The following is a 53,155-nucleotide window of genomic DNA, read 5'->3' on the forward strand; positions in this document are numbered from 1 at the left end:
ATCGTCAGGATCGGGTGTGCCATAGTCCATTACGATCCGCTCGTTCGGCACGATCTCCAGAAAGCGCATGAGGTTCGGGAAGCGCTGCTCCCGGCCCTCGAACACGCCCACCATGTCGAACCGCCAGAGCCCGCCCTCGCGGATATCGGCTTCGTGGGTCTCGATGCTGAGGCCGGCCGGGCCGTACCATTCGCCAAGCGCCTCGGGATCCATCCAGGCGGCAAAGACCTTGTCGCGGGGATGGTTGAGCAGCTTCACCAGCACGATTTCGCGGTCGAGCGACCATGTCTCAAACAGGCTTGCCATGTCCTTCATCATCCTCTTCGGTTTTGTCCAGGTAGACTTCCAGGCGATCCAACCGCTCGGTCCAGCGCCGGCGCTCCGCTACCATCCAGTCCGCCGCCTCGTCGAAGCGCGCCCGCTCCAGGCGGCACCAGCGGCTGCGCCCGCGCTTCTCACTGGCGATCAGCCCGCAATCCTCAAGCACCTTGAGATGCTGGGCGAAGGAGGGCAGCGCCATGTCGAAAGGCTCGGCAAGCGCGCTGACCGGCAACTCGCCCTCGACCAGACGCGACACCACGGCACGGCGGGTCGGGTCACTGAGAGCGTGAAAGGCGAGGTCGAGGGGGGTCGAGTGGTAAGGCATATTAATCCGTAAAATGGTCGGTGGCGGCGGTCAAGGATAAAAAGGTACTTGCCTTAGTGTCCGGCTCCAAATATGAAGGCAGTTGCCTTAGTATTCAGCCCTGAATGGTAGGGCGGCTGTGGTGCAAATAACCCGCAAGGAGGATTCCCAGTGGTAGTTCGTGTCGATCTCATGATCTCGCTCGATGGTTTCGCGACAACGACGGACCAGACGCCCGAAAGCCCGTTCGGCGAGGACTGGCCGCGTCTCGTCGGCGCGTATGCGGCAACGCGAACGTTCCGTGAGCGCGTGCTCAAGGATACGACGGGAGCAGGGACCACAGGTCTCGACGACGACTATGCGAAGGAATATTTCGAGAATGTGGGCGCCGAGATCATGGGCGCCGGCATGTTCGGTCTCCACAACTTTCCCGACGATCCGAACTGGCGTGGCTGGTGGGGCGAGGAGCCACCGTTCGGCTGTCCGGTCTTCGTCCTCACCCGCAAGTCGCGGCCCTCCCTGGAGATGGCCGGTGGCACCACTTTCCACTTTCTCAATACCAGCCCCGATGATGCGCTCCAGCAGGCCGTGAGGGCGGCAAACGGCAAGGATGTGAGAATAGGCGGAGGTCCTACCGTCGTTCGCGACTATCTCAAAGCTGGCCTTGTCGACCGCCTTCATGTTGCTATCACGCCGATTTTGCTCGGGCGCGGCATCCGCCTGTGGGACGACATGCGCGGCTTGGAAGCCGGCTGCACCGTCAAGGCGGAAACGTCACCGAGCGGCACCATCCACCTTACTTTCCAACGCTAGCCGCTAGCCGCTAGCCTCCGGCCGATCTCGGCCCCATTGCATGACGTTGACCCATATGCTAGATACTGAACTATATGGTTCAGTTTTCGACAACCCGCCTTGATGCCTCCTTTGCCGCGCTCTCGGACGCCACGCGACGCGGTGTTCTGGAGCAGCTCGGCAGTGCCGATGCTTCGATCACGCAGCTTGCAGAGACGTTCCACATGACCCTCACGGGCATGAAGAAGCACATCGGCGTCCTGGAGCAGGCGGGGCTGGTGACGACGGAGAAGGTCGGCCGTGTGCGGACCTGCAGGCTGGGCTCACGCGGGCTCGAGGAAGAGGTGAACTGGATCGAAGCGCGCCGCCAGATCTGGAGCGCACGCTTCGACGCGCTTGATGGCGTCATCGAGGCCCTGAAACGGAAGGAGAACGCCGATGGGAGACAGAGCGAGTAACGGCCGCACAGTGGTCGAACGGAGGTCGGAGCTTGAACTCGTGGTGACGCGCACCTTCAACGGCCCGGTTCGCCTCGTATTCGACGCGTGGACCAAGCCGGAATTGTTCAAGCTGTGGTGGGCGCCGAAGTCGATGGGCGTGCCCCTGCTTTCCTGCGAGATGGATGTTCGCACCGGCGGCAGCTATCGCATCACCTTCGGACACGACGCCTCGGAAGCCATGGCCTTCTTCGGCAAGTATCTCGACGTGTCGCCGCCATCGCGCCTCGTCTGGTCCAATGACGAAGGCGGGGAGGAGGGCGCCGTCACCACGGTGACCTTCGAGGAAGAGGACGGCAGGACGCTGCTGGTGCTGCGGGAACTCTATCCCTCGAAGGAAGCGCTCGACCAGTCTTTCGTCGGCATGGAAGACGCGTTGCCGGAGCAGTTCGAGCAGTTGGATGAACTTCTCATCACGCTCAGCGCGAGCGTGTGACAGCCCCTTTCAACTCAACTGCTCAGACCGGTCGAACCTCGGCAAGCCGCTTGACGGCGTATTCGTCCTGCCAGCAGACGGCGGCTTCCCATGCGGCTGAGGCCTGCGCGGCGATGTCATACGCGCCATCGTTGAGGCCGGCAGCGTTGTCTGGCAGCACCAGATCAAGGTCGGGGACGTCGACATGTGACTCATCCCAGTCGATCAACGCGACCCGATCTGCGGTGATGCGGACGTTGCCGGGGCTATTGGGATTGCCGTGGACGACGCATGTCTGACGCCCGGTGAGCCGCGCCCACGCTGCTCGACATCGAATAACAGCCTCAGGCGGCATCGCAGTAAGGTTGATCCTCGTTCCGGTCTCAGTATGCAGGAGGTTGCTCGACGATCGCCAGCCTGGGCGCTGCGGCCAGCCCTGTGTCAGCCGATGCAGATCGCGGAGCGTGTCGGCGACGCGGCGCCAGTCGGATCCCGTCTCGGGCGGTGCGCCCTCCATGTATTTCATCACCACCAGACCGTCCACGAAAAGCCGGCCGTCAGTCGTCGGGATCGGTACCGGGACGGTCATGCCTTCACGGTCGAGGTGTTGGAGCAGCTCGGCTTCCCATGCGAGATCAGCGTCGCTCCTGGAGCCGAGACGAGCGACCGCGAGTTGCCCGTGGACACGAACGCTCCACACGTCGTTGGCAACTCCACCCGTGAGCCGTTCGATGCGGACCGCGTCTTCACCCCATTGCCCGAGTGCTTCCCATCCCATTGACGATACCCTTGGAGGCCATGATGAAACGACGAAAGAAATAGAGAAAGTTTACGACGCCACAAAGGCCGCCGCGGCGCGAAGCTGCCGTTGGTAGCAACTGCTCGACAACCGTAACCTAACCTGAAGCTGCCGCCGACTTGCGCGAACCGGCAGGCGCCCACTTCTCCTCCCTCATTCCTGTGCTTGTCACAGGAATCTAGCCACGGCGCGTCCGCGCCGTGAATGACTCTACTGCAAAGAAGAAACTCCCGCGCCCAAGGACTTGGGCGCACTGGATTCCTGTGACAAGCACAGGAATGAGGGAGGTTGAGGCGTCGATTTCGCCGGCGGGTCGGAATTTCTGCTTCTGGGCGGGGTTGGAACGCTTCCACGACCGGGACGGAGACTTCCGCGAATACTAAGCGTCAGATTCTATCCGTTAGCCGCCGCTTTCCCCAACCAACTCCCATAAATCGACCTTCTCGGCGCGCCCCTTGACCTGCGCCAGGCCAAGCGGGCGAAGCTCGAAGCGGGTGCCGGCAGCATCGTGGATGGCGGCGCTGACCAGGATCGACGTATTGAATTCCTTGTTCAATCCTTCCAGCCGCGAGGCGACGTTGATCGTATCGCCCATGGCCGTATATTGCTGCCTGGAAATCGCCCCGAAGCTGCCGACCACCGCCGGGCCGGTGTGCAATCCAAATCGGGTGATGAGCGCGGGACGGCCATTCCGGCGGTTGGCTTCATTCAAGTCGTCGACCGCCGCTTTCATGGCAAGCGCGCATCGGCAACCGTTTTCGGCATGTCTGGCATCTGGAACAGGGGCGTTCCACATGACGAAAATGGAATCGCCGAGATATTGCACGACAGTGCCGCCATTGCGTTCGGCGATCGTGTTTAACAGTTCGAAATAGGCTGACAGCATATCGACCACGTCCTCGGGCGAATGCTGCTCGGATATGGTGGTGAAGTCTCTGATGTCGGTGAAGAGCACCGTCACATCCTGTCGCTGCGCCTTGGCGACCGCTCGCCCTTCGGGATTGACGATCCGCCTGACGACTTCACGCGGAACATAGAGGGCAAACTGGCTGATGGCATGGCGGCTTGCCGCCAGCGCGCCCGCCAGCGTGTTGATCTCCGATATCCAGGAATGGGAGACACCTTTCTCGCCGACGTCGAGATCGCCGATCCTGCGCGCCTCGTCGGCCAGCCGATAAAGGGAGCGGCTGACCATGCGCGAGAGCATCACCGAGGCGGCGACACCGGCGATCAGGAAGGCGGCCGCAATCAGGAGATTGTGCATCAGCAGCCGATCGGCCTCAGCCACCAGATCTTCCAGGGGCACGACGATTGCGGCGACGCTTCCCTCGAACAGACCGGACACGCCGACGGGGGCGATCTGCAGGATCTGGCGTTCGCCATCGAGATCGATCCGCACCACGCCGCCGCTTGCAAAGGCCGGATCCCGCCTGAGCCTCGCCACCGTTTCGAGGCTCGTGTCGTAACTGTCTTTCGTCGTATCGACGGCAACGGCGCCATCGGCATTTTTCGACCATGCGTCGAGAAGCCTGTTCATGATTGCCGGGTCGGAATGGGCGATCAGATCATCGGCGTCATCGATGATGTAGGCGCGCGCCCGCGGCGAAATCTTCTGCGCATCCAGCATCCGGCTGACAGTCATCAGGTGGATGTTGATGCCGACGACCACCTGATCGTCGTCTCGCATCGGTGCTGCGATCGTCAGCGTTGGAAGCTGCAGCGTTCCCGCAACATACGGTCCGACGGATACTTCCTCGCTGCGCTGGATGACGAATTGGTACCAGGGGCGTTGCCGCGGATCGAATGATGCATAATCGACGTCACGCTCGGCGATCGGGCTTGCCTGGCGGTCGAGGAAGCGAAACGTCGATATGACGTCCGGGCCCTGTCTGCGTGCTATCGTGCGGATCGCGAAAGCCGTGCCATCGGGTGCTGCGAGGATCCGGCGGACATCCTGCCTTTGCGTGTTGATGACCTGCAGATACGAGCCGTCAGGATAGCCGGTAGACGCTCGTCGCGTTGGGGACGTTTCTGAGAACCTCCAGAAAGAATTGCTGTTTTGCCGTGATATCCTGGGGCGGCGGGGAGGCGAGCTGCGGCAGGGTCGATGCCAGTGCCACCGCCTCCGTGCCGCCCTGCAGCGTATTGCGGTACCCCTCGATCAGCCGCAGGCTCATCTCGCGCATCTGCTGCACGCCCGCACTGACGGCAGCATCGCTTCCCTGCCTGAACGCCAGCCAGATGATCGGCGTCGACGTGCAAAGCAGCGATGCGACGACCAGGACGCCGAGATGCAGTCTGAGCGGTTTGGACCAGTGCACGAGATTTCCCCCGAAATGCGGACACGTCTCAGTACACGAGGCATAGCCAACGATGGCAGCTAACCGCCTTTTGGAAACTTACACAAGGCGGTGAGTGCGGTCACACCGCCGATGCGCGTTTCGGCAGAATAAGATCGCCGACCGGGCCGGTATGGAACTCGCTTTTGGAGACCGCATCTCGATCATCAGGGGGCATGGATCCAGGCTCAAGGCAACTGCTGTCCGGTTGGCGCCAATGGCTGCCCCTCACCCTAACCCTCTCCCCGTAAAAACGGGGCGAGGGGACGTGGCAAGCGCAACGTCGAGGTTGGGGGAAGCCGGTGCGGCATGTCCCTTCGCCCCGTTTACGGGGAGAAGGTGCCGGCAGGCGGATGAGGGGCTGGTTTCGGCGGCGCGCCTCACCCGCCATTCATGAAATGACAGGAAATAAGCGGCGGCGGGCGAGCCATTCCGACACCACCCGCCGCGGCCTCGAAGATCTCCCGCTCCGCTCGCCTCAGGCCCGCTTCCGCCGCATCTGCGTGACGCTTCGCCAGACGGCCGAGACCAGGAAATAGAAGGCGCCGAGGCCGGCATAGCCGGCGATGTTGGCGATGGACGGCGCTTCCGGCATTTGTGCCTGGGCGATGAAGAAGGCGCCGGCCACCGCTGATTGGCCGCCGCTGAGGATCATCGCCCACTGGCCGCCATCGGTCTTCCAACGCCGGACAGCGGTTCCAAGCTGTAGCAGGCCGGAAAAGATCGCCCACAGGCCAAAGACGCCGAGAACCCAGTTCATGCTCATCGTCAGGGCGACGATCACGGCAGCTGTAGTCACCGCGCTGACGGCGACGTTGATCGCCTGGCTGCGGTTGTTTGGCAGGCCGCCGTTCCGAGCTGCATCGATGAGGTTGGCGGCGGCATCCCAGGCCGGGTAGAGGATCAGCAAACCCGCCGCGACGGCAAGCGACTGGAGCCCGGCCGTCAAGGCGGCGGCGACCCAGATGGCGGAAAAGGCTGCGCGGGTGAAGTAATAGCGCGTCAGCCACTCTTCCCTGTCGCCAGACGCGATGGTGGTTTGATCGGTGGTCATCATGATCTCTTTCCTGTGTGTGATGGTGTTGGTCTGATAGGGGCGGCTCACCGTCATCAGCGGCGGCGTCCGTCATCGAGACTGGTTTTCAGCTCCGCCGGGCCGCTGGCGAGCCGATGTTCTCCGTCGTTCGGGTCCATCGGCTGCCGGTCAGGCGGCATTCCCTGGTAAATCGCCGGTCGAACCGGGGGCGGCCCGGCCGACCGGCGACGACGTGGTCACATGGGCGGGACCACGCCATTCTTTCCGACAAGGACCTGATGGGCGAGGGGACCCGAGGCAGCCTTTTCGGCGGGGATGAAGACGACGGCGCCGGGAACGAGATCGTCCTTGGTGGCCGGAGCGATGGTCACGACCGGCGTGCCGTCCGGAATGGCGATCTTCTTTTCCTTGCCGTGATAGGAGACGGTGACGGTGCGGCCGTCGACGCCCTTGACGGCGTCGGCCACGGTCGCATTGGTCATGCTGCTGTTGGGCTTGAGGTCCCAGCCGTAGCTGCCTTCACCGGCACCTTTCATCGCCGGCGGGAAGATCAGCACCTCAAGCGCGCCGTCGCCGCCGCCTTCACTCGGCAGGGATGCGATGCCGACGAAGTCGCCCGGCTTGATGTCGGTGACCGCAGCATTTGCAACGCTCGCCAGCTTCCAGCAGTCGGCAAGCGTGACATCGATGGTCTCTCCTTCGCGGGTCTTCACCTTGAGAGCGGAGCCGCTATAGGCGACGATGCTGCCCCTGACGTGGACCTGCTCGGCCTTCTGGTCTTCGGCATGGGCGGGCGCCGCTGGAAGGGCCGCCGACGCGATTGCGCTGAGCCCAAACGCGAGAGCGGGAAGAATGGTCTTGAACATGCTTGTCTTCCTACTAGTTGGTAGTTTTCTGGTCGTGGTTGTTGCTTCGGGCGTATATTCCGTCCGGAGCTCTATCGAGCAGCGGTTGGCGTGAGCCGCTGCAAGGTGGGAGCCAGAATGGTGGCGAAGACCTCCGGAGTCCCGTAGGCCCGGGCTGAGAGCATGGCGCCATGGACGGAGGCCATGAAGGCTTCAGCCTCGACGCGCGGTTCGCTCGACAGTTTCAAACTCCCGTCCTGAGCGCCTCGTTCCATCACCGAGGTCAGCCATGCCGAGGCAAAGCGGAAGAAAGCCTTGACCTCGGCTGCGACCTCCGGCGGCAGTGCCGGCAGTTCGCTCGCAAGCAGGGCGCAGACGCAAAACGGCCGGCTTGCATCCTCGATGCACTGGGCCCAGTGGCCTGCATAGGATTGGAGAAGCGCCAGGGGATCCTGCACCCGCTGCTCCAGGCCCGCGATACCCGTCTCGGCATCTTCGCGATATCGCACCACAAGCGTGCGCACCAGATCGGTCTTGCTGGGGAAATGGTGATGGATGCTGGCCTTGCGGATCCCGACGACGGCAGCAATGTCGGCATAGCTGAAGCCGTTATAGCCTCCGTTCATGATCAGGGTTCGGGCGGAGGCCAGGATCTCGTCGGACGTCGTCAAAAGATTGCTCATAAAGCCATCTACCTTCCAGTAGGAAGGCTGTCAAGCAAAATGCAATTTTCTGCTGTCGGCCCTCGTCGAGGCGGTTACCGTGATGGCGGCATCGGTTGTAGCGACCAGCCTTGACTCGCCTCGAACCACCAGAACATAATCAGAACACCTAATATGTGGGGATGGAGTTCTGGATGTGCGGCCGCGTCTATATCAAGACCTCGCTTGAGGAACTGGTGCGCAATTTCGCCTTCGCAGAGCGAGGCGCGATCGATGCGCTCGGAAACCGATTCCCACTCTACAACGGCGCGCCGACGCTGGATTATCCCATCATTATTCGCGATATGGTCCGCGAGCCTGACATCATGGGGCCGATCTTCGCCTCGGCGCGCTGGGGTCTGATGCCGGCATGGATGAAGCCGGGAGGGCGTCCGCCGCCGATCAATGCGCGCTGCGAGGGCATCGGTACCAACGGCCTGTTCCGCTCGGCCTACAGGTCGCGCCGTTGCCTGGTGCCGATCAACGGCTTCTTCGAGTGGAAGGATATCTTCGGCACGGGCAAGAACAAGCAGCCCTATGCGATCGCCATGGCCGACGGCTCGCCCTTTGCGCTCGCCGGCATCTGGGAGACGCGGCGCGACAATGACATAGAGATCCGGAGCTTCGCAATTATCACCTGCGAGCCGAATGAGATGATGGCGCAGATCCATGATCGGATGCCGGTCATCCTGCATCGTGAGGATTATGAACGCTGGCTATCGCCGGAACCCGATCCAAACGACCTGATGAAGCCGTTCCCGGCCGAGCTGATGACCATGTGGCCGATCGGCCGCAAAGTGGGTTCGCCCAAGAATGACACGGCTGACATTATCGATCCGATCGACCCCGATCCGGAGCCGACGCTGATCTGAATTCACCGGCTCGGGCGGGAGCCATCCACCAACCATGCGGTCAAAGAGAACCTCGCGAGAGGACAGGACGACGCATGCCAGAACAAATCACATGGAAATCGTGGGAACATGTCAGCGGCCGAGAAATCAAATACAAATGGCGGCACGCCTGGAAAGAAAAACCCGGCGACGATTACGTCGCTTTTGACGGCGATATCCAGATCGGAAGGATATTTCGGCCACAGGCAGGCGGAGGGATCGATAATCGATGGTTCTGGATCGTGGCGACGGACGGCAGCCCTCGACTGGATTGGCCGTCAGCCGGATACGAGGACAGTGCCTATGTTGCCTCGAGGCGGCTGGAAATGATCTACGAGAGCATCAGGAGCGGGAAACCAAGGACGGCGCACCCATGAGCAACGAAGGCCATTCGAGTGCGCCGGGCGCCAATCAGATCGTTGAACATTATTGCGAGCACCGGCATGCTGACGGCACACGCTGCAGGGAATGGGGAGGCTGGGGCCACAGCCCATCTCCGGCCGTGCCAACGCGCTGGTGGTGCTTTGAGCATTTCCCGCACAAGACATTTGAACAGGAACAGGCGCTCAGGCGGAAGCGGGAGGCGGCCGAGGGTGGGAAAGTCATCCAATGAGGGCTGGCTGATTGATGTCCGACGTCAGCCGTCGGTCGAGACGGTGACGGATGTCCACGCCTCGATCTCCTGCTGCAGGCGAACAATCCTCTCCGACACATGCCTGAGGGCGTCGCTGCCGAGCAGCAGCTGCGGCGGCGGATTATCGGATTCGATGAGCGCCAGAACCGCTGCTGCCAGTTTGGCGGGATCGCCGAGCTGCTTGCCGCTGACGGCCTGTCGCGCCTCGCGGATCGGATCGAACAGCCCATCATAATCGGCGATCGACCGCTCCGTGCGGACCATCGATCGCCCGGCCCAGTCCGTCCGGAAGGAGCCGGGGCAAAGGGTGGTCACATGCACACCGAACGGGGCCATTTCCGCCCGCATCACCTCCGATATGCCTTGAAGCGCAAACTTGCTGCCGCAGTAATAGGCGATACCGGGCATGGTGATCATGCCGCCCATCGACGTGACGTTGACGATGAACCCTTGGCGTCGCGCGCGAAACCGCGGCAGAAATGCCTTGGCGATGGCGACGGCGCCGAAGACATTCACTTCGAACTGCCGCCGCATCTCTTCGATCGGCGACTCCTCGAGTACGCCCTCATGGCCGTAGCCGGCATTGTTGATCAGCACGTCGACAGGTCCATGCTCCTCCTCCGCGTGGCCGACGACATCATCGATACGGTCGAACTCGGTGACGTCGCAGAGGACCGGCCGCAGGGCCGGCAGGGTTTCGGCGAGCGCTGTGCGCGAGGATTCTGAGCGCACGGTGCCGATCACCCTGTGGCCCGCCTGAAGGGCCGCAGACGCAATGGCCAGCCCGAAGCCGGAATTCGATCCTGTGATGAAGAAGGTCTTTTGTGACATGAGCGATAGTCCTTGATTGAGGATACGATTTGACAAATAGTATGGAGAAACCGGCGCATCGATTGCGGATTCTCTCAGAATGTTGCCAAATCCTATGAAGGGTGATCGCGGCCTATCCAGGCGAGGGGAGATGGTCGCCTTGGCCGCACGTCTCGCCCCCCGTCACGGGTATAATCCGACCGCGCTTGCTTCCGTCCGCATCTTGCGCACGGAAGCCGTGCTCCACGACATCCCGGTCCTCTATCAACCGGGCGTGGTTTTCGTTTTGCAGGGGAGCAAGCAGGGCATCCTTGAAGGCGAGGTCTTCCTCTATGACGAGGAGCACTATCTGGCGGTGTCGCTGCCAGTTCCATTCCGGATGACGTCGACGGCCAGTCCCGAGCGGCCCTTGCTTGCGGTCTATGTCGAGTTCGATATGCAGATGGCGGCCGAGATCGCATTGCAGGTGGAAAACCATGCCGAACTGCCAGGCGACGAGCCGAGAAGTCTAATCTCGAGCAGGATGTCCGGCGATATCGAGGATGTGCTGCTGCGCCTGCTGATGGCGCTTTGCAGCAGCGTTGAGACGGATGTGCTTGGCGCCGGCATTCTGCGCGAACTGCACTAGCGGGTCCTGGTCGGTCCGCAAGGCGGTGCGATGATCGCTGCTCTTCAGCAGAAAGGCAGATCCGGAAAGATCATTCAGAGCTTGGCCTGGCTGCGGGAAAACTATGGCCTGGAGATCGCGGTCACCGATCTGGCAAGGGAGGTGGGCATGAGCGTTCCCTCCTACCATGTCCATTTCAAGGGTCTGACCGGCAACAGTCCGATGCAATACGTCAAAGCGATGCGGCTTCACGAAGCAAGATTGATGATCGCCCGCCGGACGAGAACGATCGCCGAGGTGGCGGCTTCGGTCGGCTACGCAAGCCCGGCGCAGTTCAGCCGCGATTTCAAACGGCATTTCGGGCGCACGGCATCGCAAGAGATCAAGTGGGTCCAGCGCCACCTTGGCGAATCGGGTGACGATCACGGCTAAAGCATGTCTCACGCGCCCGACGGTGCAACGGCCCGCAACGCGGTCCTGACGATCGCATCGCCGAACTCCGGCGAGACCGGGCGATGGCCGACCAGCAGCCGGAAGAAGACCGGTCCGTAGATCATATCGAGCAGCGCCTCCATATCAAGCGGCGGAACGATCTCTCCCCGAGCCAGAGCCTCCTCCAGGATGACACGACCCGCGTTGCGGCTCGACAGGATCACCTGATTGCGGAAGGCCTTGGTGAATTCGCTTTCCGGGTCGGCGGCCGCAAGCGCCATGGTGATCTGCCGCCCGCGCGTGCTCGCAAAGGCAGTCACCAGTCCGCTCATCTGCGCGCCGAGAGCCGCCTGCGCCGTGCCCCCTCCAACCTCCGCTTCCGGTAGCCGGTTGACCAGAAGAGCGGCCATCGCCAGTTCCTGCGCGTTGGCCCAGGAGCGATAGATTGTCGGCTTGCCGACACCGGACCGCGCCGCCACGGCTTCGATGGTCATGCGGCCAAAACCTTCGGCCATCAGGATTTCATGGGCGGCCTCCAAGGCACGCCTCTGCGCGGCAGCGCTTGGCGGCCGCCCTCGTTTCTTCGGTGTTGCGTTATTCTCTTGACTCATATCTTTACGATGCGTAACGTTAATATAAGACCCAGTCAAGGAGGATCTCCCATGCCGAGTTTTGCCCGAAAAGTGAGCGCCTACTTCATCGTCAAGGATGCGGCACGGGCTATCGACTTCTACAAGGAGGCTTTCGGCGCCACGGAAGTCTTCCGCATGACCGATCCTTCGGACGGGCGGATCGGCCATGCCGAGCTGCGTTTCGGAGAGACGCTGATGATGTTGGCAGACGAATATCCGGACTTCGGCGCCCTCTCTCCCGATACCATTGGAGGCTCGCCGGTGACCTTCCACATGGACACGGTGTCGACCGACGAAGCACTGGCGCAGGCGCTGTCGGCCGGGGCGACGATGCTGCGCCCGGCGACCGACCAGAGTTTTGGCGAGCGGGTGGCGCAGGTGCTTGATCCCTTCGGTCATCGCTGGATGTTGTCGCAAACCATCGAGCAGGTCACGCCTGAGGAGATGCAACGCCGCTGGAACGAGGACATGTCGGCGTGAGCGCCGCAGCCCTTGAAGCGCTCGAGGAGGCTGAGTGCGCCTTCAACGCGGCGATGGTTTCCAACGATCCCACCCAGATCGCCGCCTGCATCACCCAGGACTGGGTGCTGGTGACGCCTGAGCGCGGCCCGATCCCTGCACAGGCTATTCTTTCGGCGATCGGATCCGGTGTCCTGAGCCATGACACGATGACCAAGACGACGCATCACGTCCATCTGCTCGGCAATGTCGCCACGGTTACCGGTCGCGGACAGAACACCGGCATGTTCCGTGGCGAACCGATATCGGCCGACGAATGGATCACCGACGTCTATCACCGGCAGGGTGACAGGTGGCGGTGCGTGCTGACCCACCTCACCCCTGTCAGGAGCGGGGCCTGAAGCGCGTCGCGATCTTTCAGATTCGCTCGTCGCGCTTTAGGTCCTTGCCCCCAGCCCCTTGGAAATCCCTTCGATTCAAGACAAGATCATCCCGCTCTAGCTGGGAGACTCCGATGGAAAACCACGAGCCGTTTTTGCGCGAGGCGATTGCGCTTTCGAAATCCGCGATGGAACACGGCGACGAACCGTTTGGCTCGGTGCTGGTGAAGGACGGCGAAGTCATCCTGCGCGCCGAAAACAGCGTCTTCAGCGGCCACGATATGACCAACCACGCCGAGATGAACCTGGTTAAACTGGTGGCGCAGCACTACGACACTGCTTTTCTCGCCGACTGCACGCTCTATACCAGCACGGAGCCCTGCGCGATGTGCTCCGGGGCGATTTACTGGTCGGGCATCGGGCGCATGGTGTTTGCCTGCTCCGAAACACGGCTTGGCGAGATCGCCGGGATCGGGTTGAACGTGCCGAGCCGGGCGGTGTTGCAAACCGGCGCGCGCATCGTCACTGTGGTTGGCCCGACGAACCTCGAAGACGAAGCCGCCAAAGTCCATCAGGAATTCTGGCCGAAGCAGCTGGGCAAGGCTTAGAGGTTGCCGGCGATAATCCGAGGGCAGCTATCTCCCGCAACGCCCGCTATCAAGGGATCGCTGCGCGGATGTCTGGCGGCCGCGCACGCGTAGGACGCGGTCTGCGGTTCAGCGCCTGTATTCCGGCTCGCTGCGATCGAGCGCGCGCTTCACCGATTCCAGATGGAGCCGGGCCGATTCCGGGTCTCCTTCGCGCATTTGCCGGTACGCCGCTTCGGCGATCTCAGGCGCGACGGCAAGGACTTGGCGTCCGGTCGACAGCGCGAGCGTCTGCACTTCGCAGGCGCGCTCGAGGTAATAGAGGTCGTCCCAGGCTTCGGCGATATTGGGTGCGCAGACCATGACGCCGTGGTGCTTCATGAAGACGATGTCGGCATCGCCGATTGCAGCCGCGATCCGATCACCCTCGTGCGCGTCGAGCGCCAGGCCGTTATAGTTGCGGTCGACGGCCGTGCGTCCATAAAATTTCAAGGCGGTCTGCCCGGCAAAGATCAGGGGATCGCCCTCCGTCATCGAAAGGGCGGTGGCATAAGGCATATGGGTGTGGAATGCCGCCTTGGCGCGGGGAATGTTCTTGTGAATCCTGGCGTGGATGTAAAAGGCGGTGGCCTCAGGCTGTCCGCTGCCCGACACTACGTTGCCGTGAAAGTCGCAGATCAACAACATCGAGGCCGTCAGTTCGGCGAAAGCGTAGCCGTAAGGGTTCACGATGAACAGGTCGTCATAGCCTGGAACGACGGCCGAGAAGTGGTTGCAGATCCCTTCCTCCATGCCGAGCCTTGCCGCCATCCGGAAGCAGGCCGCAAGATCGACGCGGGCCTGCCAGATGTCGTCCGTGTCAAGTTTCGGCTGGTTGGGGCCGCCGGCGGGCGATGGAGCTGTATTGAGGGAGTGCGCCATGGGATCGTTTCAAATTGGTGCCGAAGGAGAAGGTGGATGCCTTCTGGATTACCCCCGGATCAGCCTCGCATCAAGCCGGCTGGAGACAAACATGGTTCGCTTCATTTGCATATTTTGGGTGAGTACGCTGGCAGATCGTCGATCATCCGGGCCGGGTAATCGCTGCTGTTTACTCCTATGCCCTCCGGCCGCGGTAGGTCGGCGGCGGAGGGAGCGCCTCGTGGGCTTGCGCCAGTGTCTCGAGCCAGGTCGCTAAACCGGTAGGGATCTCTTCGTTTCCGGCCTCCAGGGCTTCAATCCACGACAGCTCGCATTGCAGCGCCGAGGCAATGTTGATTGGCGTCCAGCGGCTATGCAGCGGGCACTCGGAGAAACGTTCTGAAGTCATGATGAACTCGCCAATTATCGTGGCCGCGAGTGTGCCACAGAAGAGGCTCGGAACCAAACCCTGACGGAGCGGTCAGAATGGAGTCTGGTGGCTTCTCCAATGGTTGGGAGAAACAGATCGTCGGCAAGCTGTCTCCCGCAACGATCCGGCGAGGTCGACAAGGTGCATAAACGGCAATTCGATCGCCAGTGAATTCGATCAGGAACTTGAGAGGCCCCATGAAGGTTTCTCCCGCTCGAAAGGAGCCCATCATGGCAAAACTGAAGATTCCGAAAAAGGTCGGCGCATACAAGATCCCGAAGGCAATTCGCAAGAACCCCATTCTGCAGGGCATGCTCGCCAACAAGGTGGGACGCGATGTCCTCGCTAAGGCCTTGGTTGCTGGTGCGGGTGCGGCAGCGGCTGTTCTTGTCGAGGACCGCAAGGACGTCGCGGACGCCGCAAAAACCACGGGGCGCACGGGCGCCAAGGCACTGGGCCTGGTCGGAGAGGCCTTCTATCGTGCATCCGACGCCGCAGTCGACGTCGTGCGCGATGCGGCTGGCGACATGTTGCCGAAGAAATTCAAGAAACAGGCAGACGAAAACCCTCGGAAGGGCGCCGTCGTACACTAGCCACGGCGCCGCCCAGGAAGAAGAACCGGCGGCTGGAAACACTGATGCGCAATCGTGCCGCGGGCGGGGTGCTGGAGCAGGCCAAAGCGGCCGCCACAGCGAAAATGATCGGAAAGCTCCTTCGCAAGCACCCGCTCATCGCCGCAGAACTGGTTGCCTCAGGGGCCGCCAGAGGGCTTGCGGTGGGAATTGACGAAGTTCGTCATCTGGTCTTCGGTGGTGACGCCACCAAAGAGAGAGGGAGCAGCGATGAAGGAGAGTGATCTTAAAGAATTGGGCGAGGCGATCCTCAAGGAGACGCGGTCCGATATCACACCCAAACAACTCATCAAAGCAGTGCGAAAAGCGCATCCGGAGGCGACGAAGAAGGAGATCGTCCGGGCAGCATTCTATGCACTGATTGCTAACGCCGATCGGGAACCGGAAAAGGCGGCGGCGCTGCAGGATTTCGCGATCGCCCAGCGAATGAACGATGACGAGTTGCAGAACTGACGGGCCTCGTCGGCATGGAATTTCATTCTTCTGTCACGCAACCTTCTGCCGATGACGGACTTAAGCGGAAGGTCCATCAGCAAAGGAAGACGCCATGTCAGATGATCGCAACAGCGCCCCGCCGGCAAAGCAGGCGGTTTTGACCCCAGAGACGAATATCGTCGATCGCGCAGCGGCGGCAACATTGGTAGAAGACCTCCGCCGCGACGTCGCAACCTCGACGGAAGCCCATGAAACCGCAGATCAATCCGCAAAGGCGCTGAACTGGCACCTGGATCCCGCAGATGTTGCGAATGCGGCTTTCTCGACGGCCAGCCTATCATTGATCCTGTGGAGCCAGTCTCTGTCGATTGCGCGGATGTTCTGGTCGCTGCCGATGACGATGTGGCAGGCCGGGCTCGCCACACCATCGACAGACAAGAACATCGGTTAGCATGATGCCGAAAAGTATGAGCGGTTTTCTCCTGTTCTAGGCAAAAGGCAGGTTCTTTGGGTGCGAGCGGAGGCCGCGAAGCACATCCCTCAGCCCTGGCTGACGGACATGGCGGACGGCCTCCGCCAGAGGCACCTTCTTCGGTGCGATGATCGAAAGCTATCGCGCCGCTGGATTGCTTCCAACCTGAAACGAACCTTTTCGAGCCGTTGCCGGATGGCCGCCACCGCGCCTGCGCCGCTATGGTAAGAATGATGGATGCGTCGTAGGGAACATTGGTCGCGTTTGCCGGTTCGGCAGAATAAGTTGCCCATCATCGCGAGCAGGTATCTCATGACGACCGAGTGGCCCCCATTGCCGCCCATCCGCACCGGCATACGCGGGCTCTGCCCGCGCTGTGGCCGCGGGCATTTGTTCGATGGCTTCCTGACGCTGCGCAACAGGTGCGAAGTCTGCGATCTGGACTATTCTTTCGCCGATCCTGCCGATGGCCCGGCATTTTTTGTCATCTGCTTTGGGTGTATTCCGAGCGTCCTGCTCGCGGTCTGGCTCGAAGTTAGGTTTCAACCGCCATGGTGGGTGCACATGCTGGTGACACTTCCCTTCATGCTGCTCACCTGCATCCCGCCTTTACGCCCTCTCAAGGGCTGGTTGGTGGCAAGCCAATATTATCACAAGGCCGAGGAGGGAAAGCTTTCCCGCCCGTCTTAGGGGCAGCCGTCATCGTCCATCCCTTGGCTCTCGAAGGCGAGCCGATGATCGTCGGCTTGTGATCGTTCTGCGCTTTCACACCCGCCTCTCGCTTGCCCGAAATCCCGACAGTCTCGGCATATCGGCCGGCGACATTGTGATGGTCCCTGCCGCGATGAAGGCGGTGGGGCGGCTGCTCACCGATCCCGATGTGCCGATTGATGCGGCGCGATGCTGTCGCCAACAGCATCCGTCTTGACTCACTCCGCAATGAGAACATAATAAGAACATCGGCGCTGCGGCCGCCATCTGAAAACCGAAGATGTGGAGAGTGGACATGCGCCAGCAGCCGAGCGGCGAAGCCGCCGAAGAGTGGGATCCGCGTGAGGTGATATGGCCGCCGGAGAAGGAGATCGATGTCTCCGAGGCGCATGCAAGTCTGGTCAAGGCCGTGGCGGGAAGTCGCGGCGTAAGATATTTCACGGCCTTTATCATCGACGTCACCAACGATGGTTATCTCGGCGATGTCCAGATGGCGATCGATGATGTCGCCGGCGAGGCCTGCGGCATCCTTTTGCGGTCGTATGTCACCGGCAGTGACGCCGCAACGGGCCAGCCGATCCTTGCCGAGGAAGCCACGCGGCCATTCAAGTTTCCCTGCGGCGGGGGCGTGGCGAAGGCGATAGCGGTGTTTTGCGACAAACTCAAAATGGCCGGCGTTTTTCCTTGAGTGCTTCCCTTGAGCCCGAACGACATGATCGGGGCAGGCACCGCCTTCCCGAGAATTCGTGATCCGTCGAGAGCAGGGGCGGGCGAGATTGTTTACATGCCGAAAGGTGAAACGGTGACCATCCGCTCGCAGGAGGCTCGCGGTGGTCTGACCGTCGATTGCACAATCTGACACGCCGTTGCCCCGCCTCACATCGGCGGCATTCCCTCGAATTTTTGCGCAGCCGGATCGGTCTGATCCCAGGCAAGCCCGCGCGCGGTGTAGGTCACCATCTGCGGCTGATACCGGCCGGGCTCGTCGAGGCTTGCGGCGTGGATGGTGAAAAAGTCAGGCATGTAGGAGAAGGTCATGTAGACCGGCGCGCCGCAGGCGGGGCAGAAGCCGCGGGTCTTGACGTTGCCGTTGTCGGCGACCATCTGCCAATGCGTCGCCTGGCCTTCCAGCTTCACTGCCTCTCGGCTCGGAAAAGTCAGGTACGATCCGTGCCCGGTGCCGCTGCTTGCCTGGCAGTCGCGGCACTGGCAGTCGTTCATCGCTATCGGCTCGGCTATGATTTCATAGTGGATCGCACCGCAGGCGCATCCGCCGGTGTAAGGCTTGCTCATGTCTTTCTCCCGATGAGGTGCCGCAATGGCGACGGCGGCCGCTTCAGTCCTTCGCGTCGGCGATGGCGCCGATGTTCTTCACGACCTTCTTCCAGCCTTCGCCCATCTTCTCGAAGGCGGTCTCGTTTTTCGGCAGCACGAAGCCGGAATGGATGAGGCGCAGCCGCGTGCCGTTTTCGGCCTTGGACAGGATGAAGGTAACGACGGTGTCGAGCGGCGAGCCGTAGCCGACATTCCCCTCGTGCCCGCCCTTCCAGGCATAGGTGAGACGCTCGTTTGGCTTCACCTCCAGCACCCGGCAATGAATGGTGCCGTCCCAGGCGCCGGCCGGCGTCGTCTGGTAGGTAAAGCGTTTGCCTTCGATGGGCTCGAATCCGGTAGGAATCATCAGCCAGCGGCCCATCAGATCGGCCGTCGTCAGCGTTTTCCAGAGCGTCTCCGGCCGATGCGGAAAAACCTCGTCGACCACGATCTCCTGCGTGTCATGTTTCAATGCGGCGTCGTTCATGGATCGATTTCCTTCAGCAATGTTCTGAGATTTGCAAAGCGTTCGCGCCAGAAGGTGCCGTAATGGCTCATCCAGTCGACAAGCGGCTCCAGGCCTTCCGGCTCGGCGCGGTAATAGACCTTCCGGCCTTCGGGGCGCTCAGTGACGAGGCCCGCCTGTTTCAGCGCCTTGAGATGCTGCGAAATGGCGCCCTGCGTGACGCTGCTTGCCCGCGTCAGTTCGACGACGGTGATCTCGTCGGCGTCGACGATCTGTTCGAAGACGGTCCGCCGCGTGGGATCGGCAAGGGCGCGCATGACGGCGGTGATGGAGGCGGTTTCGATCATGATGAAATCAATAGCGTATGCTAATTGATGAGTCAATACTAATTGTTCAGAAGGCGGATGCGCGTTGGACGAAGCGCACCGCTAGAGCCTGACATAGCCCGAGAGCCGCGCACATTTTTCAGTATCATGCTCTGGCTCCACTGCCTTGTTTTCTTGGGCATCTGAACTACGGTGCCGATGGGGTTTTGATCGCGTTGATTTGGGGGTTGTTGAATGCGTTTCTTTGCAGCTTTGATGATTGCGATTTTATTGAGTGGGGAAGGGGTGGCTGCATGCCCTCTCAACGACACCTTGAAACTTTGCGTGTTGAATGGTCGAAGCATGGCTGCCTTGCACAACGGCGTTGATCGAGGCGATTGGACCGTTGAAGCGCCTTCTTCTCCCGTCAACACGACCTCCGAGCCTCGAACCGGCAGCGAGCAGTACACGATGCCGAGCGGATTGCGGTTCGCCATGTATTATCAGGAATACCGAAGGCTCTTTTCTGCTACCTGTACGCTCGATTATTTTGCCGTCTTGGCGGCGGATCGTTCGGAGGATCTGCGTTGTTCGAGCGCTGAGCTCGAAGTCTTCGAAGCCGGGCTCGCGGCAGCCTCGTTGGGTTCAGTCACGAAAGACCGCAAGGAAAGCGGCATGGCCTATTTGGTCGAGGGTGAGAATACGTGGATGACAGTCGTCGTCGTTGGTAAAGACCTGTTGAATGTTTGGGTCGAGACGTCAGTCCTCAAAAAAACCGTAGAATAAGCCGCGGACGCAGAAGGCGCAAAAGTGACCAAGAAAAACCGTAGCAATCTGCGCTCGGGACAACACACCGCCGACGCTCCAGCGGTCGACGCGTTCACACCGAGCGCGCTTACATCGGATCTGACCTGGCTGCCGGATATGATGGCCGTTGGAAAGCCACCGCTTACCGCTCATGCCTATGTAGAGGCCTATCTCGCAGATCCCGACGAATGGTATTGGTCGACGCTTTTGCTGCACGACCCGAGCGAGATCGTCTTGAAGCGAGTGCTCGCCATTATCGAACAAGCCCAATTGCCCGGCCACGAAAAGGCGCTCGGCCAACTGGGCGCCGGTCCGCTCGAAGACCTGATGTCGGAGGAGTTGCTGGATCGTCTGCAACATTGGCTGCCCTTCACACCGGCCATGCGCCATGCGCTCAGTCAGGTTCGAATGGCTGTCGAATCTCCTGTCTTGCAACAGCGACTGAAGGCGATGCTCTTGCGCTAGTGTCTCCGCGAGCGGCGGGCATGGATCCCAGGCTCGAGGCCTGGGATGACGGAGGGCAGGGGCGCGTTTCCGCCAAATTGCCGGCGACAGGCTGAGAGATCGGCCTTAGTTCGAGAGATAGCTTTGAAGGAATGTGCGAACGCTGCGGATGGACTTTGCGGCGGCGTCCGGATTGTATTTTTCGATGTGACCCAACACCTTCCTTCCCACCTTGAACTCTGGGGCATCGAAATCGTGGTAAGTACCCTTGTAGACATTGAGCTCGATCGGGGGGCTATCGTCACTCAGATTGGCAAGCCTCTTCCGGCATCGGTCGGCCGGGCTCCAATTGTCTCGATCGCCAGTCAAAATCAGGATCGGCACCGTCGCATCGCCCTGGGTTGCTGCGCAGAGGGGATAGTAGGCAACCGCTGCCTTGAATTTGTGGTCCATCAGCTGTTCGTTGCCTTCGATTTTTGTTCCCTCCAGCGTCGCCGTGCCGCCCGTCGAAAAGCCCATCAAGGCAACGCGCCTGATATCGACGAAGCTTTGTTTCGACAAGAAACTCAAAGCGCCATAGGCGTCGAAGACGCGATCGGGGAGGTGGCCTTGACACGTGTCCTTGATATTGCGGGTGGTGAAGCTATCGACGACGAGCACGACGTAGCCCCATGAGATCAGTCGTTTCGGCCAAAGCTCCTTGACGCTCAAACGCATGCCCTCGCATCCATGCAGGACGACGACCGCCGGGAAGGGGCCATCACCCCGGGGGCGGGATAGATATCCGAGCAGTGGTGTGCCTTGCGGTTGAGAAAGAATTTCTCCCTGTTCCCTAGCCTTGCTTATTCGAAACGGGCTGAGCTTGACGGGCGCGCTTTCGAAGTGAACCAGTTCCTCGGCGTCAGCCGGGTTTTCAGCGAACGTGGCGCTGAGAAAAGCGACGAGGCAAAGAAAAAGTCTCGTGGTTTTCACCGAACTTCTCCACCGTTTGATCAACAGGCTGCTCATTGTACGCCGGAGCTGAAGGCTCGCAAAGCGGTGAGGGGTTTTGCCGCCGATTGGCTCCGGTTGGGTCGATTTCCAACAGCAGCATGATCTGCGCTCAAAAGTGCTTGATCACCCCCTGGCACATCCGTTATCACTGCCGTAAATCCAAGCTGCGAGATTTGAATTCAGAGGTGATGTCGGGTGGGAATGCGTTTTTGGCAGACTTGCCGCCGGCGCATGAAATAATCCGCGACCCACGTTTAGCCGTTGATCACCCCCCGGCAAATCAGTTAAGACTACCGTAAATCCAAGCTGCGAAATTTGAATCCAGGAGGTGACGTCGATCAAGGCGCCGCCGCCCTTCGATTGGTGTGTCTATCACCGTCCGGCCAGCTTCCCCAGATCATCATTGATCCCCTATCCTCTTCCGCCTGACCTCCCATCTTCGATCACATCGGGATCGGGGCCGGGTAGCGCGCGCCTCTTCCAAGGAGAACTGCAATGGACCCTTCGATTGCTCCGGCCTCGCGGGCCGCAGTGGTGACGCCGAATGACAGCGCCATTGTCGGTGCGCGCGCGCTTTATATCGGCATGGCGGGCGATGTTGCCATTGCGCCGCGGCGAGATATGGATCCGGTCATCTTCAGAAACGTGCCGGCCGGGACGATCCTGCCGGTTCATGCCGCCATTGTCGCGCTGACCGGGACCACGGCATCCAACATTATCGCGCTGTTCTAGAGCTCCCAAAGGCGGGCCATATGGGCAGACCGATCAAGTTCAGCCAGGCGATTGCCGACAGGATTTGCGAGCGCATAGCCGAGAGGGAAAGCCTGCGGTCGATCTGCCGGGATGAAGAGATGCCGGCGATGTCGAGTGTGCTCTCCTGGCTCGCCGATGAGAACAAGGCCGCATTTCGGGTCAAGTACGCACTGGCGCGCGAGATTCAGGCGGATGGTTTCGTCGACGAGATGGTCGAGATTGCCGATGACCGCGCAGACGACTGGATCGAAAAGAAGAATGCGAGCGGCGAGACCACCGGCTGGCAGGAGAATGGCGAGGCCATAAGGCGTTCGCAGCTCCGCATCGCCACCCGCCAATGGGTCGCCGAGAAGCTGAAGCCGAAGAAATACGGTTCCAAGGTCGAGCCCGACCGTGGCGTTGTCGCGAGCGAAGTTTCGCAACTGCTGGAAGATATCAATGGCAAGACGCGCGGACTTCCAAATGGCGGTTGACCAGTTTTCCGACTGGCGCTGGCGTCTGAACAACCTCTATTGGATCACCGATAAATCGGGCAGACGCGTCAGGTTCGAGATGAACTGGACGCAGATGACCTTTTTCGAAGAGATGCATTACCTCAACGTGCTGCTCAAAGCCCGCCAGCTGGGTCTGACGACCTTCATTCAGATCTTCATGCTCGATGCCTGTGTCTTCAACAGGGATATCCGCGCCGGCACGATCGCCCATACGCTGGGCGACGTGCAGACGATCTTCAGGGACAAGATCAAGTACCCTTATGACAATCTGCCCGACAGTATCCGCAACGCCGTGCCTGTCGTCAGGGCCAACCAGACCGAACTGCTGCTTGGCAACAATTCGAGCATCCGTGTCGGAACATCGCTGCGCTCGGGTACGCTGCAATATCTGCACATCTCCGAATATGGGAAGCTTTGCGCGAAGTATCCGCAGAAGGCGAGGGAAGTCCGCACCGGCGCTTTGAATACGGTGCAGGCCGGCCAGCTGGTCTTCGTCGAAAGCACGGCGGAGGGCCAGGAAGGGCATTTCTACACGCTCTGCGAAGATGGCCAGGTCAAGCAGCGCCAGGCGGCGAAACTGACCGAACTGGACTTCAAGTTCCATTTCTTCCCCTGGTGGAAGGAGCCGCAATATGCGATCGCGCCTGAAGGCGTCATCATCACCGATGTTTTCGCAAAGTATTTCAGCAAGTTGTCCGACCAGGGCATCACGCTGACGGACCGGCAGAAGGCCTGGTATGTCAAGAAGGCTGAAACCCAGCTCGGCGACATGAAGCGCGAATATCCCTCGACGCCGGCGGAAGCTTTCGAGGCGAGCGTCGAGGGGGCCTATTACGCCGACCAGATGGCGGTCGCCGACGCCGAAGAGCGGATCGGGGTCTTCCCGCATGTCGAAGGTTATCCCGTCCACACCATTTCCGACATCGGCATGGATGACACCAACAGCGTCTGGCTGTTTCAGGTGCTGCCCGGCCGTGTGCGGATGATCGGCTATTTCGAGCATACCGGCACCGGCATGGACGGCATGCTCGACGAGCTGGAGCGGCGCGGCGCCGAACATGGCTATGTCTACGGCGTCCACAACATGCCGCATGACATCAAGGTCAGGGAATGGACGCGCGGCGGCATGACCCGCATCGAAGTGATGCTGAGAGAAGTCAAGGCCCGCGGCCTCGGCACCGTCCGCAAGATCGAGCGCGCCTATGTCCACGACCGGATCAACGGCACCAGGCGCATTCTGGCGAAGATCGAGTTCGACCAGGCCGGCTGCATCCAGGGCATCAAGTGCCTCAGGAATTACCGCAAGGACTGGGACGAGGATTTGAGCGTCTTCCGCGACGCACCGCTGCACAATTGGGCTTCGCACGGAGCGGACGCTTTCGGCGGCCTCGCCATCATCTTCACCGGCTTGGCGCCCGAACCGCTGAAGCCGGAACCCAAGCGACTGCCGACGTTACAGACGACGACGTTCAACGACTTCGTCGCAGCAACCCCTGCATATAGCGAGCGTGTTTGATGGAAGACGAAACGACGGCTTTGGAGGGCGGGCAGCAATGGGACCTGGCAAAGGTCGGCGCCCGGTGGCAGCAGGAGCTCGAGCGCGCTCAGCGCTATTTCAGATCCTGGCATGACCGCTGCGTCAAGATCGAGAAGATCTATCTCGACCAGCAGTCTGACCAGACGAATGCGGCCAAGCGAAGGTTCCCGATGCTCTGGGCCAACACCTCGGTGCTGCAGCCGGCGGTCTATGCCCGCGTGCCGCAGCCGGTCGTCGAGCGTCGCTTCAAGGACGCGCAGCCGGTGGCGCGCATGGCCTCGGAGCTCGTCGAACGCAATCTCGCCTATATGGGCGACGAAGCCGATATCGATTCCATCATGCGGGCGGTGCGCGACGATTTCCTGCTCTGTGCCCGCGGCACGGTATGGCTGCGCTACGAGGCCGATTTCGAGCCGCTCGACATGGGCGTCCAGCCCTCCGACGCGCCAGCCAATGGTGGCCTCCTCCCTGGGGGCTTGCCCGGTGGCATGGGCGAGAATGGCGTTCCGCCGGAGGCAATCACCGACGAACGTGTCTGCATCGATTATGTGCACTGGTCCGACTTCCTGCATTCGCCGGCGCGCCGCTGGAAGGACGTGACATGGGTGGCGCGGCGCGTGCCGATGACCGACGAGGAGATGGAGAAGCGGTTCGGCCCGGACGCCATGACATCGCTCCAGGCGCAAGCCGCGGGCAGCAACAAGGGCAGCAACCAGACGGAGCGCGCCGAGAATGAGGGCAAGACCCATGTCTGGGAGATCTGGTGCAAGAGCAAAAACTATACTGTCTGGATTGCCGACGGCGCGCCCGTGGCGCTCGAAGTATCGGAGCCGCCGCTCGATCTGACGCATTTCTGGCCTTGCCCGCGTCCGGCCTACGGCACGATGTCGACCAGCTCGCTGATCCCGGTTCCCGACTATGTCTATTATCAGCAGCAATGCGACGAGATCGATCTTCTGACCAAGCGCGTCAACAAGCTGACCGATCAGTTGCGCCTGAAAGTGTTCTATCCCTCCGGCGACGGCGCGATCTCGCCGGCGATCGAAAAGGCGATGCGGCCGGAAAACGATACGGTGATGGTGCCGATCCCGGAATGGGCGGCCTTCACCGACAAGGGTGGCTCGAAAGCGATCGTGACGCTGCCGATCGACGAGGTGCAGAAGGTCATCATCGCCTGCATCCAGGCCCGCAAGCAGCTGATCGAGGACGTCTACCAGATCACCGGCATTTCCGACATCGTCCGCGGCGACACCCAGGCGTCCGAGACGGCGACGGCGCAGCGCATCAAGAGCCAGTGGGGCTCGATCCGCATCCGCGACCGCCAGGCCGAGCTTGCCCGCTTCGCCCGCGACATCATCCGCCTTGCCGGCGAAATCATCTGCGACCAGTTCCAGCCGGAAACGCTGATGCTCGTCAGCGGCATCAAGCTGCCGACCATGGCCGAGAAGCAGCAGGTTCAGCTGCAGATGCAGCAGATGCAGATGGCGGCGCAGCAGGCCGCAGCGCGCGCAGAGCAGATGGGGCAACCTGAACCGCCGCCGCCGCAGATGCCGCCGCAGCTTGAGCAGATGATGCAGCAGCCGACGATCGACGAGGTCGTGCAGCTGCTCCGCAACGACAGCATTCGCGGCTTCCAGATCGACATCGAAACGGATTCGACAATCGAGCCCGACGAGGACGCCGAAAAGCAGCGCCGCATGGAATTCGTGCAGATGATCGGCGGCTTCCTGCAGCAGGCCGGCGCCATGGCGCAGCAGAACCCGATGCTGGTGCCTGTGATGGTCGAGACGCTGCTCTTTGCCGCCCGCGGCTTCAGGGCAGGGCGCCAGCTTGAAAGCACGCTGGAGCAGGTCGGCGCCCAGCTCTCCGAGGCCGCAACCGCGCCGAAGCAACCGCCGGAGCCACCGGCCGAGCAGATGATCAAGCTGAAAACGGCTGAAGTGAAGGCCGGCGCCGAACAGCGCAAGGCCGAGCTTGGCGTTGCGCAGGCCGAGATCGAGCATCGCGCCATGATGGAACAGGCGCGCGGCGAGGCGGCTGCGCAGGCCTTGCAGCAGTTGCAGCATGCGCCCTGACGCGCTTCGCGATGCGATCTTTGAGATAAGGTGGCATGCCGAAATTGCTCTAAACAATTTCGACCGCCTTGATCTGCTTAAAGGCTACGAACAAGCCAAGATGCGTCTAACCCAAATCCTGTCCGCTCTGGATCGCGCTGACGACGCACTTGACGTTTTGGTAACGCCTGAGGAGTGGGACAATACGTGGGTGAATAGTAAAGGCTGTCTGCGTAGGGCTTACAGCCGAAAGGGCTGAAACTTCGAGGGACGTGATTGCTGGCGGACGATTGCCAAGTGCAGGCAAGTCTTCTTCAAGAATGCCGTCCACGTACGAAACGCCTTCAAGTTCATAGACGATCAACGGAGCAAACGTGATCGCTACGCCATCGTAAATCGCCGTTATCATCACCTGGGTAGCGATCGCCTGGCAAAGAGTATCTGCGACTGGCTTCCCCACAGAGTTCTGCACGAACGAAATCCCGAGCCCAAGTCCGAGCGCCATAGGCATATCCGCATCTCCTTCTAATCGGAGATTCTAATATAGGTGATTCGCGGGCGGCGGTGTAAATCCCGAAATTTTCACAGAAATTGGTTCGCGAGTACGTCTTGACAGCCCTTCCAGTAATTCGAGGACGTTATTGGGACTTATGTCAGCCGCACGACCAGGTTTATAGATCGATAGGATCGAACATGAGAGAACGCTATTGCCGCGTCTGCGGCGGCTGGCACGCGCTCGACAAATGGCCGCACAACTGCATGCCGGTGAAGAACCCGGCGCAATCCGATCTGCCGGCGCCGCATTTCGTCAGCGACTGCATCGACATCCAGTCGATGCACGACGGCAGGCATTATACCTCGAAAGCCAAGCTGCGCTCCGCCTACCGATCGGCCGGCGTGGTCGAGATTGGCAACGAAAAGCCGCGGCCGGTCGAAAGGCCGAAGACAGATCGCAACGAGATCCGCAAGGAACTGCGGCGGGTTTACGCCGAATACAACGCCTAGAACAAACCTCTCCAACCTTTTGTTTTTACGGGCATCAATCCCCGACAAAGGAAGTTTCCGACATGGACATGGAAGACCTGAACGAGGCCGGCAACGGCAGCGAAGATTTTAGCGCGTTCGACGACAAGCCCCTGAATGACAGGCCAGGCAGCATCCGCGACAGCCTGAAGGCGGCGATCGACACTGTCGAAGGCAATGCACCGGGCGATATCGCCGGCCAGCCGCGCGACGGGGAAAACGGCCGCTTCCTGGCCAAGGGGCAGGAGCAGGCGGCAGCCGCGGCGAGGGCGGGGCAGCCGCCTGCGGCAAACGCCGCTCAACAGACGCCCCAAGCACAGACCCAGATGCAGACCGGTGAACAGCCGGCAAGCGTCGGCAGCCGGGTTCCGCCCGGCTGGTCGGCGGAAGCCAAGGCGCAATTCGCAAGCCTTCCAGGCGAAGTGCAGGCGGCCATTACCAAGCGGGAACAGGAGGTCGATAACGGCTTTCGCGTCCTGCAGGATTACAAGGGGCTCGAGGAGTTCACGCCGCTCATCCGTCAGGCCGGCATGACCCATGCCGATGTCATGCGCCGGGCGATCGATTGGGAAAAGGCGCTCATCCACGATCCCGTCAACACCGTCGTTCACGTCGCCAGGATGGCCGGGGTCAATCTTCATGCCCTGGTCAATGGCCAGATGGATCACGTCCTGCAGCGGAGTTCGCAGCAGGCCGGACTACAGCCCGGACTACAGCAAGGAGGACCGCAGCCGCGACACGTCAACGTCGAGGCGACGGTCGAACACGTTCTCCGGAAAAGGGACACCGAAACTCAAGTCGATGCCTTCCTTTCCGACCCGGCAAATGCGCACGCCGATGACGTGCTTGATGACATGATTGCCCTTATCAATGCAGGGCGGGCATCGTCGCTTCAGGACGCCTACGACGCCGCATGCTGGATGCGCCCGGACATTCGCCGGCAGTTGATCAGCCAGACTGCGCAGGCCCCCGTCCGAGAACAGCAAGCCCAGAGGGCAGCAGCGGCAGATCAAGCCCGCCGCGCCTCGCGATCCATCTCTGGATCTTCCGCACCGGGCCCGACCCGCGACGCGGCAAGAGGCCAGCCCACCTCAATCCGAGACTCGCTGCGCGACGCCATGCGTTTTTCGCGCGGTCAAGTCTGATCAAAGGAATGATCAATGCCCATCTCGCCCAACCTTTCTGAAATCGTGACCACGACGCTGCGCAACCGCAGCGGCACGGTCGCCGACGACGTGACGAAGAACAACGGTCTTCTCACCCGTCTGAACAGCCGCGGCCGCAAGAAGCCCATCTCCGGCGGCCGCACCATCGTCCAGGAACTGCAATATCAAGAAAATGGCAGCTTCAAGCGCTATTCCGGTTACGATATCCTCAACGTCCAGCCTTCCGACGTCATCACCGCTGCCGAATACGATCTCAAGCAGGCCGCGGTCGCCGTCTCGATGTCCGGCCTCGAACAGCTGCAGAATTCCGGCGAGGATGCGATCCTCGATCTGCTCGAGCAGCGCATCGAAAACGCCGAAACGACGCTGAAGAACAATATCGCGCTCGACTGCTATTCCGATGGCACGGCCGATGGCGGGCGTCAGATCGGCGGCCTGCAGCTGTTGATCTCGACCTCTCCGACCTCGGGCACCGTCGGCGGCATCTCGCGCGCCACCTGGGGTTTTTGGCGCAACCAGAAATTCTCGGCCTCGGCCGATGGCGGTGCGGCCGCCTCGAATGCCAACATCCAGAGCTACATGAACCGGCTCTACATGTCCTGCGTTCGCGGCTCCGACGCGCCTGATCTCGTTGTCGCCGACAACAACTTCTTCCGCCTCTACTGGGAATCGCTGCAGGCAATCCAGCGCATCACCTCGGCGGACAAGGGCATGGCCGGCTTCCAGTCGCTCCAGTACATGGGCGCCGACGTGATCTTCGACGGCGGCTTCGGCGGCGGTGCGCCGCTCAATCAGATGTTCTTCCTGAACACCAAGTACCTGTTTTATCGCCCGCACCGCGACCGCGACATGGCGCCGATCGGCGATGAGCGCATGAACACCAACCAGGATGCCTTCGTGCAGCTCATGGGCTTCGCCGGCAACCTCACCATGAACAACGCCTTCCTGCAGGGCGTGTTGTTCGCCTGATCGTCAACGAAAGGAAAAGCAAATGTCGATCGCTTCAATCCAGTCCGATCGTCTTGGCGCGAACCCGTTCGTCGTCGAAGGCCCGATCGTTTCCGGCTCCGGTATTCCGGGCCCGAACTTCTCCCTCGGCGCTGTTGCCGGCGGGGACCGCGAATCCGAATGGGTCTATTGCCAGCTGGTGCTGGCCTCGCAGACGACCCTTCAGCCCGGCCAGTGGTTCCAGTGGACCAGGGATTATGTCGCTTCGCTGCTGACCACGGCAGCCGCCGTCGTCGGCCAGCGCTGCGGCGTCTTTTCCGGCGCCGCCCAGCCTCCGACCCTGACCGGCGGCCCGGTCGGTGCCATCACCCTTGCACCCGGCACCTATTACGTCTGGCTGCAGCGCAACGGTCAGGCGCCGGCATTGGTGGCAACCGCAACGGCGGCCCTCGTCACTGCCGAAACCACCACCACGGCAGGCCAGGCGAGCGCCCCGGCATCCGCCACGGCAACCACCAAGGCCATCGCCAACGTCAACTTCGCGGCGGCCAACCAGACGTTCACTGCAACCACGGTCAACGGCTCCAACCTGCTGACGAGCCTTTCCGGCCTCAACGCCGGTTCCGGCCCGTTCATCGGTGCGGCTGTCTCGGGCACCGGCATCGCCGGCGGAACGACGATCTCGGGCATCACCTACAGCCCGAGCGGCGTCGTCCAGAGCATCACACTCTCGGCCAACGCCACCGCCAATGGCACGGGCATTACGGTCACCGCAACGGGCGTGCTCGAGGCGACGCTGATGCGTCCGTTCCTGTCGAAGGTGAATTAAGCCACGTCAACCAACGGGCGCTGCGGCGCCCGTTCCTCATTCCCCCCGCCATCAACAGCGAGACACGCACCATGCCCGACAACAGCACCGGAATTTATGCCTCCTTCAGCCTCGAACCGGTCGAGCAGACTTTTCTGACGGAGAAGGAAGGCCGGCCGATCTTCGCTGACAAGGAATTCGTCCGCATCTTCATCTCCGGCGATAAACACACCGAAGTCTATCGCGAGGTGACCGAGAACGACAAACAGCGCTTTTCCGATGCCTATAAGCGTTTCAAGGAAGGGGCTGCCGCCCGCGAGCAGCTGACCGGCACGCCGCTGGCGCAATGGCCCTATCTGAAGCCCAGCCAGATCAAGGAGCTGGAGGCGGTCAATATCTATACCGTCGAGCAGCTCTCAGCACTCTCCGATACCAGCAAGCAGAAGATCGGCATGGGTGCGAACGAACTCGTCGCGGCCGCCCGCGCCTATCTCGCCACTGCTGAAAACACGAGTGCTGCCTCGGCCTTTGCCGCCGAAAACGAGCGGCTGAAGGACGAGGTGACGCGGCTGCAGGAGCAGATGAAGGAGATGGCCTTGCGCTTCGAGGCGCTGGAAAGCGAACGTCAAACCGGGACCAAGTCCCGCGGCCACGTTGCCGCCTGAACCGGAGATCCGCGCATGTCGCTACTGACCATCATTCAGAATGTCTGCGCGGAAATCGACCTCGATCCGCCGACGGCCGTCATGTCTTCGGCGGATCCGCAGATCATGCAGCTGCGCATCCTCTCCACCCGCGCCGGCCGCGACCTGATGCGCGAGCATGACTGGTCGGCGCTGATGGTGCAGCGGCAATTCGCAACGACGGGCGCCAACCCGGAGCCGGCCGAGCCGCCCGCCGACTGGGACCGCTTCGCCGCCAATTCGAAGATCTGGAATGCCTCGCGCCTCTGGCAGCTCAACGGCCCGGTGGAGCCGCAGACCTGGCAGCGTAACAGGATCATCAACTCGAACCCGGTGCCGCAGATCTGGCGCATGGCTGGCGGTAAGCTCGATATCCATCCGAACGCTGCCGGCGAGACGATGGCTTATGAGTATATTTCCGGCTTCTGGGTGGCGCTGAATGGCGAGGCGACCTATGCCGCCAATTGGGCGAACGATACCGATACCGCCCGTTTCCCCGAAGACCTTCTCGAACTTTCGCTGATCTGGCGCTGGAAGCGGGCCAAGGGTCTCGACTATGGCGAGGAGATCGCCAGTTTCGAGCGATCCAAGGAAGCCACGATCGGCGCCGATCGGGCGGCAGCGCCCGTCGACCTCTCGCTGCCGGCGAGGGGGCAGGCGCCTGAAAATTACTGGCCCGGCACGATCACGGTGTCCAACCCATGACCCGCAGACCTGTCCCTCAAAACGGGCGCACCCGCCGCGTTTCGCCCGGCAAAGACTGGATCGCGCCGATCGGCGGCTGGCGAACCGATGTCGAGATGGCGGATATGCCTGAAGATGCGGCGTTTCAGCTCGACAATTTCTTTCCCGAGGCAAACCGGGTGCGCGCCCGCTATGGATTCCTCGCTTTCGCCACCGGCCTTGGCGCCGACGTGCAGACGGTCATTCCCTATTCCGGCGTCGGCAACCGGCTGTTTGCCGCGGCCGGAGACAAGATCTTCGACGTGACGGCGGGCGGCGCTGTCGCTGCGCCCGTCGTCTCCGGCATGGCGAGCGCCCATTGGTCGGTGCAGCAATATACCAACCCGGCCGGCCAGGAGTTTTTGCGCCTGGTCAACGGCCTCGACACGCCGCTGCTCTTCAACGGCACTGCCTGGACGAATAATTTTCTGGTGGGCACGGCCACACTCGCCACCCAGAACGTCGCCGTCAGGAACACGTCCTATACGCTGAGCTTCTTCGGCACCGGCTCCGTCACCCTTTCCGGCGCCTTCGCCGGCACGCTTGATGGAACGGGCGTCGCCAACCGGGTGTCGCTGACCTTCACGCCGGCGGCCGGCACGCTTGTCGTCACCGTCTCTGGAACGGTCACCAATGCGCAGCTGGAGACGAGCGCGGTCGCGACCCCTTACGTTCCCTCAACGATGATATCAGGCATTCCGGACGCCTCGCTGCTGATCGCCGTCACCGCCTATCGCTCGCGTCTCTGGTTCATCGAGAAGAATTCGACCAATGTCTGGTATCTCGCCACCGATGCCGTCAGCGGCACGGCGACGGTGCTGCCGGTCGGCGGCAACATGAAATATGGCGGCACGCTGATTGCGATCAACGTCTGGACCATCCCGGTTTCGACGGGCCTGCAGCAGTGCCTGGTGCTGATCTCCTCGGAAGGCGAGGTGATCGTCTTCCAGGGGTCCGATCCTTCGAGTGCTTCCAATTGGGGGCTGATCGGCACCTTCAAGCTCGGCCGGCCGCTCGGTACCGATCGATGCCTGCTGTCGGTCGGCGCAGATCTCGCGATCATGACGACTGATGGCATCGTGCCGATCACCAAGGCCGTGCAGCTTGACCGGGGTGCGACCAGCCTCGGGGCGATCACCGCCAAGATCGGCCCGACCTGGCGCGAGACCGTTGCGGCGACCGGCACGACCTCTGAGGAGTGGCAGCTTTCGAGCTTCCCGGCGCGGCAGATGGCGATCGTCAATCTGCCGTCCTCCTTCGGACCCTATCAATATGTGATGAATACCGAAACCGGGGCCTGGTGCCGCTTCGTCGGCATGCCCGCCTCCTGCTGGACGACATGGCAGGACCGGCTGTTCTTCGGGGCGGGCGACGGCACGGTTTATGAGGCCGAAGTCGGCGCCAACGACAATGGCGTGGCGATCGATGCGCTGATGGTCGGCGCATGGAGCCGCTATGGCGACGGGCTCTCGACCAAGCTCTCGAAGCTGATCGGAGTGACGGCGCAGATCGGGGTTTCCACGCTGATGTATGCGGGGATTTCGGTCGACTACCAGACCAAGATTCCCAACGCACTTCTGTCGTCGATCGAGAACAATACGGCGGCAAAGTGGGGAACGGCGGTCTGGGGCGTGTCGAAATTCCCGGGTATCTCGCTTGTGCGCAAATTCGCCTCCGCCGGCGGCGCCGGTTCGGCCTTGGCACCGACGATCCGGGCGCTGATCTCGGGCTCGTCCGGCTCCGTCTCGGAAGCGGCCGTGGTCGGCGGCTCGGTGCTTTACGAAAAGGGCGCGCCGATTTGATCGTCTGCGAACCGCGCGAGCAGATTGCGGCCTGGGTCGGCAACAGGATCGGCGTGAGCTTCCATCCACCTTACACCACGCTTGCCCATATCGACCGCGGCCGGATCATCGCCGGCTTCGTCTTCAACGTCTGGACCGAGCATGACGTCGAGGTCTCGCTTGCCGCCGACCGGCTGACGCTGACGCTGATGCGATCGGTCTTTCGCTATGTCGTGCATCAGCTCGGCTGCCGCCGGGCAACCGCAAGGACCCGCGCCGACAATGCCGAATCCCAGAAGGTTCTGGCAAGACTGGGCGCACGCCTGGAAGGCCGCCAGCAGGCCTATTTCGGCGACTGCGACGCGCTGCTTTACGCAATCATGAAAGAGGATTTTCCCTATGGTCTCCACGCCGAAGGCCCCAAAGGCGCCTGATCCGACACAGACCGCAGCGGCGCAGACGGCCACCAACGTCGACACCGCCATCGCCAATGCGGGGCTCAGCCACACCAACCAGTACACGCCGGACGGTTCGCTGGAATACAAGGTCAGCGGCTATCAGACGATGACCGACCAGAACGGCAAGACCTACCGGCTGCCGACCTATTCGGCCTATCAGACCTATTCGCCCGAGAACCAGGCGATCTACGACCAGACGCAGCAGACCCAACTCGGCCTTGCCAGGCTCGCCAACGACCAGACAGGCAAGATCTCCGGCGTGCTCGGCACCAATGTCGATCTCAGCGCCGGCAATGTCGACAAATATGTCAACGATCACTGGCAGTCCGGCTTCAACAACCAGTGGGACCGCGATCGGGCGAGCCTCGACCAGAGCCTTGCCGACAAGGGCATCCCGATGGGCTCGGCCGCCTATGACAACGCGCTGCGCGATTTTTCGACGCGCAAGCAGGCCGCATCCGACCAGTATCTCGGCGACATGTATTCGAATGCTGAGAATTCGATCCTGACCGAGCGAAACCAGCCGCTGAACGAGATTTCGGCGCTGATGTCGGGCTCGCAAGTCCACCAGCCGAGCTACGTCAACACACCGACGACGCAGCTGCCGACTGTCGACCAGGCTGGGCTGATCAACGAGAATTTCAATCAGAAGATGGGTCTCTACAATCAGCAGCTCGCCCAGTCGAATGCCGCCATGGGCGGTCTGTTCGGACTCGGCTCGTCGCTGCTTGGCGGCTGGGCTATGGGATCTGACCGACGGCTGAAGGAGGACATCAGGCGCGTCGGCACGCTTGATAACGGCTTGCCGGTTTATGCCTTCCGATACAAGAAGGGCGGCCCCACCCAGATTGGTCTCATGTCCGACGATGTGCGCGAGGTTCACCCGGAATCGGTGTTCGAAGATGCCGATGGGTTTGATCGCGTCGATTATGAAAAAGCGGTGGTGTAATGGGCTTCTTATTCGGCGGCGATACCCGCAAGACGCAGGGCGACCTTAGCGACCAGCGCAAGCGGCTGGCTTACGCCATGCTGCAGCAGGGCACTGATACGAGCCCAATCCAGTCCCCGTGGGAAGGGGTCGCGCGGCTTGCCGAAGGCGGGCTCGGCGGTTTGGCGATCCGCCAGCAGCGGCAGGAGCAGCAGGCGGATGGCGCCGCAGGGACCGCCGCTCCGGCGGCTGCGCTTTCGACCCCCGCGCCAGCCTCTCCCGGCTTCCTGTCGTTGCTCTTCGGCAGCGGCCCGGTGCGCCGGATCGGCGGCTGAAGCAAAGCATCAGGCGCGTCGGCCCGCTGAACAACGGTCTGCCGGCAGACGCCTTCAGGCGCAAGGACGGCGGCCCGACCAATATCGGCCTGATATCCGACGATATGCGCAAGATTCATCCGAACGCGGTGTTCGAACAGACGGTTTCGACGGCGTCGATTACGAAAGGGCAGTGGGCTCATGTCATTAAAGTCATTCATATCAGGCGGCGATACCGGCAAGACGCAGGGCGAGATCAGCGACCGGCGGAAGCAGCTGGCCTACGCCATGCTGCAGCAGGGCATGGAGTCGGGTCCCGTACAATCCCCCTGGCAAGGGGCTGCGCGTCTTGTCCAGGCACTCATGGGTGGACTGGCGATCCGTCGGCAGGAGCAGCAGGCAAGCGGCGACGGTAGCGCGGCGCCAGCTGGCGAGCCAGGCGACTTTCCCTTCGCTCCGCTGCCTGACAACGGGCCCGTTCCGCCGCAAAGACCCAATCTCGACCCGCTGATGACGACGGACGATCGCGGCGGACAGCCCATGGGCCCGGCCGCGCAGCCGGGCGCCGGTCTCTTTGCCCCGCTGCCCGACAACCGACCCATTCCGACGCCGAGGCCCTATCGCGACCCGATGGTCACGACGGATTATCGCCGGGAACAGCCTATGGCGGCCGATCAGCCAGGCGACGATCCCTTCGCTCCGCTGCCTGACAGCGGACCCATTCCGACACCGAGACCGGCGTACCGCGCGCCCGCGGCATCAGCCGCCCAGCCCGTCGACGGCAATGTCTATGACGGCTTCATGCATACGGTGAAGACCAAGGTCTCGAATCCCTATGGGCTCGCCGCCATCGCCTCGACGGGGCAGGCGGAAAGCAGCTTCTCGCCGAAGAGAGCCAACAGCTCCTGGTCCGACCCGAGCCAGAGCGGGCAGCAAGGCACCTCCGGCGGCATCATGTCGTGGCGCGATACCCGCCTGCAAAAGCTCTATAACTTTGCTGCCACCAGAGGTGAAAAGCCGGGCGCGATCAGCCCGCAGACGCAGGCCGAGTTCTTCCTGCAGGAGGACCCCCGGCTGATCGCCAGGCTGAACGCCGCAACCTCGGTCGAGGAAGCGCAGCGTCTCATGAATAATGCCTGGCGATTTGCCGGCTACGACAAGCCCGGCGGCGAGGCGGCCCGCAGGACCGAGCAAGCAAATAGTCTCCTGCCGCAGTTTCTGACCGAAGGCGCTGCCGATCCCTTCGCGCCGCCTGCCAACCCGCCCGTTCCGACCCCGAGGCCCTATCGCGATCCACTGGTGACGACCGACTATCGCCGCGGCCAGCCGATGGCGGCCGACCAGCCGGACGACGATGCCTTTGCTCCGCTGCCTGACAATGGACCCATGCCTTCGCTGAGACCCGGCTATCTCGACCCAGAGATGACAACCGACGAACGCCGCCAACAGCCCGCGGCGCCGGCTGCTGGCGGCGGGGCTGCCGGATCCGCAAACGACGGTGCAGAGCTTCAAACCATTCTGTCCGATCCCGTTCGTCGCGCCGAGTTGCCGGCCGGCATGCGCAACAACAATCCCACCAATCTCAAGTACGTCGGCCAGCAAAGGCCAGGGATCATCGGCCCTTCCGAGAACACCGACCAGGGCGATCCACAAGTCGTCTATGCCACGCCGGAAGCGGGCATGGAGCACAATTTCTGGCAGGTCATGAGGAAATATCGAAAAGGCATGCTGACGCCGAACCAGATCATCGCTGGAAAAGGGGGATGGACGCCCGACTCCTTTACGGCGGCCGCCAACATTGCGCGATCGATGGGCATCGGCCCTGACGACGATATTCGCCTGACTGACCCGGTGATGGCAAAGAAATTCCTTCGCGCCCTCATTACTCAGGAGCAGGGAACATCGGGCGATCTTTATCCGGATAGCATGATTGAAGCGGCGATCGCGGCACAGCCCAAGGCGGCCGCGCATGCCGTCCGTTCGCTGCCGGCCAACGTGCCCATTCCCACCCCGAGACCGGATCTTGACCCGCGGGGTGCGAAGGACGATCGCCGCGGACAGAACGGGCCGCCGGCCGACTTTGGCAAATCGGCCGCGCTCGTACGTGCGCTACTTGCTCGGCAGCAAAATGGCCTCTGGTAGGAACGCATCTAAACAATCCTAAGATTTTGCAGCACACATCAATGGCCTCGCGATGCGCGGGGCCTTTTTTTCGGAGAAGGTGAATGCCCAGAAACCCCTGGACCGGCGCCGCTCGTAGCCGGAAACCATGTCTGTGTCGTCGACCGTACTCTTATCCTCGGCTACCGGTTGGCTCTTCCAAATTGAAGGGCAAAGTTGTAGACGCCTCTCATGATCAAAAAGCTCCTCAAAGCGGTATTACCGAAGTCTGCAATTGTCGCCGCCCATCAGTGGCATACGCGGGAAAGGCGATATAGATCTTGGGCCCACGCGGCAGCGGCCAGCGCAGAGTACGGGTCGCGGGATCTCACGGCTTTCAGGGTGGCGCGCTCGCGGCAAATCGTCGGCCACGAGGATTCCTACGCAAAGCCGCCAGAAGAACTACTCCAGACCTTCGACATGCCCTCTGGCCGGTTTGTTGATTTCGGCGGTTCAGCCGGGGAGATGTGCGCCGTCCTGCAAAGGCGGTTCCCATCGTGGTCGTTCACCGTGGTTGAGACCAAGGCGATGTCGGATGCATCGAGGGCGCTACGCCCCTCAATATCGTATTCTGATCAACTGCCCGATGGATACGATGTCTTCTTTAGCAGCGGAACGCTTCAATATCTGGCCGATCCTGAATGGCTATGGAGTGATGCTCTCGGCAGGACGGGACGATACGCTTATCTGGCGCGGAATTGTTTCTCCAATCGGAAGGCATTCAGCGTCCAGTCATCCAGGCTCTTTGACAACGGCGCTGGGCCGATTCCTGAAGGGTTCGAGGACGTCAATATCCGCTACCCGCATCAGACCATTTCAGAGGCGTCGTTGACCGCGATAGCTGGTCGAATGGGCTTCGATCTTATCGCCCGGTTCGACGGCCGCAATAGCGGCGTCACCGGCAGCAAAACGGATGCTTACGGAGCCGACCTTTTATTTAAGAGGCGATAGCCTACGTACGTCAGAAAAGAACGCGGAAAGCGGGTGCACTCTTTCGAAGCTACCGTTTCCCCCGCTGCCCGATCTCAACAGCGAACTGGTTCGAGTGCCCGCCTTTGAAGAGACGGGTGCGTTGCCATGTCCGCGATCTTGAGGTGGCCGATCTCTGCAGTGCTCATTCGGTGGGAATACAGCCGCTCATGCGCTCGCCTCCGCTACACACCTCCAATGGCCTCGCATGCGCGGAGAATTCTGAACCAGATTTGCCTCCTCGCAAAAACGAGGCCAGTATCGCCGGCTATACCTTCCTCGATATTGCCTGTTGGTTTGACGTTTTTAACCTCATCGCGATGGCGGCGATATCAAGAAAAGCAAACGCAGCAATCAAAGGTAAATTTTTGACGCCGAAAATCTTCGTCAAGGAGCTCTTCCAGCCGAAACGCGCCTGCACAGCTCCTTGGAGGGAGTAAATCCAGATCAGTGGAGCGGGAAGATTGCGTTGAGATTCAACGGCCAACCCCACTCTGCGCAGGAGTTCAGCCAATCGCTCAAAACTGTAAAGGTTCAAGTGGCGCGGGAAATAATATCCGCCCCACGCACCGCCCGCGAAGAGCCGCCTGTCCCAGCCGTCAGTGTTAGGCGTTTCGATCAACAGCCGGCCATCCTTCGCCAAGGCACGGACGAGGCGTCGCAAGCTCTCCTCCGGCTCCCAAAGATGCTCTATAAGCTGGAGCATGATGATGAAATCAAAGGGTTGTGCCGGCAATTCCGCAGCTTCAAGCGGCGCTTCGATAACACCTATTCCGTGTCTTTCCAAAGTGCTGCGCGTTTCAGCCGGGAAATGCCAATCCAGACCGAAGAGTTCAAGATCAGGTCGCGCTTGACGAAGTGCGATCAAAAGCTCGCCGTTGCCGCATCCCACATCGAGCACCGTTCCCCCCAAAGGAAGATGCGCGACAACGCCCTTCAGGCGCTTTCGATTGACGATGGTCTTTATCCGACCAAGAAAATTTGCCCGGCCTTGAAATCTGTTCGAGAAGGTGCCGTAGTTGGCTGGATACATCAAAGACAGCTGGCTGATGTCGGGTCTCGGATTGAGATAGAAATGACCGCAACTATCGCATCGGACATATCTGAAGGTGTCTTCACTGCCGTGATATATATAGTCCTGCCCGGTAGCGACAACGGTGCAGCTCTCACTGCCACAGCCGCTGCATGTGGTAGGGGTTGATCTTATCTGAGTTGTCGCTTCAGAGTTCATTTTTTGACGTACAATACTTTAGAGAGCCAACGCATCTTGAACCGAGTCCGAGAAATCATCGTTCTTACGATTTCTCGAGAGTCGGATGAATTTTGCAAAACCGCTGCGCTGCAGGCACCCCGGAAAATGCTCATAGAACCCCCGTTCGAAGAGGTGCCTATGAAGTTTTGCAAGATTGTGCTGCGGAATGGCGGGGAATAGGTGATGTTCGATGTGATAGTTGAAATTTGCTTGGTACATAAGCCATTTTTCAAACCAATTAGGCGCCGTCGTCCGAGCCAGCGGCATCATGGCCTGCTCCCGGCCGTCCTTATAAACTGGATAGTCCTCAGGCTGATGCTCCGCAATGGTGCGCACGATATTCAGGGCGATCGCTACCGCCGCGATGGGATAGCCCCATAGCAGAATGTAAAGATACCAGCGGCCGGTCACAATGCAGAGCGCAAATAGCAAGCCGTTGAATACGATCGTCACCATCGGCGCCAACCAGGAAGGCGACAGCGAGTTCCCGGATGCCTGCTTTCGGGCCGAACCACCATATTTGTCTGCCGCCAGCCACACACCCATGCCCCCGCTCAAAGCCTTCACCATGACCCAGGCGAGCGCCCGAAAGCCCTTGATCGGTTCGCGATAGGGATAGCCATCAGCATCCTTCTCTGTACCCAGATGTGCATGGTGGCTCATGTGGCGCAATCGATAGGCGGCGACCGACATCCCGACAGGCGCAGCAAAGAACATGTCGCACCAAATATCGTTCTTACGGCGGTCGGAGTAGAGATGGAAATGCGATGCCTCGTGAACCCAGAGCAACATGCCCTGGGTTACTGCGCAGTTGATCAGGAATGGCAGCCATAGGAGCCACCAAGGGCCGAGGAGTGCGATCGACCAGGAGACAACTATTTGAAGCCAGATCATCGTGGTCGCCACGATGATCGCGCGCGGTTGCGGCTTTTTCAACGATTCAAGGAAACTCGGGTCGACAAGCTTTCTTGCTACCTTCATGCATTCATTGAACTGCGCATCCATTCAGTGACCAATTCTCAGATTTTGAAGATTTAACCGCATCTGCAAGCGCCAGCCCAAAGGCGATATCGAAACTGCTTAATCTTACGACAAAACCGCGCGACAAAGACGCTTCTCCAAGAACCCCGTCGGCTGTATCGCTTGCTTGCGGTGTCCGGCGCCGGATTAATACACCACAATTGAGATGGCAACCAAGTGGGAATGAGTTAGCGCGTTGCGTATCGCCTGCCTCCTGCCGAGAGGAAAAATCCTGCACTAAAAGCCACCGCCACCTTGAGGAAAGGACGCATGGCAACAATTGGCAGCTGAGACATGTTACCTAGAATCCCTTTGACTCTTGTCGACAGCCATCACGTTCATACCACCACCATCAGCTATCATCGCGCGTACTTTGCTGGCGTCTTCCGGCAGTTTTCTACCGGATGCCACGTCTCCAATTTGGTAGCCACAGTCCCAGAGAAGCTTCAACAATCGATCGAAGTCTCCGGGATTCTCGGCATAAACATACGGCGCCAATTCAAGCATTATGCGCGGCTTGGATCTTTCAAGAGTAGCCGTCGCCCCACTCAGAACCTCAAGCTCATTGCCATCAACGTCTAGTTTTATGAAATCAACTTTGTCGATCCCAAGATCCCGCAGGGTTTCGTCTAGGGTACCGAGCCGCGCGCCCTGCGTCGACATCAAACGACCATGATGTTCGCTGTGCAAATCGTCTGCGACTTCAAGCGGCCAGCTTGAATAGACCGCGTCTGGCATGGTTTCGGACGCACTTGCCATCAGCATCATCTGGTGAGGGTCAATTCGTTGGGCGAGCGTCGGGTTGAGCGAGATATTTGTCTTCTGTTTCGAAAATGCGTGAGCCGTGGGCTCGAAGGAGATCACCTTGCCCTTTCCGCCCACCAGCTGAGCCAAAGGTAAGGTGTGAGAACCGACATTGGCACCGATATCGAGGACTATATCTCCGTCCCTTATCAGCTCTCTATATCTATCGAGCGTTCGCACCTCGAACCCGCCAAGGAGGTAGATCGCGAAATCGACGCCGTCCCTCAAGTCCAGCGACCAGCTTATCCCGCGACGCTTCGCTACGACGGCTGCAGGCAAGCCCAGGCAACCGCGGACGAACAAGACCGCATTGGATAGATAACGAGCAATCAGGATTTTGTTGCTGGTGGATAACATCGTCATCACGCCGCCTTTAACTAATTTCATGTTCAGCTGTTGCTCTTCTTGCAACAATCAGATTGCAGTATTGGCCCGCGTTACTTGGATCGAGGCTTCCATAGTCGAATGTCGTGCCTGGCGGATCGGCTATATTGTGAAACTCAAAATTTAGCATCTCCAGGAATTGCGTCAGCTCGGACGGGTTCACAAGCGCCTTCGACAAGCCGTAAGGCCAGAATTCCATGAATATCCTGATGTCGCGATTTTCTCGTAGAACCCGCTCCGCACCCTGCAGAACGCTCAACTCGTAGCCCTGAACATCGATCTTGATAAAATCGACCCGCTGTCCCGGCAAAAAATAATCATCCAGCTTCACCAACGGGACGTCGATGCTCGCTCGCCCGTCGCCACTATCGAATGTCCGGTGATCAACGTTCAGCTCGTTCGAAACATACAGTTTTATGGTGCCGTTGCCGGCTCCTACCGCCGCGTGCCGCAGCGATACATTCGACAAGCCGTTTACCGTCGCTTCAAGCTTCTCGAAGTTCGCCGGTGCGGGCTCGAAGGCATGCACATGGCCGGTTGCTCCCGTCAGCGCGGAGAACATGCGGGTGTATATTCCGATGTTTGCACCGATATCCGCGACGATCATGCCCGATGAAATCATGTTACGCATGAGCGTGCGCTCACGTCGTTCCGAGGCCGCCTTCCACAGGGAGTAGAGCGGATAGTAAATGGGATAGCAATGTCGGTAGAGCCAATCGGCGAGGCGAAGCAGGACCATCGTTACACCTGGTCTCGTGATGTGAGACGGGCTGTGAAGAACGAGGCGAATATCTTAGGCAGCGTTCTGCCCATTGCCCTGTCGAGCTCGAAATACGGCTTATAAGCCCAACCAGGCACAGGAAATTTCTTCGATATTCCGCCGGTCGCCATATAGGAAAGCGAGGTAAAATAGCTGATTCTTGTCTTATCCAGGCTATAACAATCCGTAAGCTCAGCGAGCCAATCCGGCCGCTGAAAGAAGATCATATGCGGCATCGCCTGATTTGATGTCGAAAGCGGCCCCTGTACGGTATCCAGAACCGGACGGCGGATGCTGAGATCCACCGGCTCATGATGCAGAAGTTTATACATCGGGTAGGATAACCAAGACAGGTAAGGTTCCGTCGCATATAGCCTGCCGCCTTTTGCGAGCTTGCGCGTTGCACCGCGCAGGAACATGAGGGGGTCCTTCAGGTGATGCAGAACATTGGTCATGGTAATCACATCGACGCTATGGTCCGCGATATCAGGCAGCGTGCCGATCTCGTGGCAATCGAAGACAATATCCAGATAGTCCAGCTTCAGAACATCGGAAGTGATGACATTCGGCAGGAAGCGCTTGAGGGGCGATGTTCCGCTTCCGATTTCCAGAACGGTCTTCGAGGCGATATCCGGTTCCTGCCGAAACATCTCCTTGTAGAGCTCACCATACCAGTGCATCAGGTTCGGATTTGCGCTCAGCCGCTCGCGATTTGCCAGCGTTTGAGCAAGATCGGCCTCATAAAAAGCGCTTTCGATTTCCATCGTCAGAGAAACTTTATCCGTCTTGCGGCAAAAACCAGCATGGCCAACAGAATGGCACCGTGGCGCCAACGCGAGATGTTTGTCTCACCATAGACTCGTTCGCGATAACCGATCGGAACCTCGACGATCTTAAGGCCCATCCGCGCTGCACCGAAGATCAAGTCGAAATCGCCGAAAGGATCGAAATCACCGAAGTAGGATCTGTTCGCCTGAAGCTTCAGATAGTTCGAACGGCTGATTACCTTGGTTCCGCATAGCGTATCTTTGTACCTCTGGCCGAGAACGAAGGAGAAAGCCAATGCGAAAAACTTGTTGCCCAGAAGGTTGAAGAAGCGCATCGCTTCCTTTTCCATGGGATAGACCAAGCGAGTGCCGTTAATGAATTCGCCTTTCCCGTCCTTGATCGCATTGTAGAATTTGGGCAAATCCTCGGGCGGAACGGTGATGTCCGCGTCAAGAATCATCAGGATTTCCTTTGTGGCGATGGAGAAACCTTTCCTGACGGCGTCGCCCTTTCCCTTGCCTTCCTGTTGGGCAATCAGAATGGTCCGTTCGCCCCCGTAGCGCTGCTGCACTTCTTGGATAGCGTTCCAAGTCGAATCCGTAGAATTGCCTTCGATAAAAATGAGTTCGTCATCCGGCCCCATAGCCGGCAACCGCTTGACAATATCTTCGATATTTCCCGCCTCGTTTCGCGCTGGAACTACAATCGAGACCGATGGCTCCGCCTTCGATGCAGCATAGCCAACCGGCCTCGCAATCGCGATATTGAGAAGGCAGAGAGTTCGAAGGAGCGGAAGAGGAGCAAGGCAGCGATTAACGAACCCGCTGATAAGCGGGATATAGAGCGGGATCAGGATCTTCTGGTCCAGCCGTATCAATTCGAAGTCTTCAAGCGTCAGAAGATTCTGGACGTCTTCATGGGCAAGCCAGTTTGATTCAGGAACCCGCCGGCGCAGACCGAACTTGGATGCGAGAGTCGCAAGCGGCCGCCACATGCTACTGTAATAGGTAAGAACAAGCCGTGTTTCAGGCGAACACAATGCACGTGCCTGAGCAAACATGCTCTGTATGTCTCGTTCGTAATGTATCAGCCCGCTGATGACTAGGTAATCAGGTTTGGTGTCAGTGACGTCTTCGATCTTGACGACCTTGTGCTCGTCAAACTCATTCACAGGTTCTGCAGGTTGCGTTCTCGAGCGAAAAGTTACCTTGCCCTGAGGAAATTTACCAATCAGCAGCGGCGTCGTCGGATCGATCTCGACCACGGAATTCTGGCCCAAGACAAAGAGGCCGATGTACCTTCTCAATTGAGAATAGAAATAGTTCCTCATAATTACCTCGGCGCCAAGCGGTTCAAGCGCCAATGTCCCAGAATCAGGGCTGCAGGCACGACGTACACCACAAAAAAGAGAAAATGAACGGCCGTCGCCAGGAGCAACCCCTCCGAGGGCGAACGCCCTAGTAGTACGAATGCCGAAACGACGGATGCATGAAAGGTACCGACTCCGGATGGCGCAGCTGGGATCATCAGGCCCAATCCGCCAGCAAACAATACGAATAACGACTCTTGATAACTCAGCGCGACGCCGACAAATCGGGCAACGAAGATATATGCAAGCGCGTATGCAGAAAGCCACAAAATCAGCGTCAGAGCGGCAGGAATGAAGGTCACGGAAAGAGATAGGCTTCGCGCCGAATTTCGAATGAAATTGGAGATGTGACGGTCAAAGAAATCCTGCAGTCGCACAACACCGAAGACCGGCCGCAATACCGGGATGAGCCGATCGCCGAAATACCTCACTAGAATTGCTGATAGAAAAATCCCAAGTACGGCCCCAATCATTATAACCAAAAGAACATTTCGGTATTCGGAATTCAGCGTATGCCCCGCCAAGACCAAAGAAAATATGCCCACTGAGAGAATCGTTGCCAAGTCAACGACTTTTTCGACCAGAAGCCTGCCAAAAGCATCGACATAGGGGACTGTGGCGACAACACGACTGTAATGTACGCGCAAAAGATCTCCACCTCTCGCGGGAAGGAACATGTTGGCGCCGAGGCCGAGTAGGGATGCCATGAGCGACGTCCCGTAGCCGATCTTTCCGTCCAGCAACAGTCTCCATCGCACCGCATAACCTACAGCGATGCCGAAGGTCACAAGCATAAACCACAGAAGCGGAGTCACGGATATTCCGCTACGGAAGATGCGGATAGCTTCCTCCCAATCCACTGCCCTTAGCAAGAAGATCAGGAGGACAAGGCTTATTGCCGAGGCTATGAGCATCTGCAGGCGTTGATGATTGAAGAGGCCAGTAATCACGTTCTTCTGATGTTCTCTTTTGAAGCCGCGCCGTCCCTAAGCCGCAAGTGTCTTCGCTCTACTCGGGTTGCTGCCCCTAACATATCACAACAATCAGGGGCAACCCCGTGACCTCTTCCTTTCACAGGAGCTGCAGTTGCGACAGAGGTTGATCTCAGTCCGTGGCTGCTCTCTCGTGACAACAACCAATTGAACCTCCCCCCGCTTTTCTCCGTGAATGATCCTCAAAGCGCCCGCAACGTTACTTGTAGAAGTTTTGCCTGATAATCTCTCAGGCCGGTGGGTTCAATGAAGCGGAAATATAAATATCCAAATGCGATGGAAGCATTGTTCCATGATCTTTGCGCGGTTGTAATTTCCAGTTCCGCTTGGGGACCACTTAAATCAATATCTTTTGCGCTGGCCCAAGCATTGCAGAAGAATGCGATGCGATGGGGAAATTTGGAATGGACGGGTCTTACGCCCGGTTGTGTATCAATCCCGAAGAATGAAATGTGCCCGGGTGTGAAGGCCATTCTGGTCTGTCCGCCCCAAAGCATGCGGAATTTGGAGGTATAGTCAGCAAATCCGTACTCTGAGACTTCCGGAGACAGCGGAAATTTGTCGGCTATCCAATAAACAGAAAAAGCAGACCATTCAGGATGATCAGCGAGATACTGAGACACAGCCAGATCCTTCGCTGCCCGCGCTTGCCATGCAGCGTAACTCTCCCACCACCGGCCGGTAAACACGCTGAGAAGTGCTAAAAACAACGCAACAGCTACGCTCTGGCTTCGAAGGCTTGTCGATCTGAATTTGATAACTCGCCATATACCGATACCCACCACGGATAGTGGCAACGGCATAAGCATCGCGTTTCTCATCAATACGCCAGGTGCGGGGCTCTTTCCAACAAGGATATAAGGGAGCGTTCCACATAGCAGTGCAAAGAGCCCAAAGCCGATAATCTTGAAACCGTCGCCACGTCGTTCATCTATTTGTGCGTTTCGAGCATCTCCCCTGTTCACGAACGCAAAGCACGCGACAAAAAGTATCGAACACACCGCTGCTCCCAAGTAAAGATACGAATTCCAATCATCAAAACTCTTCGCTAAAGGAAAGATTATTCCATTAACAACGAATTGATAGGAATTCTTTGCAATGCTTTCGACATCCAGGGTAAAGCTGTTGTAATTACTGTATAATCCTGATTTTTGATAGAGAATTACCTTATAGGCCCAGTACACGATGGGCAGAACGGTGAAATCCGCTCGAGCCAGGCAGAATGACGAAAATGTCGAGATCAATTCCCGCGCGTGACGAACCCTACGCCCTGTCCTTTTCAGCCACACCGCATAGACGAGCGCGAAACCAGCGGCGTAGAGCACCAGCAAGGAGTTGAGCGTAAATGCAATGAAATAAACGCAAATTGCCAGCGCGCGGAGGAGATAGTGGTTCCTTCCGCGCATCCATTCAATTGACAGAAACATATACGTAGCCAGCAGAAAAAGGGCATAGGCAGTAAAGTATATCGAATATGTAAAAATAACCGTGATTGTGGGGATCGGCAGCAACTGCGTGAATATTGCGAGCACCAAAGACTCTCGCTCCGAAAAAAATCCAGACTTCGACGCTAGGAGATAGGAGAGCAACGCAATGAAGTAGACGCCGACTATGACAATGGATTTCAAGAAAAAAACATTGCCGGCGAAGGCCATCGGCCAAACATAATACGTAAAGACATGCACCCCTGCTGAAGAAAACATGTCCGCGATGGCGATCCAATCGTTGTAGATCAACGTCGGAAATAAACCAGCATCCTCGGCAAAAATTCCTTCATTGAAGAAGGCCATCCAGTGGGTGGAGAGAACAGCAATCGTCAGCAAAAGCAAACTGCTCAGTTTCGGTTTGGCTTGAAGCTGATCACGCATCGCATCTCCTGCGCTCTAGAACTTCCGGATATCGAGCCTTTGCGAAGCGGTTTTCTAAATTAATCACTGTCGTAAGCAAGCGTAAAAATCCCGCTGCTCCACGCATGGTATTTTTATACCCCCGGTTCGCGCCGATTCCTTTGAAGCCCCAAGATGACCGAGCTGCGGTCAGCAGTCAGAAAAGGCGCGACTCTCGTAGATTTTTTCTAGTGGAGAAGATCGCACTCACTCGAGTGTCATTGCGACAACAATCGATCCTAACTTTCGGAGCAAGGTAAATGCCCAGAAACCCATCCACCGGCGTCTATTCCAAGCCCGCCGGCACGACACCTTCCGTCGGCCAGGTTATCGACCCGGTGCCGTGGAATGCGCTGACTACCGACCTCGGCAACGAGATCACCAACTCGCTGCCGCGGGACGGCTCGGCGCCGATGGTCGCACCCTTCAAGGCCGCAGGCGGAACGGTGTCCGCTCCTGGCCTCGGCTTCGCCTCGACCCCGCAGACCGGCCTCTATCTGAAGGGCGGCGGGTTGCTGGGGTTCGCGCAAAACGGCGTCGACGTCTCGTTTGATCAGGCTCTGGTCTATGCGGCCAAGTCAGGCGATTACACCGCGCTGGCATCCGACGACAATGCGGTTCATCGCTTCACGGCGGCCGCGACACTCACCCTGAGCGCAGCGTCGACGCTCGGCGCAAACTGGCACTATTGCGTCATTGCCGATGGTGGGGACGTGACGATTGATCCCAACGGGGGGGAGACAATCGACGGCGCGACCACGCTCGTCCTCAAGGACGGCTATAGCGTCAACATCATATGTTCCGGTGCGGCTTTCTTCACCAACAAGCTCTTCGCCAGGATACAGAGTAAAGCTGACAGCACAGCGGTAGGCGACTTCGTCGTCGGGCTCATCCTTTCCAACAACGGCGGCAACCCGAACACCCATATCGATTTCACCGCCGGCTCCGCCAGATCGGGGGCAAGCTTCGTTTCCAGCGCAGCGTCATTCACCAAAAGGGTGACTGGAACATTTGCGGCCGGAACGGGCGCGGGCGGCCTCGACGCCGGCGCCGTTGCGGCGAACGCCACTTATTTCGCATATGCCCTGCGCAAGGACGCCGACCTGTCTTTTGATGTGGTTCTTTCGACTTCCCCAACGATCGGCGGCATCACCACGACGCTGCTCACCGGCTATACCATCGTGAAATGCATCGGCGTCGTGCTGACCGATGGAAGTTCGATCATTCGGCCGTTTGTGCTGTATCCGCGTGACGAATATACCTTCCTGACGCCGGTCAAGGATGCTATCGGTGCCGCTATCTCTACGACCTCGACGCTCCTGGCGCTAGCAGTACCAAATGGGTTGAAAGTCAAAGCGAAGTTGCGTTTCGAGTTCACATCGTCGGCAACGACTAACGCAGCTCTGCTATCCGACCCTGCACAAGGTGCGCTTGTTGCCGGCGCCGGCAGTGATGGCGCCAACGTCGGCACTATCCAAATAGCAAGCGGGTTCGCAGTGGGATCGCAGGAGATATGGACAAATACAAGTCGGCAAATTCGCATGGCGTTGGGCGGCTCTACCGGCAGCATCTGGATCTGGACCGATGGCTTCCATTTCCCTTGCGGAAGGAGCTCTTGAATAAGCTCCACACCTGTGTTTTGACATGCTGCCATCACGCCCGGAGTAGAAATGGCACAGGTCGACAAGGCATCATATCGCAATCGAGGCGGCGTAATCCAGCGGCTCGTTACTGCTTATAAGCGCTTCCGCTACTTCACTTCCGCCGGCGAAAATCTCGTGGTGAAGCGCAGCGCTGAGTTCCGCCTGGTCGGTCATGCCGTCCTTGAGGTCGGCGATAACGTCACCATCCAAGATCAGTCGTTCTTTCAACTTACAATGCCAGAGCCCAAAGTCTTCATTGGCAACAACACCGTAATCGGTCGGCGCAACATTATCACGGCCAAGAACCGCATATCCATCGGCAATGATGTGCTGATCGGTTCCGATGTCCAGATCATCGATCACGGCCACGGTATGAGGCGAGACGTACCGATCAGACTTCAGAAGGCCGAAATCGGTTTTGTTGAAATTGGTGATGACGTCTGGATTGGTGCGGGTGCCAAAATACTGATGAACGTCACGATAGGGACGGGTGTCGTGATCGGAGCAAATTCCGTGGTTACGGCCGATATTCCCGCTTATGCGATCGCCGTGGGTTCACCGGCGAAAGTCGTCAAGTATCGCACTTAAATCGGATTGTAAGCAACGACCGCAGAGGTCGCGAACGTCATCAATCCAAGCTTACCGCCTGGCAGACGATCGGGGCGGCGATCAAAGCCACACGCCTTGGGACTAAGAAGGCGATCGAGGCGGCAGCCGATGCAGAGGCGGCCATATGGGCAGCAAGGCGTCGTCAACTAGCCGTCGTGATGCACCGCATACAATAAACTCTGACGCGGGTAACGTTTAGGAGCGCTTTCAATCCCGGCAGGATTGCGCTATTCCGCCGCGAGACGGAGGGATTGGGCGTTGGATGCTCCTGCACATCGAGAGTTAGAGATACAGGCGCGCGGTCGCATACGCGGCTTAGATGGACTTAGAGCAATATCGCTACTTTTGGTGCTGATGGCCCATTGGTCACCAATTCCCTATCTTAACAATGTCGCCGAATGGGGGCGAGGCGGGCTCGTAGTATTCTTCGTCATCAGCGGTTTTTTGATCACGAGAATACTTGTCGACTTAGCCGGCCGAAGGCGTGAGGTTGAGGGCGTACAGCTTCTCAAGGGCTTCTATGGCCGCCGATTCTTCCGCATTCAACCCATCTATTATCTGGCTCTCGCATTTGTCATTTGCATAGGGCTGAATGACGCCGTGCGGGAGGATGTGATTTATCACGTCTTCTTCGTGCAAAATCTTTCAAATGTATTGCTGAGAGGTGATATCGGAATTTATGGACCAGCCGCCCCGTGGTGGTCGCTTGCGGTTGAAGAGCAGTTCTATGTTTTCTGGGCGCCAATCGTCATCTTTCTCCGGCCGAATGCTTGGAGGCTTTCGCTCTTGGGAGCATTTGCCCTTGCGATCGGCTGGCGCGCTTTTGCCTGGTATACCGATCTTGGGCAAGCGAATGTCCTCGTCACATTCGGAAATCTGGATTCGCTGGCTGCTGGCGCAGCGGTCGCCATCATCATTTCGACAGGCCGGATTACGCCGGCGGTGTCGCGATGTTTCTCCGCAATTCTGACGTTGGCATCGCGGCACTCTGCCTGCTGTCATTGACGGAGATGAGCGAAGGTATATTCGCGTTTCGGACGAGTTTTGTTGGCAGAGTGCTTGTCGACGTGCCGGTTTATATGATCGCCTCATCGCTAATATTTTTCTTGGCTGTCGGCAGGGCGACAACCGCAGCGAAGCTGTTGGAAACCCCGGTTCTAGTGTTCATAGGCAAGCGTAGCTATGGTGCCTATGTCTATCATCAGGTCGTGAACTACACGTTCTTTTTCCTCGTGACACGCCATTGGCTGGAGCCAAGTTTCGGCGTGAAGCCTGCATTGCATGGTCCGGGTGAGTTTTTAGTTTTCACGGCAATAACACTGCTGCTCGCAGCCGTGTCCTACAAATACATTGAGCAGCCGATATTCAGGCTTCGTGATCGGATCTATCCGACCACTCGATAGCATTCGTTGAACGTGTCGCCTTTCTGGTAACCAAACATGTCGCCCGTCTCCTTCGAGACGGGTGCCTTGCCACACCCACACCTCCGGAGCCCACCCATGCTCGTCCATAACTGGCGCGCGGTGCTGAAGCGTGCCTGGTCGGTGCGCCTCATGGCGCTTGCGCTGCTCTTCATCATCGTCGAGCCCGTCTACAGCTTCGTCGCCGCCACCTGGATGTCGCGCAACATCTACATCCAGCTCGCCATGTCGGTGGCGACAGGGCTTCTCGCCGTTGCGGCGATCATCGCCCGCATCTTCGTCCAGCAGAAAATCTCAGGAGACCTGAATGGCAAACCGCCTGCAGAAGGGTAGTGCCGCCGCGGCCATGGCCGTGGCGCTCGTCGGATCGTTCGAGGGGTTGCGCCAGAATGCCTATCCCGACCCTGCCACGCAAGGAAAGCCGTGGACGATCTGCTATGGCAGCACCAATGGCGTGAAGCCGGGGGATCGCAGGACGGTGGAGCAGTGCAAGGCGCTCCTGGCGCTGGAGCTCAAGACCTATGCGGGCGGCATCGAAAGCTGCGTGCGCGTGCCCCTGCCGGATGCCCGTTTCGTGGCGCTGACCTCCTTTGCCTATAATGTCGGCGTCAAGGCGGCCTGCGGCTCGAGCGCGATGAGGCTCATCAATCAGGGCAGGACAGCCGAGGGCTGCGAGGCGCTGTTGAAGTGGAATCGCGCCGCCGGCATCGTCTTTCCGGGGCTTATCAGGCGCCGGCAGAAAGAACGCCAGTTCTGTCTCGAGGGCATCTGATGTTCGGGCTCCTCGACACGCTCAAGATGGGCGCCGGCCTCGCCGGTGGCCTGATGCTCTATCACCTCTACGCGGTTTCGATCGGCTATCCCTCGGCGGCAAGGCAGGCGCGCGCCGGCTATGTCCTTGTTGCCGAGAAGAGCGCAGCCGAGGCCCAGGCCGCTGAGATGGAGCGCCAGCGCAATGCGGCGGCTAAGGCCGGCGAAGAGCACCGCAGGCGCCTCGCCGCCGCAGAAGCCGCCGAGCAGGCCGCCAGAGACACACTCGAAACCGAGATCCAATCCTATGAGCTTCAGCTTTCGGAAAAGAACCGCGCTTGCGCTGTCACTGCTGCTGATCGTCAGTGGCTGCTCCGCCACTGAGCGATTGAACAAGGCGGCGGCGACGAAGGGGCAGGCGGCGGCCGGCATCGCTCTGCCGCCGCTGCCGGATGATCTGCGCCGGCAGGAAGCGCATGCGCCTGTTGTCGAAGGTCAGCCCGTCATCGCCATCCTCGCCCGCGAGCGTCAGGCGCTCGACCGCGCCAACGCCCGCCAGGGGCGCACCGTGCAGTTCTACGACGACCTCACCGCCAGATATGGAACACGCCGATGATGAACGCTATTTCGCTTGCCCTTGCGAATCCGATGCTGAGCGGTGGAGGCGGGGCGGGCGGCGACCCCGATCGCTACATGTTCTTCGCGACCCGCAACCGCATGCCATCAGGCAGTATCGTTACCGCCGCATCCGGCACGAATTATGTCTGCACCAAGATCGTCGTCAACACGCCGCAGTACAAGACCAGGACCTTCCGCTTTCACCTCTCGGGCTTCGCCTCGACGGAAGGCGGAAACTCGCCGCAGGAAACGGTCGTCACCGGCACGATCGGCACGCCGGGCAATTCCGTCGTCGCCGATGCGATGTTCATCAGGGCGGCCGGCGTCTTCTACCAATGCACCTTCGCCGGCCTGAACACGGTGACCGTCGCAGACCAGACGAACGGTGCCTGGACGGACGAGCTGACCATTCCCGATGTCGCGCCGGAAAGCGAAATCGAAATCTGGCTGTTTTATCATACCGCCGTCGGCGAGAAGATCTGGCCGGTCTACCGCATCCAGAAGCATCGCGGCGAGCGCGTCTGGGGTGCGGGCGATCTCGCCACGCTGCTCGCCTTCAAGGACACCCCGCTTGCCGATAGCACGGCCGCACTCGACAGCAATTACGCGACCATTACCCAGCCGCAATATTATGGGCCTGACTTCATGGTCGCCAAGGGCGATTGGGATGGAAGGCCGGTCGTTCTCGGCC

General features: G+C 59.7%; 65 protein-coding genes and 3 pseudogenes (2 of these 68 running past the window's edge). 44 read left to right on the top strand and 24 right to left on the bottom strand.

The annotated features are described in order from the left end of the window. A protein-coding gene (locus tag RWJ89_RS24450) for an SRPBCC family protein (RefSeq protein ID WP_316031586.1) crosses the window boundary here: on the bottom strand, positions 1–315 show its 5' portion. 174 nt of this gene lie to the left of the window's left edge; 315 of the gene's 489 nt are visible here — the first part of the coding sequence; its start codon is at positions 313–315; the stop codon falls past the left edge of the window. Continuing rightward, the gene (locus RWJ89_RS24455; RefSeq protein ID WP_168272825.1) at positions 290–646 is read right to left on the bottom strand and encodes an ArsR/SmtB family transcription factor; all 357 of its coding nucleotides are present in this window, start codon (positions 644–646) and stop codon (positions 290–292) included. The genes RWJ89_RS24450 and RWJ89_RS24455 overlap by 26 nt, the downstream gene beginning before the upstream one ends. Before the next feature lie 150 nt (positions 647–796). On the opposite strand from RWJ89_RS24455, the gene RWJ89_RS24460 reads away from it, so the two are divergent. The 3 genes from RWJ89_RS24460 (at position 797) to RWJ89_RS24470 (ending at position 2,350) form a co-directional block, all read left to right on the top strand. After that, complete coding sequence (locus tag RWJ89_RS24460) at positions 797–1,438, top strand: dihydrofolate reductase family protein (protein ID WP_316031587.1); 642 nt, start codon at positions 797–799, stop codon at positions 1,436–1,438. A 74-nt stretch (positions 1,439–1,512) separates the two neighbouring features. Next, positions 1,513–1,875, top strand: coding sequence for an ArsR/SmtB family transcription factor (locus tag RWJ89_RS24465; protein WP_316031588.1), 363 nt, complete (start codon positions 1,513–1,515; stop codon positions 1,873–1,875). Further along, positions 1,856–2,350 (top strand): SRPBCC family protein, encoded by a 495-nt coding sequence (locus RWJ89_RS24470; protein ID WP_222000374.1) that lies wholly within the window; start codon positions 1,856–1,858, stop codon positions 2,348–2,350. The genes RWJ89_RS24465 and RWJ89_RS24470 overlap by 20 nt, the downstream gene beginning before the upstream one ends. A 22-nt stretch (positions 2,351–2,372) precedes the next feature. On the opposite strand, the gene RWJ89_RS24475 is transcribed toward RWJ89_RS24470, so the two are convergent. The 5 genes and pseudogenes from RWJ89_RS24475 to RWJ89_RS24495 form a co-directional block, all read right to left on the bottom strand. After that, the gene (locus RWJ89_RS24475; protein WP_222000373.1) at positions 2,373–3,107 is read right to left on the bottom strand and encodes a phosphotransferase enzyme family protein; all 735 of its coding nucleotides are present in this window, start codon (positions 3,105–3,107) and stop codon (positions 2,373–2,375) included. A 421-nt stretch (positions 3,108–3,528) separates the two neighbouring features. Continuing rightward, positions 3,529–5,449 (bottom strand): annotated as a pseudogene (locus RWJ89_RS24480) (adenylate/guanylate cyclase domain-containing protein). Between the two features lie 496 nt (positions 5,450–5,945). After that, positions 5,946–6,524 carry a DUF308 domain-containing protein gene (locus RWJ89_RS24485; protein ID WP_131666548.1) on the bottom strand — a complete coding sequence of 193 codons (579 nt, stop codon included), beginning with the start codon at positions 6,522–6,524 and terminating at the stop codon, positions 5,946–5,948. Positions 6,525–6,739: 215 nt separating this feature from the next. Beyond that, the gene (locus tag RWJ89_RS24490; RefSeq protein WP_221988087.1) at positions 6,740–7,369 is read right to left on the bottom strand and encodes a hypothetical protein; all 630 of its coding nucleotides are present in this window, start codon (positions 7,367–7,369) and stop codon (positions 6,740–6,742) included. A gap of 71 nt (positions 7,370–7,440) precedes the next feature. Then, positions 7,441–8,031, bottom strand: coding sequence for a TetR/AcrR family transcriptional regulator (locus tag RWJ89_RS24495; protein ID WP_131666546.1), 591 nt, complete (start codon positions 8,029–8,031; stop codon positions 7,441–7,443). Between the two features lie 173 nt (positions 8,032–8,204). Here RWJ89_RS24495 and RWJ89_RS24500 point away from each other — a divergent pair, with 173 nt between their 5' ends. From RWJ89_RS24500 to RWJ89_RS24510, 3 genes are all read left to right on the top strand, one after another. Further along, positions 8,205–8,921, top strand: coding sequence for an SOS response-associated peptidase (locus tag RWJ89_RS24500; RefSeq protein ID WP_077975812.1), 717 nt, complete (start codon positions 8,205–8,207; stop codon positions 8,919–8,921). 74 nt (positions 8,922–8,995) lie between these two features. Continuing rightward, positions 8,996–9,316 carry a hypothetical protein gene (locus RWJ89_RS24505; protein ID WP_316031589.1) on the top strand — a complete coding sequence of 107 codons (321 nt, stop codon included), beginning with the start codon at positions 8,996–8,998 and terminating at the stop codon, positions 9,314–9,316. Beyond that, on the top strand, positions 9,313–9,552 hold the full coding sequence (locus RWJ89_RS24510) for a hypothetical protein (RefSeq protein WP_221947687.1): 240 nt from the start codon (positions 9,313–9,315) through the stop codon (positions 9,550–9,552). The genes RWJ89_RS24505 and RWJ89_RS24510 overlap by 4 nt, the downstream gene beginning before the upstream one ends. Positions 9,553–9,576: 24 nt before the next feature. Here the strand turns inward: RWJ89_RS24510 and RWJ89_RS24515 are convergent, their stop codons facing one another. After that, positions 9,577–10,404 carry an oxidoreductase gene (locus RWJ89_RS24515; protein ID WP_316031590.1) on the bottom strand — a complete coding sequence of 276 codons (828 nt, stop codon included), beginning with the start codon at positions 10,402–10,404 and terminating at the stop codon, positions 9,577–9,579. 79 nt (positions 10,405–10,483) lie between these two features. Between RWJ89_RS24515 and RWJ89_RS24520 the strand changes: the two are divergent. After that, a pseudogene (locus RWJ89_RS24520) lies at positions 10,484–11,422 on the top strand (AraC family transcriptional regulator N-terminal domain-containing protein). Between the two features lie 8 nt (positions 11,423–11,430). Here the strand turns inward: RWJ89_RS24520 and RWJ89_RS24525 are convergent. After that, positions 11,431–12,033, bottom strand: a complete 603-nt coding sequence (locus tag RWJ89_RS24525; protein WP_020048985.1) for a TetR/AcrR family transcriptional regulator — start codon at positions 12,031–12,033, stop codon at positions 11,431–11,433. Positions 12,034–12,084: 51 nt separating this feature from the next. Here RWJ89_RS24525 and RWJ89_RS24530 point away from each other — a divergent pair, with 51 nt between their 5' ends. The 3 genes from RWJ89_RS24530 (at position 12,085) to RWJ89_RS24540 (ending at position 13,501) form a co-directional block, all read left to right on the top strand. After that, positions 12,085–12,534, top strand: coding sequence for a VOC family protein (locus RWJ89_RS24530; RefSeq protein ID WP_131623356.1), 450 nt, complete (start codon positions 12,085–12,087; stop codon positions 12,532–12,534). Continuing rightward, positions 12,531–12,914 (top strand): nuclear transport factor 2 family protein, encoded by a 384-nt coding sequence (locus tag RWJ89_RS24535; protein ID WP_168283700.1) that lies wholly within the window; start codon positions 12,531–12,533, stop codon positions 12,912–12,914. Before RWJ89_RS24530 ends, RWJ89_RS24535 begins: the two co-directional genes overlap by 4 nt. Before the next feature lie 113 nt (positions 12,915–13,027). Continuing rightward, a complete protein-coding gene (locus tag RWJ89_RS24540; RefSeq protein ID WP_316031591.1) occupies positions 13,028–13,501 on the top strand; it encodes a nucleoside deaminase in 474 nt (157 codons plus the stop codon). Positions 13,502–13,609: 108 nt separating this feature from the next. On the opposite strand, the gene RWJ89_RS24545 is transcribed toward RWJ89_RS24540, so the two are convergent. After that, a complete protein-coding gene (locus RWJ89_RS24545) occupies positions 13,610–14,401 on the bottom strand; it encodes an aldolase (protein ID WP_316031592.1) in 792 nt (263 codons plus the stop codon). 175 nt (positions 14,402–14,576) lie between these two features. Then, positions 14,577–14,789 (bottom strand): hypothetical protein, encoded by a 213-nt coding sequence (locus RWJ89_RS24550; RefSeq protein ID WP_131666539.1) that lies wholly within the window; start codon positions 14,787–14,789, stop codon positions 14,577–14,579. Positions 14,790–15,040: 251 nt separating this feature from the next. Between RWJ89_RS24550 and RWJ89_RS24555 the strand changes: the two genes are divergently transcribed. From RWJ89_RS24555 to RWJ89_RS24580, 6 genes are all read left to right on the top strand, one after another. After that, on the top strand, positions 15,041–15,403 hold the full coding sequence (locus tag RWJ89_RS24555) for a hypothetical protein (protein WP_316031593.1): 363 nt from the start codon (positions 15,041–15,043) through the stop codon (positions 15,401–15,403). Positions 15,404–15,447: 44 nt separating this feature from the next. After that, positions 15,448–15,666: a hypothetical protein gene (locus RWJ89_RS24560; RefSeq protein ID WP_316031594.1), complete on the top strand. Its 219-nt coding sequence runs from the start codon at positions 15,448–15,450 to the stop codon at positions 15,664–15,666. Between the two features lie 10 nt (positions 15,667–15,676). Beyond that, positions 15,677–15,895, top strand: a complete 219-nt coding sequence (locus RWJ89_RS24565; RefSeq protein WP_246621741.1) for a hypothetical protein — start codon at positions 15,677–15,679, stop codon at positions 15,893–15,895. A 94-nt stretch (positions 15,896–15,989) separates the two neighbouring features. Then, complete coding sequence (locus RWJ89_RS24570; protein WP_316031595.1) at positions 15,990–16,328, top strand: hypothetical protein; 339 nt, start codon at positions 15,990–15,992, stop codon at positions 16,326–16,328. A 333-nt stretch (positions 16,329–16,661) separates the two neighbouring features. Further along, the gene (locus RWJ89_RS24575) at positions 16,662–17,039 is read left to right on the top strand and encodes a DUF983 domain-containing protein (RefSeq protein ID WP_316031632.1); all 378 of its coding nucleotides are present in this window, start codon (positions 16,662–16,664) and stop codon (positions 17,037–17,039) included. A gap of 316 nt (positions 17,040–17,355) precedes the next feature. Continuing rightward, positions 17,356–17,748 carry a hypothetical protein gene (locus RWJ89_RS24580; RefSeq protein ID WP_025393650.1) on the top strand — a complete coding sequence of 131 codons (393 nt, stop codon included), beginning with the start codon at positions 17,356–17,358 and terminating at the stop codon, positions 17,746–17,748. 188 nt (positions 17,749–17,936) lie between these two features. Here RWJ89_RS24580 and RWJ89_RS24590 read toward each other — a convergent pair whose 3' ends face one another. From RWJ89_RS24590 to RWJ89_RS24600, 3 genes are read right to left on the bottom strand one after another with little or no spacing between them, the layout of a single operon-like run. Continuing rightward, on the bottom strand, positions 17,937–18,353 hold the full coding sequence (locus tag RWJ89_RS24590) for a GFA family protein (RefSeq protein WP_131666533.1): 417 nt from the start codon (positions 18,351–18,353) through the stop codon (positions 17,937–17,939). Positions 18,354–18,396: 43 nt separating this feature from the next. Beyond that, positions 18,397–18,861 (bottom strand): SRPBCC family protein, encoded by a 465-nt coding sequence (locus RWJ89_RS24595; protein WP_131666532.1) that lies wholly within the window; start codon positions 18,859–18,861, stop codon positions 18,397–18,399. Beyond that, positions 18,858–19,187 carry an ArsR/SmtB family transcription factor gene (locus RWJ89_RS24600; RefSeq protein ID WP_221979672.1) on the bottom strand — a complete coding sequence of 110 codons (330 nt, stop codon included), beginning with the start codon at positions 19,185–19,187 and terminating at the stop codon, positions 18,858–18,860. The genes RWJ89_RS24595 and RWJ89_RS24600 overlap by 4 nt, the downstream gene beginning before the upstream one ends. Positions 19,188–19,400: 213 nt before the next feature. Between RWJ89_RS24600 and RWJ89_RS24605 the strand changes: the two genes are divergently transcribed. Then, entirely contained in the window at positions 19,401–19,931 is a 531-nt protein-coding gene (locus RWJ89_RS24605) for a hypothetical protein (RefSeq protein WP_245503935.1), read from the top strand. A 24-nt stretch (positions 19,932–19,955) separates the two neighbouring features. Further along, positions 19,956–20,417 carry a hypothetical protein gene (locus RWJ89_RS24610; protein WP_222000361.1) on the top strand — a complete coding sequence of 154 codons (462 nt, stop codon included), beginning with the start codon at positions 19,956–19,958 and terminating at the stop codon, positions 20,415–20,417. Between the two features lie 105 nt (positions 20,418–20,522). Here the strand turns inward: RWJ89_RS24610 and RWJ89_RS24615 are convergent, their stop codons facing one another. Continuing rightward, positions 20,523–21,404, bottom strand: a complete 882-nt coding sequence (locus RWJ89_RS24615; protein WP_316031596.1) for a dienelactone hydrolase family protein — start codon at positions 21,402–21,404, stop codon at positions 20,523–20,525. A gap of 480 nt (positions 21,405–21,884) precedes the next feature. On the opposite strand from RWJ89_RS24615, the gene RWJ89_RS24620 reads away from it, so the two are divergent. From RWJ89_RS24620 to RWJ89_RS24635, 4 genes are read left to right on the top strand one after another with little or no spacing between them, the layout of a single operon-like run. Next, positions 21,885–22,121, top strand: a complete 237-nt coding sequence (locus RWJ89_RS24620; RefSeq protein ID WP_131666528.1) for a spike base protein, RCAP_Rcc01079 family — start codon at positions 21,885–21,887, stop codon at positions 22,119–22,121. A 20-nt stretch (positions 22,122–22,141) separates the two neighbouring features. After that, a complete protein-coding gene (locus RWJ89_RS24625; RefSeq protein ID WP_131666527.1) occupies positions 22,142–22,615 on the top strand; it encodes a terminase small subunit protein in 474 nt (157 codons plus the stop codon). After that, on the top strand, positions 22,581–24,152 hold the full coding sequence (locus tag RWJ89_RS24630) for a terminase (RefSeq protein ID WP_222032018.1): 1,572 nt from the start codon (positions 22,581–22,583) through the stop codon (positions 24,150–24,152). Before RWJ89_RS24625 ends, RWJ89_RS24630 begins: the two co-directional genes overlap by 35 nt. Further along, positions 24,152–26,248: a hypothetical protein gene (locus RWJ89_RS24635; RefSeq protein WP_316031597.1), complete on the top strand. Its 2,097-nt coding sequence runs from the start codon at positions 24,152–24,154 to the stop codon at positions 26,246–26,248. Before RWJ89_RS24630 ends, RWJ89_RS24635 begins: the two co-directional genes overlap by 1 nt. 106 nt (positions 26,249–26,354) lie before the next feature. Here the strand turns inward: RWJ89_RS24635 and RWJ89_RS24640 are convergent, their stop codons facing one another. Continuing rightward, the gene (locus RWJ89_RS24640; protein WP_260110388.1) at positions 26,355–26,738 is read right to left on the bottom strand and encodes a hypothetical protein; all 384 of its coding nucleotides are present in this window, start codon (positions 26,736–26,738) and stop codon (positions 26,355–26,357) included. Between the two features lie 182 nt (positions 26,739–26,920). Here RWJ89_RS24640 and RWJ89_RS24645 point away from each other — a divergent pair, with 182 nt between their 5' ends. From RWJ89_RS24645 to RWJ89_RS24705, 13 genes and pseudogenes are all read left to right on the top strand, one after another. Further along, a complete protein-coding gene (locus tag RWJ89_RS24645; protein WP_316031598.1) occupies positions 26,921–27,232 on the top strand; it encodes a hypothetical protein in 312 nt (103 codons plus the stop codon). Between the two features lie 62 nt (positions 27,233–27,294). Further along, positions 27,295–28,395 carry a hypothetical protein gene (locus RWJ89_RS24650; RefSeq protein ID WP_316031599.1) on the top strand — a complete coding sequence of 367 codons (1,101 nt, stop codon included), beginning with the start codon at positions 27,295–27,297 and terminating at the stop codon, positions 28,393–28,395. Between the two features lie 15 nt (positions 28,396–28,410). After that, positions 28,411–29,385: a phage major capsid protein gene (locus RWJ89_RS24655; RefSeq protein WP_027664943.1), complete on the top strand. Its 975-nt coding sequence runs from the start codon at positions 28,411–28,413 to the stop codon at positions 29,383–29,385. A gap of 22 nt (positions 29,386–29,407) precedes the next feature. After that, a complete protein-coding gene (locus tag RWJ89_RS24660) occupies positions 29,408–30,193 on the top strand; it encodes a hypothetical protein (protein ID WP_316031600.1) in 786 nt (261 codons plus the stop codon). Between the two features lie 71 nt (positions 30,194–30,264). After that, on the top strand, positions 30,265–30,837 hold the full coding sequence (locus RWJ89_RS24665; RefSeq protein WP_221979679.1) for a hypothetical protein: 573 nt from the start codon (positions 30,265–30,267) through the stop codon (positions 30,835–30,837). 15 nt (positions 30,838–30,852) lie between these two features. After that, complete coding sequence (locus RWJ89_RS24670) at positions 30,853–31,560, top strand: phage adaptor protein (protein ID WP_168283715.1); 708 nt, start codon at positions 30,853–30,855, stop codon at positions 31,558–31,560. Beyond that, the gene (locus RWJ89_RS24675; protein ID WP_316031601.1) at positions 31,557–33,380 is read left to right on the top strand and encodes a hypothetical protein; all 1,824 of its coding nucleotides are present in this window, start codon (positions 31,557–31,559) and stop codon (positions 33,378–33,380) included. The genes RWJ89_RS24670 and RWJ89_RS24675 overlap by 4 nt, the downstream gene beginning before the upstream one ends. After that, entirely contained in the window at positions 33,377–33,793 is a 417-nt protein-coding gene (locus RWJ89_RS24680; protein WP_316031602.1) for a GNAT family N-acetyltransferase, read from the top strand. The genes RWJ89_RS24675 and RWJ89_RS24680 overlap by 4 nt, the downstream gene beginning before the upstream one ends. After that, entirely contained in the window at positions 33,759–34,766 is a 1,008-nt protein-coding gene (locus RWJ89_RS24685; RefSeq protein WP_316031603.1) for a tail fiber domain-containing protein, read from the top strand. Before RWJ89_RS24680 ends, RWJ89_RS24685 begins: the two co-directional genes overlap by 35 nt. Continuing rightward, positions 34,766–35,080 carry a hypothetical protein gene (locus RWJ89_RS24690; RefSeq protein WP_025393669.1) on the top strand — a complete coding sequence of 105 codons (315 nt, stop codon included), beginning with the start codon at positions 34,766–34,768 and terminating at the stop codon, positions 35,078–35,080. Before RWJ89_RS24685 ends, RWJ89_RS24690 begins: the two co-directional genes overlap by 1 nt. Next, a pseudogene (locus RWJ89_RS24695) lies at positions 35,068–35,270 on the top strand (tail fiber domain-containing protein); the annotation flags it as partial. The gene RWJ89_RS24690 and the pseudogene RWJ89_RS24695, both read left to right, overlap by 13 nt. After that, a complete protein-coding gene (locus tag RWJ89_RS24700; RefSeq protein ID WP_316031604.1) occupies positions 35,261–37,201 on the top strand; it encodes a phage tail tip lysozyme in 1,941 nt (646 codons plus the stop codon). The pseudogene RWJ89_RS24695 and the gene RWJ89_RS24700, both read left to right, overlap by 10 nt. A gap of 210 nt (positions 37,202–37,411) precedes the next feature. Then, on the top strand, positions 37,412–38,170 hold the full coding sequence (locus RWJ89_RS24705) for a hypothetical protein (RefSeq protein WP_316031605.1): 759 nt from the start codon (positions 37,412–37,414) through the stop codon (positions 38,168–38,170). A gap of 286 nt (positions 38,171–38,456) precedes the next feature. On the opposite strand, the gene RWJ89_RS24710 is transcribed toward RWJ89_RS24705, so the two are convergent. From RWJ89_RS24710 to RWJ89_RS24745, 8 genes are all read right to left on the bottom strand, one after another. After that, on the bottom strand, positions 38,457–39,221 hold the full coding sequence (locus RWJ89_RS24710) for a class I SAM-dependent methyltransferase (protein WP_316031606.1): 765 nt from the start codon (positions 39,219–39,221) through the stop codon (positions 38,457–38,459). A 216-nt stretch (positions 39,222–39,437) separates the two neighbouring features. Further along, on the bottom strand, positions 39,438–40,445 hold the full coding sequence (locus RWJ89_RS24715) for a fatty acid desaturase family protein (RefSeq protein WP_168304899.1): 1,008 nt from the start codon (positions 40,443–40,445) through the stop codon (positions 39,438–39,440). A 312-nt stretch (positions 40,446–40,757) separates the two neighbouring features. Next, positions 40,758–41,651, bottom strand: a complete 894-nt coding sequence (locus RWJ89_RS24720) for an FkbM family methyltransferase (RefSeq protein ID WP_246718123.1) — start codon at positions 41,649–41,651, stop codon at positions 40,758–40,760. Next, on the bottom strand, positions 41,638–42,387 hold the full coding sequence (locus RWJ89_RS24725) for an FkbM family methyltransferase (RefSeq protein WP_316031607.1): 750 nt from the start codon (positions 42,385–42,387) through the stop codon (positions 41,638–41,640). The genes RWJ89_RS24720 and RWJ89_RS24725 overlap by 14 nt, the downstream gene beginning before the upstream one ends. Before the next feature lie 2 nt (positions 42,388–42,389). Further along, positions 42,390–43,172 carry a class I SAM-dependent methyltransferase gene (locus RWJ89_RS24730; RefSeq protein ID WP_316031608.1) on the bottom strand — a complete coding sequence of 261 codons (783 nt, stop codon included), beginning with the start codon at positions 43,170–43,172 and terminating at the stop codon, positions 42,390–42,392. Between the two features lie 2 nt (positions 43,173–43,174). After that, a complete protein-coding gene (locus RWJ89_RS24735) occupies positions 43,175–44,506 on the bottom strand; it encodes a glycosyltransferase family 2 protein (protein ID WP_316031609.1) in 1,332 nt (443 codons plus the stop codon). Positions 44,507–44,508: 2 nt separating this feature from the next. Further along, entirely contained in the window at positions 44,509–45,495 is a 987-nt protein-coding gene (locus tag RWJ89_RS24740) for a lysylphosphatidylglycerol synthase transmembrane domain-containing protein (protein ID WP_246764346.1), read from the bottom strand. Positions 45,496–45,719: 224 nt separating this feature from the next. Then, entirely contained in the window at positions 45,720–47,405 is a 1,686-nt protein-coding gene (locus RWJ89_RS24745) for a hypothetical protein (RefSeq protein WP_316031610.1), read from the bottom strand. Positions 47,406–47,683: 278 nt separating this feature from the next. On the opposite strand from RWJ89_RS24745, the gene RWJ89_RS24750 reads away from it, so the two are divergent. From RWJ89_RS24750 to RWJ89_RS24790, 9 genes are all read left to right on the top strand, one after another. Beyond that, complete coding sequence (locus RWJ89_RS24750; protein WP_316031611.1) at positions 47,684–49,042, top strand: hypothetical protein; 1,359 nt, start codon at positions 47,684–47,686, stop codon at positions 49,040–49,042. 51 nt (positions 49,043–49,093) lie between these two features. Further along, on the top strand, positions 49,094–49,654 hold the full coding sequence (locus RWJ89_RS24755; RefSeq protein ID WP_168304904.1) for an acyltransferase: 561 nt from the start codon (positions 49,094–49,096) through the stop codon (positions 49,652–49,654). Between the two features lie 279 nt (positions 49,655–49,933). After that, positions 49,934–50,680, top strand: coding sequence for an acyltransferase family protein (locus RWJ89_RS24760; protein WP_316031612.1), 747 nt, complete (start codon positions 49,934–49,936; stop codon positions 50,678–50,680). Positions 50,681–50,730: 50 nt separating this feature from the next. Then, positions 50,731–51,078: a hypothetical protein gene (locus RWJ89_RS24765; protein ID WP_316031613.1), complete on the top strand. Its 348-nt coding sequence runs from the start codon at positions 50,731–50,733 to the stop codon at positions 51,076–51,078. Positions 51,079–51,174: 96 nt separating this feature from the next. Further along, a complete protein-coding gene (locus tag RWJ89_RS24770; protein ID WP_316031614.1) occupies positions 51,175–51,429 on the top strand; it encodes a hypothetical protein in 255 nt (84 codons plus the stop codon). Continuing rightward, positions 51,404–51,868 (top strand): lysozyme, encoded by a 465-nt coding sequence (locus RWJ89_RS24775; RefSeq protein ID WP_316031615.1) that lies wholly within the window; start codon positions 51,404–51,406, stop codon positions 51,866–51,868. The genes RWJ89_RS24770 and RWJ89_RS24775 overlap by 26 nt, the downstream gene beginning before the upstream one ends. Further along, complete coding sequence (locus tag RWJ89_RS24780) at positions 51,868–52,230, top strand: hypothetical protein (protein ID WP_316031616.1); 363 nt, start codon at positions 51,868–51,870, stop codon at positions 52,228–52,230. Before RWJ89_RS24775 ends, RWJ89_RS24780 begins: the two co-directional genes overlap by 1 nt. 4 nt (positions 52,231–52,234) lie before the next feature. Continuing rightward, positions 52,235–52,462, top strand: coding sequence for a hypothetical protein (locus RWJ89_RS24785; protein WP_316031617.1), 228 nt, complete (start codon positions 52,235–52,237; stop codon positions 52,460–52,462). Beyond that, a protein-coding gene (locus RWJ89_RS24790; protein WP_316031618.1) for an SGNH/GDSL hydrolase family protein crosses the window boundary here: on the top strand, positions 52,459–53,155 show its beginning. 1,145 nt of this gene lie beyond the right edge of the window; 697 of the gene's 1,842 nt are visible here — the first part of the coding sequence; it begins with the start codon at positions 52,459–52,461; its stop codon lies beyond the right edge, outside the window. The genes RWJ89_RS24785 and RWJ89_RS24790 overlap by 4 nt, the downstream gene beginning before the upstream one ends.

The sequence above is a fragment of the Rhizobium sp. 10PS4 genome (assembly GCF_032464805.1).
Classification (GTDB): domain Bacteria; phylum Pseudomonadota; class Alphaproteobacteria; order Rhizobiales; family Rhizobiaceae; genus Rhizobium; species Rhizobium laguerreae.

What these genes read in the sequence shown, in the direction of transcription:
- RWJ89_RS24700 (WP_316031604.1), top strand. Translation starts at nt 35,261, where the DNA reads ATGTCATTAAAGTCATTCATATCAGGCGGCGATACCGGCAAGACGCAG.
- RWJ89_RS24570 (WP_316031595.1), top strand. Translation starts at nt 15,990, where the DNA reads ATGTCAGATGATCGCAACAGCGCCCCGCCGGCAAAGCAGGCGGTTTTG.
- RWJ89_RS24640 (WP_260110388.1), bottom strand. Translation starts at nt 26,738, where the DNA reads ATGCCTATGGCGCTCGGACTTGGGCTCGGGATTTCGTTCGTGCAGAAC.
- RWJ89_RS24715 (WP_168304899.1), bottom strand. Translation starts at nt 40,445, where the DNA reads ATGGATGCGCAGTTCAATGAATGCATGAAGGTAGCAAGAAAGCTTGTC.
- RWJ89_RS24550 (WP_131666539.1), bottom strand. Translation starts at nt 14,789, where the DNA reads ATGACTTCAGAACGTTTCTCCGAGTGCCCGCTGCATAGCCGCTGGACG.
- RWJ89_RS24675 (WP_316031601.1), top strand. Translation starts at nt 31,557, where the DNA reads ATGACCCGCAGACCTGTCCCTCAAAACGGGCGCACCCGCCGCGTTTCG.
- RWJ89_RS24470 (WP_222000374.1), top strand. Translation starts at nt 1,856, where the DNA reads ATGGGAGACAGAGCGAGTAACGGCCGCACAGTGGTCGAACGGAGGTCG.
- RWJ89_RS24525 (WP_020048985.1), bottom strand. Translation starts at nt 12,033, where the DNA reads ATGAGTCAAGAGAATAACGCAACACCGAAGAAACGAGGGCGGCCGCCA.
- RWJ89_RS24745 (WP_316031610.1), bottom strand. Translation starts at nt 47,405, where the DNA reads ATGCGTGATCAGCTTCAAGCCAAACCGAAACTGAGCAGTTTGCTTTTG.
- RWJ89_RS24705 (WP_316031605.1), top strand. Translation starts at nt 37,412, where the DNA reads ATGATCAAAAAGCTCCTCAAAGCGGTATTACCGAAGTCTGCAATTGTC.
- RWJ89_RS24465 (WP_316031588.1), top strand. Translation starts at nt 1,513, where the DNA reads ATGGTTCAGTTTTCGACAACCCGCCTTGATGCCTCCTTTGCCGCGCTC.
- RWJ89_RS24670 (WP_168283715.1), top strand. Translation starts at nt 30,853, where the DNA reads ATGTCGCTACTGACCATCATTCAGAATGTCTGCGCGGAAATCGACCTC.
- RWJ89_RS24490 (WP_221988087.1), bottom strand. Translation starts at nt 7,369, where the DNA reads ATGTTCAAGACCATTCTTCCCGCTCTCGCGTTTGGGCTCAGCGCAATC.
- RWJ89_RS24690 (WP_025393669.1), top strand. Translation starts at nt 34,766, where the DNA reads ATGGGCTTCTTATTCGGCGGCGATACCCGCAAGACGCAGGGCGACCTT.
- RWJ89_RS24605 (WP_245503935.1), top strand. Translation starts at nt 19,401, where the DNA reads ATGCGTTTCTTTGCAGCTTTGATGATTGCGATTTTATTGAGTGGGGAA.
- RWJ89_RS24615 (WP_316031596.1), bottom strand. Translation starts at nt 21,404, where the DNA reads ATGAGCAGCCTGTTGATCAAACGGTGGAGAAGTTCGGTGAAAACCACG.
- RWJ89_RS24545 (WP_316031592.1), bottom strand. Translation starts at nt 14,401, where the DNA reads ATGGCGCACTCCCTCAATACAGCTCCATCGCCCGCCGGCGGCCCCAAC.
- RWJ89_RS24780 (WP_316031616.1), top strand. Translation starts at nt 51,868, where the DNA reads ATGTTCGGGCTCCTCGACACGCTCAAGATGGGCGCCGGCCTCGCCGGT.
- RWJ89_RS24660 (WP_316031600.1), top strand. Translation starts at nt 29,408, where the DNA reads ATGTCGATCGCTTCAATCCAGTCCGATCGTCTTGGCGCGAACCCGTTC.
- RWJ89_RS24515 (WP_316031590.1), bottom strand. Translation starts at nt 10,404, where the DNA reads ATGTCACAAAAGACCTTCTTCATCACAGGATCGAATTCCGGCTTCGGG.
- RWJ89_RS24625 (WP_131666527.1), top strand. Translation starts at nt 22,142, where the DNA reads ATGGGCAGACCGATCAAGTTCAGCCAGGCGATTGCCGACAGGATTTGC.
- RWJ89_RS24580 (WP_025393650.1), top strand. Translation starts at nt 17,356, where the DNA reads ATGCGCCAGCAGCCGAGCGGCGAAGCCGCCGAAGAGTGGGATCCGCGT.
- RWJ89_RS24655 (WP_027664943.1), top strand. Translation starts at nt 28,411, where the DNA reads ATGCCCATCTCGCCCAACCTTTCTGAAATCGTGACCACGACGCTGCGC.
- RWJ89_RS24620 (WP_131666528.1), top strand. Translation starts at nt 21,885, where the DNA reads ATGGACCCTTCGATTGCTCCGGCCTCGCGGGCCGCAGTGGTGACGCCG.
- RWJ89_RS24500 (WP_077975812.1), top strand. Translation starts at nt 8,205, where the DNA reads ATGTGCGGCCGCGTCTATATCAAGACCTCGCTTGAGGAACTGGTGCGC.
- RWJ89_RS24635 (WP_316031597.1), top strand. Translation starts at nt 24,152, where the DNA reads ATGGAAGACGAAACGACGGCTTTGGAGGGCGGGCAGCAATGGGACCTG.
- RWJ89_RS24485 (WP_131666548.1), bottom strand. Translation starts at nt 6,524, where the DNA reads ATGATGACCACCGATCAAACCACCATCGCGTCTGGCGACAGGGAAGAG.
- RWJ89_RS24510 (WP_221947687.1), top strand. Translation starts at nt 9,313, where the DNA reads ATGAGCAACGAAGGCCATTCGAGTGCGCCGGGCGCCAATCAGATCGTT.
- RWJ89_RS24725 (WP_316031607.1), bottom strand. Translation starts at nt 42,387, where the DNA reads ATGGTCCTGCTTCGCCTCGCCGATTGGCTCTACCGACATTGCTATCCC.
- RWJ89_RS24755 (WP_168304904.1), top strand. Translation starts at nt 49,094, where the DNA reads ATGGCACAGGTCGACAAGGCATCATATCGCAATCGAGGCGGCGTAATC.
- RWJ89_RS24720 (WP_246718123.1), bottom strand. Translation starts at nt 41,651, where the DNA reads ATGAAATTAGTTAAAGGCGGCGTGATGACGATGTTATCCACCAGCAAC.
- RWJ89_RS24475 (WP_222000373.1), bottom strand. Translation starts at nt 3,107, where the DNA reads ATGGGATGGGAAGCACTCGGGCAATGGGGTGAAGACGCGGTCCGCATC.
- RWJ89_RS24590 (WP_131666533.1), bottom strand. Translation starts at nt 18,353, where the DNA reads ATGAGCAAGCCTTACACCGGCGGATGCGCCTGCGGTGCGATCCACTAT.
- RWJ89_RS24540 (WP_316031591.1), top strand. Translation starts at nt 13,028, where the DNA reads ATGGAAAACCACGAGCCGTTTTTGCGCGAGGCGATTGCGCTTTCGAAA.
- RWJ89_RS24710 (WP_316031606.1), bottom strand. Translation starts at nt 39,221, where the DNA reads ATGTATCCAGCCAACTACGGCACCTTCTCGAACAGATTTCAAGGCCGG.
- RWJ89_RS24770 (WP_316031614.1), top strand. Translation starts at nt 51,175, where the DNA reads ATGCTCGTCCATAACTGGCGCGCGGTGCTGAAGCGTGCCTGGTCGGTG.
- RWJ89_RS24455 (WP_168272825.1), bottom strand. Translation starts at nt 646, where the DNA reads ATGCCTTACCACTCGACCCCCCTCGACCTCGCCTTTCACGCTCTCAGT.
- RWJ89_RS24560 (WP_316031594.1), top strand. Translation starts at nt 15,448, where the DNA reads ATGCGCAATCGTGCCGCGGGCGGGGTGCTGGAGCAGGCCAAAGCGGCC.
- RWJ89_RS24750 (WP_316031611.1), top strand. Translation starts at nt 47,684, where the DNA reads ATGCCCAGAAACCCATCCACCGGCGTCTATTCCAAGCCCGCCGGCACG.
- RWJ89_RS24685 (WP_316031603.1), top strand. Translation starts at nt 33,759, where the DNA reads ATGGTCTCCACGCCGAAGGCCCCAAAGGCGCCTGATCCGACACAGACC.
- RWJ89_RS24505 (WP_316031589.1), top strand. Translation starts at nt 8,996, where the DNA reads ATGCCAGAACAAATCACATGGAAATCGTGGGAACATGTCAGCGGCCGA.
- RWJ89_RS24600 (WP_221979672.1), bottom strand. Translation starts at nt 19,187, where the DNA reads ATGATCGAAACCGCCTCCATCACCGCCGTCATGCGCGCCCTTGCCGAT.
- RWJ89_RS24555 (WP_316031593.1), top strand. Translation starts at nt 15,041, where the DNA reads ATGGCAAAACTGAAGATTCCGAAAAAGGTCGGCGCATACAAGATCCCG.
- RWJ89_RS24775 (WP_316031615.1), top strand. Translation starts at nt 51,404, where the DNA reads ATGGCAAACCGCCTGCAGAAGGGTAGTGCCGCCGCGGCCATGGCCGTG.
- RWJ89_RS24530 (WP_131623356.1), top strand. Translation starts at nt 12,085, where the DNA reads ATGCCGAGTTTTGCCCGAAAAGTGAGCGCCTACTTCATCGTCAAGGAT.
- RWJ89_RS24735 (WP_316031609.1), bottom strand. Translation starts at nt 44,506, where the DNA reads ATGAGGAACTATTTCTATTCTCAATTGAGAAGGTACATCGGCCTCTTT.
- RWJ89_RS24575 (WP_316031632.1), top strand. Translation starts at nt 16,662, where the DNA reads ATGACGACCGAGTGGCCCCCATTGCCGCCCATCCGCACCGGCATACGC.
- RWJ89_RS24650 (WP_316031599.1), top strand. Translation starts at nt 27,295, where the DNA reads ATGGACATGGAAGACCTGAACGAGGCCGGCAACGGCAGCGAAGATTTT.
- RWJ89_RS24495 (WP_131666546.1), bottom strand. Translation starts at nt 8,031, where the DNA reads ATGAGCAATCTTTTGACGACGTCCGACGAGATCCTGGCCTCCGCCCGA.
- RWJ89_RS24645 (WP_316031598.1), top strand. Translation starts at nt 26,921, where the DNA reads ATGAGAGAACGCTATTGCCGCGTCTGCGGCGGCTGGCACGCGCTCGAC.
- RWJ89_RS24730 (WP_316031608.1), bottom strand. Translation starts at nt 43,172, where the DNA reads ATGGAAATCGAAAGCGCTTTTTATGAGGCCGATCTTGCTCAAACGCTG.
- RWJ89_RS24665 (WP_221979679.1), top strand. Translation starts at nt 30,265, where the DNA reads ATGCCCGACAACAGCACCGGAATTTATGCCTCCTTCAGCCTCGAACCG.
- RWJ89_RS24630 (WP_222032018.1), top strand. Translation starts at nt 22,581, where the DNA reads ATGGCAAGACGCGCGGACTTCCAAATGGCGGTTGACCAGTTTTCCGAC.
- RWJ89_RS24595 (WP_131666532.1), bottom strand. Translation starts at nt 18,861, where the DNA reads ATGAACGACGCCGCATTGAAACATGACACGCAGGAGATCGTGGTCGAC.